Annotated in this window: 54 protein-coding genes and 1 pseudogene (1 of these 55 only partly in view); 23 read left to right on the top strand and 32 right to left on the bottom strand. The window is 61.6% G+C overall.

Annotation, left to right across the window (positions count from 1 at the left end; all coding sequences use genetic code 11):
• Nucleotides 1-555, bottom strand: partial view of a histidine phosphatase family protein gene (locus ACT3UA_RS10125; RefSeq protein WP_096283408.1) — the 5' portion only. 108 nt of this gene lie to the left of the window's left edge; only the first 555 of its 663 coding nucleotides appear in the window; its start codon is at nucleotides 553-555; its stop codon lies beyond the left edge, outside the window.
• A 183-nt stretch (nucleotides 556-738) separates the two neighbouring features.
• On the opposite strand from ACT3UA_RS10125, the gene ACT3UA_RS10120 reads away from it, so the two are divergent.
• Nucleotides 739-1482, top strand: a complete 744-nt coding sequence (locus ACT3UA_RS10120) for a DUF4199 domain-containing protein (protein ID WP_096283406.1) — start codon at nucleotides 739-741, stop codon at nucleotides 1480-1482.
• A gap of 98 nt (nucleotides 1483-1580) precedes the next feature.
• Here the strand turns inward: ACT3UA_RS10120 and ACT3UA_RS10115 are convergent.
• Nucleotides 1581-2219: pseudogene (locus ACT3UA_RS10115) on the bottom strand (redox-sensing transcriptional repressor Rex); the annotation flags it as partial.
• Between the two features lie 56 nt (nucleotides 2220-2275).
• On the bottom strand, nucleotides 2276-2512 hold the full coding sequence (locus ACT3UA_RS10110) for a glutaredoxin family protein (protein ID WP_444616349.1): 237 nt from the start codon (nucleotides 2510-2512) through the stop codon (nucleotides 2276-2278).
• Between the two features lie 71 nt (nucleotides 2513-2583).
• On the opposite strand from ACT3UA_RS10110, the gene ACT3UA_RS10105 reads away from it, so the two are divergent.
• Nucleotides 2584-3390 carry an HAD family hydrolase gene (locus ACT3UA_RS10105; RefSeq protein WP_096283400.1) on the top strand — a complete coding sequence of 269 codons (807 nt, stop codon included), beginning with the start codon at nucleotides 2584-2586 and terminating at the stop codon, nucleotides 3388-3390.
• Nucleotides 3391-3477: 87 nt separating this feature from the next.
• On the opposite strand, the gene ACT3UA_RS10100 is transcribed toward ACT3UA_RS10105, so the two are convergent.
• The 5 genes from ACT3UA_RS10100 to ACT3UA_RS10080 form a co-directional block, all read right to left on the bottom strand.
• Nucleotides 3478-3576 carry a 30S ribosomal protein bS22 gene (locus ACT3UA_RS10100; RefSeq protein ID WP_005504750.1) on the bottom strand — a complete coding sequence of 33 codons (99 nt, stop codon included), beginning with the start codon at nucleotides 3574-3576 and terminating at the stop codon, nucleotides 3478-3480.
• A gap of 138 nt (nucleotides 3577-3714) precedes the next feature.
• Nucleotides 3715-3939, bottom strand: a complete 225-nt coding sequence (locus ACT3UA_RS10095) for a helix-turn-helix domain-containing protein (RefSeq protein ID WP_096257016.1) — start codon at nucleotides 3937-3939, stop codon at nucleotides 3715-3717.
• 262 nt (nucleotides 3940-4201) lie between these two features.
• A complete protein-coding gene (gdhA, locus tag ACT3UA_RS10090) occupies nucleotides 4202-5545 on the bottom strand; it encodes an NADP-specific glutamate dehydrogenase (RefSeq protein ID WP_096283398.1) in 1344 nt (447 codons plus the stop codon).
• A 194-nt stretch (nucleotides 5546-5739) separates the two neighbouring features.
• A complete protein-coding gene (locus tag ACT3UA_RS10085; RefSeq protein WP_444616304.1) occupies nucleotides 5740-6189 on the bottom strand; it encodes an ArsR/SmtB family transcription factor in 450 nt (149 codons plus the stop codon).
• A gap of 82 nt (nucleotides 6190-6271) precedes the next feature.
• On the bottom strand, nucleotides 6272-7387 hold the full coding sequence (locus ACT3UA_RS10080) for an acetoin utilization protein AcuC (protein ID WP_444616347.1): 1116 nt from the start codon (nucleotides 7385-7387) through the stop codon (nucleotides 6272-6274).
• 242 nt (nucleotides 7388-7629) lie between these two features.
• On the opposite strand from ACT3UA_RS10080, the gene ACT3UA_RS10075 reads away from it, so the two are divergent.
• Together ACT3UA_RS10075 and ACT3UA_RS10070 are read left to right on the top strand one after the other, a co-directional pair.
• Complete coding sequence (locus ACT3UA_RS10075; protein WP_444616302.1) at nucleotides 7630-9063, top strand: TrkH family potassium uptake protein; 1434 nt, start codon at nucleotides 7630-7632, stop codon at nucleotides 9061-9063.
• Nucleotides 9064-9070: 7 nt separating this feature from the next.
• Entirely contained in the window at nucleotides 9071-9727 is a 657-nt protein-coding gene (locus ACT3UA_RS10070; protein ID WP_444616345.1) for a potassium channel family protein, read from the top strand.
• A gap of 74 nt (nucleotides 9728-9801) precedes the next feature.
• On the opposite strand, the gene proC is transcribed toward ACT3UA_RS10070, so the two are convergent.
• From proC to ACT3UA_RS10040, 6 genes are all read right to left on the bottom strand, one after another.
• The gene (proC, locus tag ACT3UA_RS10065) at nucleotides 9802-10644 is read right to left on the bottom strand and encodes a pyrroline-5-carboxylate reductase (protein ID WP_444616300.1); all 843 of its coding nucleotides are present in this window, start codon (nucleotides 10642-10644) and stop codon (nucleotides 9802-9804) included.
• 4 nt (nucleotides 10645-10648) lie between these two features.
• Entirely contained in the window at nucleotides 10649-11506 is an 858-nt protein-coding gene (locus ACT3UA_RS10060) for a sugar phosphate isomerase/epimerase family protein (RefSeq protein ID WP_255248328.1), read from the bottom strand.
• Nucleotides 11507-11530: 24 nt separating this feature from the next.
• Nucleotides 11531-12550 (bottom strand): Ppx/GppA phosphatase family protein, encoded by a 1020-nt coding sequence (locus ACT3UA_RS10055; RefSeq protein ID WP_096283389.1) that lies wholly within the window; start codon nucleotides 12548-12550, stop codon nucleotides 11531-11533.
• A 28-nt stretch (nucleotides 12551-12578) separates the two neighbouring features.
• The gene (gene topA, locus ACT3UA_RS10050) at nucleotides 12579-15380 is read right to left on the bottom strand and encodes a type I DNA topoisomerase (protein ID WP_444616297.1); all 2802 of its coding nucleotides are present in this window, start codon (nucleotides 15378-15380) and stop codon (nucleotides 12579-12581) included.
• 139 nt (nucleotides 15381-15519) lie between these two features.
• The gene (locus tag ACT3UA_RS10045) at nucleotides 15520-16170 is read right to left on the bottom strand and encodes an ArsR/SmtB family transcription factor (RefSeq protein ID WP_096283385.1); all 651 of its coding nucleotides are present in this window, start codon (nucleotides 16168-16170) and stop codon (nucleotides 15520-15522) included.
• Between the two features lie 23 nt (nucleotides 16171-16193).
• On the bottom strand, nucleotides 16194-17783 hold the full coding sequence (locus ACT3UA_RS10040; RefSeq protein WP_444616294.1) for a DUF7059 domain-containing protein: 1590 nt from the start codon (nucleotides 17781-17783) through the stop codon (nucleotides 16194-16196).
• Between the two features lie 74 nt (nucleotides 17784-17857).
• Between ACT3UA_RS10040 and ACT3UA_RS10035 the strand changes: the two genes are divergently transcribed.
• The gene (locus ACT3UA_RS10035) at nucleotides 17858-18430 is read left to right on the top strand and encodes a GNAT family N-acetyltransferase (protein ID WP_444616292.1); all 573 of its coding nucleotides are present in this window, start codon (nucleotides 17858-17860) and stop codon (nucleotides 18428-18430) included.
• Nucleotides 18431-18491: 61 nt separating this feature from the next.
• Here ACT3UA_RS10035 and trhO read toward each other — a convergent pair whose 3' ends face one another.
• A complete protein-coding gene (gene trhO, locus ACT3UA_RS10030) occupies nucleotides 18492-19397 on the bottom strand; it encodes an oxygen-dependent tRNA uridine(34) hydroxylase TrhO (protein WP_096283550.1) in 906 nt (301 codons plus the stop codon).
• Between the two features lie 165 nt (nucleotides 19398-19562).
• On the opposite strand from trhO, the gene ACT3UA_RS10025 reads away from it, so the two are divergent.
• Together ACT3UA_RS10025 and ACT3UA_RS10020 are read left to right on the top strand one after the other, a co-directional pair.
• Nucleotides 19563-20219: a GNAT family N-acetyltransferase gene (locus tag ACT3UA_RS10025; protein WP_096283380.1), complete on the top strand. Its 657-nt coding sequence runs from the start codon at nucleotides 19563-19565 to the stop codon at nucleotides 20217-20219.
• A 91-nt stretch (nucleotides 20220-20310) separates the two neighbouring features.
• On the top strand, nucleotides 20311-22641 hold the full coding sequence (locus ACT3UA_RS10020; RefSeq protein ID WP_105568712.1) for a DEAD/DEAH box helicase: 2331 nt from the start codon (nucleotides 20311-20313) through the stop codon (nucleotides 22639-22641).
• Here ACT3UA_RS10020 and ACT3UA_RS10015 read toward each other — a convergent pair.
• The 7 genes from ACT3UA_RS10015 to ACT3UA_RS09985 form a co-directional block, all read right to left on the bottom strand.
• Nucleotides 22632-23021: an Rv3654c family TadE-like protein gene (locus ACT3UA_RS10015; protein ID WP_444616289.1), complete on the bottom strand. Its 390-nt coding sequence runs from the start codon at nucleotides 23019-23021 to the stop codon at nucleotides 22632-22634. The two genes, ACT3UA_RS10020 and ACT3UA_RS10015, sit on opposite strands and share 10 nt — an antisense overlap.
• Nucleotides 23018-23353, bottom strand: coding sequence for a TadE family type IV pilus minor pilin (locus tag ACT3UA_RS10010; RefSeq protein ID WP_444616287.1), 336 nt, complete (start codon nucleotides 23351-23353; stop codon nucleotides 23018-23020). Before ACT3UA_RS10010 ends, ACT3UA_RS10015 begins: the two co-directional genes overlap by 4 nt.
• A gap of 3 nt (nucleotides 23354-23356) precedes the next feature.
• Entirely contained in the window at nucleotides 23357-23539 is a 183-nt protein-coding gene (locus ACT3UA_RS10005; RefSeq protein WP_096283372.1) for a DUF4244 domain-containing protein, read from the bottom strand.
• Between the two features lie 112 nt (nucleotides 23540-23651).
• Nucleotides 23652-24185: a type II secretion system F family protein gene (locus tag ACT3UA_RS10000; protein WP_444616285.1), complete on the bottom strand. Its 534-nt coding sequence runs from the start codon at nucleotides 24183-24185 to the stop codon at nucleotides 23652-23654.
• Nucleotides 24182-24868 (bottom strand): type II secretion system F family protein, encoded by a 687-nt coding sequence (locus ACT3UA_RS09995; protein ID WP_444616283.1) that lies wholly within the window; start codon nucleotides 24866-24868, stop codon nucleotides 24182-24184. Before ACT3UA_RS09995 ends, ACT3UA_RS10000 begins: the two co-directional genes overlap by 4 nt.
• Nucleotides 24869-24874: 6 nt before the next feature.
• Nucleotides 24875-26107 carry a TadA family conjugal transfer-associated ATPase gene (locus ACT3UA_RS09990; RefSeq protein WP_444616281.1) on the bottom strand — a complete coding sequence of 411 codons (1233 nt, stop codon included), beginning with the start codon at nucleotides 26105-26107 and terminating at the stop codon, nucleotides 24875-24877.
• Nucleotides 26104-27162, bottom strand: coding sequence for a hypothetical protein (locus ACT3UA_RS09985; RefSeq protein WP_444616279.1), 1059 nt, complete (start codon nucleotides 27160-27162; stop codon nucleotides 26104-26106). Before ACT3UA_RS09985 ends, ACT3UA_RS09990 begins: the two co-directional genes overlap by 4 nt.
• Nucleotides 27163-27309: 147 nt before the next feature.
• On the opposite strand from ACT3UA_RS09985, the gene ACT3UA_RS09980 reads away from it, so the two are divergent.
• A complete protein-coding gene (locus ACT3UA_RS09980; protein WP_444616277.1) occupies nucleotides 27310-28959 on the top strand; it encodes a bifunctional 3'-5' exonuclease/DNA polymerase in 1650 nt (549 codons plus the stop codon).
• Nucleotides 28960-28963: 4 nt separating this feature from the next.
• Here the strand turns inward: ACT3UA_RS09980 and ACT3UA_RS09975 are convergent, their stop codons facing one another.
• Nucleotides 28964-29641 carry an NUDIX hydrolase gene (locus tag ACT3UA_RS09975; protein ID WP_444616275.1) on the bottom strand — a complete coding sequence of 226 codons (678 nt, stop codon included), beginning with the start codon at nucleotides 29639-29641 and terminating at the stop codon, nucleotides 28964-28966.
• A complete protein-coding gene (gene nth, locus ACT3UA_RS09970) occupies nucleotides 29638-30432 on the bottom strand; it encodes an endonuclease III (protein ID WP_444616273.1) in 795 nt (264 codons plus the stop codon). Before nth ends, ACT3UA_RS09975 begins: the two co-directional genes overlap by 4 nt.
• A 189-nt stretch (nucleotides 30433-30621) precedes the next feature.
• Here nth and acs point away from each other — a divergent pair, with 189 nt between their 5' ends.
• Both acs and aroQ read left to right on the top strand, forming a co-directional pair.
• The gene (gene acs / locus ACT3UA_RS09965; RefSeq protein WP_444616271.1) at nucleotides 30622-32598 is read left to right on the top strand and encodes an acetate--CoA ligase; all 1977 of its coding nucleotides are present in this window, start codon (nucleotides 30622-30624) and stop codon (nucleotides 32596-32598) included.
• A gap of 163 nt (nucleotides 32599-32761) precedes the next feature.
• A complete protein-coding gene (gene aroQ / locus ACT3UA_RS09960; RefSeq protein WP_105553241.1) occupies nucleotides 32762-33214 on the top strand; it encodes a type II 3-dehydroquinate dehydratase in 453 nt (150 codons plus the stop codon).
• On the opposite strand, the gene ACT3UA_RS09955 is transcribed toward aroQ, so the two are convergent.
• Nucleotides 33211-34401, bottom strand: a complete 1191-nt coding sequence (locus tag ACT3UA_RS09955) for a MarP family serine protease (RefSeq protein WP_444616268.1) — start codon at nucleotides 34399-34401, stop codon at nucleotides 33211-33213. The two genes, aroQ and ACT3UA_RS09955, sit on opposite strands and share 4 nt — an antisense overlap.
• 203 nt (nucleotides 34402-34604) lie before the next feature.
• Here ACT3UA_RS09955 and ACT3UA_RS09950 point away from each other — a divergent pair, with 203 nt between their 5' ends.
• Nucleotides 34605-35282, top strand: a complete 678-nt coding sequence (locus tag ACT3UA_RS09950) for a Crp/Fnr family transcriptional regulator (protein ID WP_096257040.1) — start codon at nucleotides 34605-34607, stop codon at nucleotides 35280-35282.
• A gap of 66 nt (nucleotides 35283-35348) precedes the next feature.
• On the opposite strand, the gene ACT3UA_RS09945 is transcribed toward ACT3UA_RS09950, so the two are convergent.
• Genes ACT3UA_RS09945 through ACT3UA_RS09935 form a run of 3 tightly spaced genes read right to left on the bottom strand, consistent with a single transcriptional unit; the run spans nucleotide 35349 to nucleotide 36979 of the window.
• Nucleotides 35349-36305: an NUDIX hydrolase gene (locus ACT3UA_RS09945; protein ID WP_444616343.1), complete on the bottom strand. Its 957-nt coding sequence runs from the start codon at nucleotides 36303-36305 to the stop codon at nucleotides 35349-35351.
• Nucleotides 36306-36324: 19 nt separating this feature from the next.
• A complete protein-coding gene (locus ACT3UA_RS09940; protein WP_096283346.1) occupies nucleotides 36325-36801 on the bottom strand; it encodes a RidA family protein in 477 nt (158 codons plus the stop codon).
• A 22-nt stretch (nucleotides 36802-36823) separates the two neighbouring features.
• Nucleotides 36824-36979, bottom strand: a complete 156-nt coding sequence (locus ACT3UA_RS09935) for a hypothetical protein (RefSeq protein ID WP_096283344.1) — start codon at nucleotides 36977-36979, stop codon at nucleotides 36824-36826.
• Between the two features lie 37 nt (nucleotides 36980-37016).
• Between ACT3UA_RS09935 and ACT3UA_RS09930 the strand changes: the two genes are divergently transcribed.
• The 5 genes from ACT3UA_RS09930 to ACT3UA_RS09910 all read left to right on the top strand — a co-directional run bounded on the left by ACT3UA_RS09930 (nucleotide 37017) and on the right by ACT3UA_RS09910 (nucleotide 44962).
• Nucleotides 37017-39350 carry a transglycosylase domain-containing protein gene (locus ACT3UA_RS09930; RefSeq protein WP_444616265.1) on the top strand — a complete coding sequence of 778 codons (2334 nt, stop codon included), beginning with the start codon at nucleotides 37017-37019 and terminating at the stop codon, nucleotides 39348-39350.
• 116 nt (nucleotides 39351-39466) lie between these two features.
• Nucleotides 39467-40420: a metallophosphoesterase gene (locus tag ACT3UA_RS09925; RefSeq protein ID WP_444616263.1), complete on the top strand. Its 954-nt coding sequence runs from the start codon at nucleotides 39467-39469 to the stop codon at nucleotides 40418-40420.
• A 170-nt stretch (nucleotides 40421-40590) separates the two neighbouring features.
• Nucleotides 40591-42411 (top strand): ABC transporter ATP-binding protein, encoded by a 1821-nt coding sequence (locus tag ACT3UA_RS09920; RefSeq protein WP_096283338.1) that lies wholly within the window; start codon nucleotides 40591-40593, stop codon nucleotides 42409-42411.
• Complete coding sequence (locus tag ACT3UA_RS09915; RefSeq protein WP_444616261.1) at nucleotides 42408-44216, top strand: ABC transporter ATP-binding protein; 1809 nt, start codon at nucleotides 42408-42410, stop codon at nucleotides 44214-44216. The genes ACT3UA_RS09920 and ACT3UA_RS09915 overlap by 4 nt, the downstream gene beginning before the upstream one ends.
• Before the next feature lie 14 nt (nucleotides 44217-44230).
• Nucleotides 44231-44962 (top strand): class I SAM-dependent methyltransferase, encoded by a 732-nt coding sequence (locus ACT3UA_RS09910; protein ID WP_444616259.1) that lies wholly within the window; start codon nucleotides 44231-44233, stop codon nucleotides 44960-44962.
• 67 nt (nucleotides 44963-45029) lie between these two features.
• Here ACT3UA_RS09910 and ACT3UA_RS09905 read toward each other — a convergent pair whose 3' ends face one another.
• Both ACT3UA_RS09905 and purD read right to left on the bottom strand, forming a co-directional pair.
• Nucleotides 45030-45935: a phosphoribosylaminoimidazolesuccinocarboxamide synthase gene (locus ACT3UA_RS09905; protein WP_096283332.1), complete on the bottom strand. Its 906-nt coding sequence runs from the start codon at nucleotides 45933-45935 to the stop codon at nucleotides 45030-45032.
• Nucleotides 45935-47221 (bottom strand): phosphoribosylamine--glycine ligase, encoded by a 1287-nt coding sequence (gene purD / locus ACT3UA_RS09900; protein ID WP_096283330.1) that lies wholly within the window; start codon nucleotides 47219-47221, stop codon nucleotides 45935-45937. The genes ACT3UA_RS09905 and purD overlap by 1 nt, the downstream gene beginning before the upstream one ends.
• Nucleotides 47222-47366: 145 nt before the next feature.
• Between purD and ACT3UA_RS09895 the strand changes: the two genes are divergently transcribed.
• From ACT3UA_RS09895 to ACT3UA_RS09870, 6 genes are all read left to right on the top strand, one after another.
• Nucleotides 47367-48350: an asparaginase gene (locus ACT3UA_RS09895; RefSeq protein WP_444616256.1), complete on the top strand. Its 984-nt coding sequence runs from the start codon at nucleotides 47367-47369 to the stop codon at nucleotides 48348-48350.
• A gap of 71 nt (nucleotides 48351-48421) precedes the next feature.
• A complete protein-coding gene (locus tag ACT3UA_RS09890; RefSeq protein ID WP_096283326.1) occupies nucleotides 48422-48802 on the top strand; it encodes a sterol carrier family protein in 381 nt (126 codons plus the stop codon).
• Between the two features lie 4 nt (nucleotides 48803-48806).
• A complete protein-coding gene (locus tag ACT3UA_RS09885; RefSeq protein WP_096283325.1) occupies nucleotides 48807-49130 on the top strand; it encodes a hypothetical protein in 324 nt (107 codons plus the stop codon).
• Between the two features lie 105 nt (nucleotides 49131-49235).
• Nucleotides 49236-50759: an amidophosphoribosyltransferase gene (gene purF, locus ACT3UA_RS09880; RefSeq protein WP_444616254.1), complete on the top strand. Its 1524-nt coding sequence runs from the start codon at nucleotides 49236-49238 to the stop codon at nucleotides 50757-50759.
• Between the two features lie 76 nt (nucleotides 50760-50835).
• Nucleotides 50836-51978 carry a phosphoribosylformylglycinamidine cyclo-ligase gene (gene purM, locus ACT3UA_RS09875; RefSeq protein WP_096283323.1) on the top strand — a complete coding sequence of 381 codons (1143 nt, stop codon included), beginning with the start codon at nucleotides 50836-50838 and terminating at the stop codon, nucleotides 51976-51978.
• Nucleotides 51979-52113: 135 nt separating this feature from the next.
• Nucleotides 52114-53838, top strand: a complete 1725-nt coding sequence (locus tag ACT3UA_RS09870) for a DUF222 domain-containing protein (protein ID WP_096283322.1) — start codon at nucleotides 52114-52116, stop codon at nucleotides 53836-53838.
• Nucleotides 53839-54387: 549 nt separating this feature from the next.
• Here ACT3UA_RS09870 and ACT3UA_RS09865 read toward each other — a convergent pair.
• Both ACT3UA_RS09865 and ACT3UA_RS09860 read right to left on the bottom strand, forming a co-directional pair.
• Nucleotides 54388-55278 (bottom strand): Sir2 family NAD-dependent protein deacetylase, encoded by an 891-nt coding sequence (locus tag ACT3UA_RS09865; RefSeq protein ID WP_096283548.1) that lies wholly within the window; start codon nucleotides 55276-55278, stop codon nucleotides 54388-54390.
• A 193-nt stretch (nucleotides 55279-55471) separates the two neighbouring features.
• Nucleotides 55472-55690: a DUF3073 domain-containing protein gene (locus tag ACT3UA_RS09860; RefSeq protein ID WP_096283320.1), complete on the bottom strand. Its 219-nt coding sequence runs from the start codon at nucleotides 55688-55690 to the stop codon at nucleotides 55472-55474.
• 225 nt (nucleotides 55691-55915) lie between these two features.
• On the opposite strand from ACT3UA_RS09860, the gene ACT3UA_RS09855 reads away from it, so the two are divergent.
• Nucleotides 55916-56494: a septum formation family protein gene (locus ACT3UA_RS09855; protein WP_176484065.1), complete on the top strand. Its 579-nt coding sequence runs from the start codon at nucleotides 55916-55918 to the stop codon at nucleotides 56492-56494.
• The last annotated feature ends 74 nt before the right edge of the window (nucleotides 56495-56568 follow it).

Raw genomic sequence — 56568 nt, 5'->3', positions numbered from 1 at the left:
CAGCGTGCATTCGCGCTGGCGTGGGTCATGCCAGAGCGGCTTGCCTTCACCGGCGCGCCGGGTCACCCAGATAGGCAGCTGGTGGCTGACGATAATGATCTCGGCGCCGTCGCCGTGTTCGGCCACCGCCGCCTGGCGCTGGTCGTCCATGGCCTGTCGCATGCGAGCGACCTGCGCGGCGTACGGTTCGCCCCATGAGGGTTTCAGCGGATTGCGCAGCAGCGGCCAGTACCGCGGATTCTTCAGGTGGGTTTTGATCTGGGCCAGGCCTTCAAAGCTGTTGCCTGCTTCGATCACCCGATCATCGGTAATGATGGGCAGGCCCAGAGCCTGGGCCGCAGGTTGCGCGGTCTGCTGCGCACGAAGCAGCGGGGAGGCGACCAGGCGGACCACACGGGCGCCTTCGGCCTGACGCTTGGCGAAGTACTCTCCGGCTCGATCCGCCATCTGGAAACCCAGCTCGGAAAGGCCATAGCCCGGGATCCGGCCATACAACACGCGGTTCGGGTTGAAAACTTCCCCATGGCGCAACAAATGAACGGTTGAAACTGGCATGGTTACAGTCTCTCAAACAATCAACCTAAAAGATGAAAATTGTGGCCACGATCAAGTATTCACAGCCTCTGCATGGGATTCCCATATCAAAAAACCATCCTTTCGGAGGGGCACATCACAAACGCCACGGACTAGGCTAGTAGTTAGAGTTACTCACCGTTTAGCAGCAATCAAAGGACGATCATGAGCACCAACGATCCGAACCAGCCAGGCCAGCCCTATGACCCGTCAGCCGGGTCCGGGAGTTCGAACCCGAACCCCTACGGCGAAAATCCCTACGGTGGGCAGCCGACCCCCTATGGTCAGCCGGCAGCGCAGCAGCTTCCGCAGTTCCAGCAGCAAGGTGGCTACGCTCCGGTTCAGCCGCCTGCCGAACGTCCCAAGACCTTGCAGATGGCGTTTATTTTCATCATGCTTGCCGGGGTGCTCAGCGCCGTAGCCAGCTGGCTGATCAACAGCACCAACCTCTTCGGCAATATGGTGCGTTCGCAGTGGACCATGTTCGAAGATCAGATGCGCATGCAGATGGAGTCTTCCAACGACGCCGCGATGAATGCAGAGATCGAACGCATGATAGAAAACCCGGACACTTTCCTGGCGCAGATCACTTCCACAATGACCACCTTCACCGTGGTGGGCATGTTCATCACGCTCATCGCCTACTTCCTGGTCGGCTTCTTCGTCGGTCGAGGGGTCCGCGCGATGCGGATCATCGCCACGATCTTGGCGGCCATCTCCGTAGTTGGCATGCTGATCAGCCTGCCGATGTTCAGCATGTACGCCAATGCAGCTGATGCCACGATGATCAATGTGGTCTACGCCCTTGGATTCATTGCGGGCATCGTCGGCGTGGTCTTCGCCTGGTTGCCGGCTTCCTCGCAGTACATCGCGCAGCGCCGCCAGGCGCGCCGGGCTGGCTACCGCTAAACCGTTCGGGTCCTCGGACCCAGCGCTGAAAAAGGCGTAGGCCGTGGCTCAGCTGAGCCACGGCCTACGCCTTTGGATTTTAACTGCCCGGTTGCCGCCTAGCGTTGTACCGCGTGGTAGGCCAGGATCTGCAGCTCGGTGGACAGGTCCACGCGGCGCACGATCATGCCTGCCGGAATGCGCAGCGGCTGTGGCGCGAAGCTGAGCACCGACTTCACCCCATGCTCCGCAAGCGCGTCGATCAGCCCCTGGGCCGCGACTCCGGGCACCGCTAGCACCGCGATGTTGATCTGTTCCCGCCGGATCACCGCGCCGAGCTCATCGACCGGTTCCACGACAAAATCGCCGACCTCGCTTCCGACCAGGGATTCAGCCGTATCGAGGATGGCGCGTACCTGGAAACCTCGGCTGGCAAAACCTGCGTAGCCGCTCAAGGCACGTCCGAGGTTACCGGCACCGAGGATGGCCACACGCCAATCCTGGTTCAGGCCCAAGGTCCGGTTGATGTGTTCGGCCAGCTCTGTCACCACATATCCGACGCCACGAGTTCCATAGGAACCGAGCAAGGAAAGATCTTTGCGCAGGATCGCCGGGTTCACTCCGGCTTCCTTGGCCAGCACACCCGAGCTGGTGCGTTCCACGCCCTGGGCTTCGAACGCATTGAGCGCACGCAAATACTGGGTCAGGCGGGTCAGCGTCGCTTCGGGCAGAACCCGCGGTTCAAGTTCAGCCATGCGCCGCTGCGCTGTTCTTCGAGCGGTCCGGTAAACGCATCAAGGGGCCTCTCATGCCATTAGCTGCCCAACAGGCGTTCGAGCCGCTTGGCATCGATGGTCCAGAAGTCCCGAACCTGACCATCAACGAGAAGCACTGGTACCTCTTCGTGGTGGCGGGCCAGCAGTTCGGGGTGCTCGTCGATGTCTATTTCGGAGAACTCCATGTTCATCCGTTCGGTGACGTCTTTGACTGTCGCCCTGGCGGCCACGCACAAATGGCATCCTTGGCGCACCAGCAACTGGATCTCATGCATTTTACTCACCTGTCCATAATCTCACGAGCCGCAACCAGCGTCTAAGTCGGCAATGAAATAAACTGGATCAAATGCAGTCTTCAGAGCACCTCACCAGCCAGAACACGTCTGCGCCACGCGACGTCGTTGCCGCCTTCTTCGACGTAGACAACACCATGGTCCGTGGTGCCTCGCTATATTTGCTGGCCCGGAAGATGCATCAGCGTCGCTTCTTCCAGTTACGCGAGATTCTTTGGTTTGCCCTCAAGCAGCTGCGCTTTGCCGCCCGCGGTGAGCATCTGGGCGACATCCATCAGATTCGCGACCGTGCGCTGCTGATGGCCAAGGGCATTTCGGTCGCCGAGATGGCGCAGATTGGCCAGGAAATCTATGACGAGTACATCGAGCCCAAACTGTGGAAGGGCACGGTCTCCATCGCCCATCAGCATCGCGCGGTGGGCCGAGAAGTTTGGCTGGTCACCGCGACCCCGCTGGAAGTAGCGAACGTCATATCCGAACGCTTGGAACTCACCGGCGCCTTAGGGACCGTGGTTGAAAGCGTGGATGGAAAATACACCGGCGCGCTGGCCACCCCGATCTTGCATGCAGCCGAAAAAGCTCAGGCCGTTCGTACGCTGGCTAGGGAACGTGGAATCAAGCTTTCCAAGTCCTGGGCGTACTCGGATTCCTACAACGATGTGCCGCTGCTTGAGGCGGTGGGGCATCCGGTTGCGATCAACCCGGACGCGCGGCTGAGGGCCTACGCCAAGCGTCGCGGATGGCAGGTCTACGACTTCCGCACCGGGCAGCGTGCAGCACGGATCAGCCTGCGTCTGGCCGGCGTGCTGGGCGCAGTGTGGGCCGCGAAGCGTTCGCTGCCAAACCGCCGCGGGAAATAGCTGGGGAAAAAGCAATCGCCACCGTCAAGGTCAAGCCTTGATACGGTGGCGATAATTGCCAAGAGGCAAATGCTGCTTGAAGCAGATTTACTTCTTATTACGACGCTGGTGACGAGTTTTACGAAGCAATTTACGGTGCTTCTTCTTCGACATACGCTTACGGCGCTTCTTGATAACAGAGCCCATAGTGGTTCCTCACAAACTAAATAAATATGTCAACCAAAATGTAGGCCTAAGAACAAGCATAAGCCACAAGGTTGACCGGACGTTAAACGTTCCTTAATAGATTACCCGCTTTTCGGTCATGCTCTGACCATCGCGCGGCTATCGACCGAGGGAACCTGTTCCTCGCTGCGGATCAATCGCCGCAGCTTGCAGGTAGGCTTCCACTGCGTTTTCCGGAACGCGATAGGAGCGACCGAATTGAACAGCAGGCAAGTCGCCTGCATGAATCAGGCGATAAACCGTCATTTTGGAAACACGCATCATCTCGGCCACTTCAGCGACCGTCATGAAACGGGCTCCTGCAAAATTCTGTTTATCCGCCATAGGGGAATTTCTCCTGACGCTGATCTCTGATTCGTCGTTTATTTTGCTCGCGTGAACAAATACGACTTGGGATCAACATCGGCAATCATATTCACGTTCGCTCGATTCCAGTCTAGTCGCACTTACGTAACTTTTGCATCACGGAACACACCTGAACCACATTTAGATCTCAAATAGGAGCTTTTAAAGGCTGTTGGCCGCTGTCCCGATGCCAAGCATGGCGTCGGGACAGCGGCCAACAGGTCGCTTGCGAGTCGAGGGACTAGATCAGGCCCTGAGCCAGCATTGCGTCGGCTACCTTGACGAAGCCGGCGATATTGGCGCCGGCGACGTAGTTGCCTGGCACCCCGTATTCGTCGGCGGTGGTGGCGCAACGCTCGTGAATGCCGACCATGATCTCGGTCAGACGAAGCTCGGTGTGCTCGAAGGTCCACGAGTCACGGCTGGCATTCTGCTGCATTTCCAGCGCAGAAGTGGCCACGCCACCGGCGTTTGCGGCCTTGCCCGGGCCAAAGAGGATGCCGGCATCCTGGAATACCGAGGTCGCCTCGGCGGTGGTTGGCATATTCGCGCCTTCGGCCACGGCGATAGTTCCCGCGGCAACCATCTTCTTCGCCGAGGCTGCTCCAAGTTCATTCTGCGTGGCACACGGCAGGGCTACCGCGCCCTGCACGTCCCAGACGTTTCCGTCGGCCACGTAGGATACTTTCTTGCTTCCGCGACGCTCGGCGTATTCGCTGATGCGTCCGCGCTCGACCTCCTTGATCTGGCGCAGCAGTTCAAGGTCGATGCCATTTTCGTCGACGATGAATCCGCTGGAATCCGAGGCGGTAATTACCTTCGCGCCCAGATCCTGAGCCTTCTCGATGGCGTGCAGTGCCACATTCCCGGACCCCGAAACGACCACGCGCTGGCCGTCGAAGCTCATCCCGCGGGTTTTGAGCATCTCTTCGGTGAAGATCACCGCGCCGTAGCCGGTGGCTTCCGGGCGTACCAATGAGCCGCCCCAGCTCAGCCCCTTACCGGTGAGCACGCCAGATTCGTAGCGGTTGGTGATTCGCTTGTACTGGCCGAAGAGGTAACCGATCTCACGGCCACCGACTCCAATGTCACCGGCTGGCACGTCGGTGTATTCGCCGATATGACGGTAGAGCTCGGTCATAAACGACTGGCAGAAGCGCATCACTTCGCCGTCGGTCTTCCCGCGCGGGTCAAAGTCCGAGCCGCCCTTGCCGCCACCAATTGGCATACCGGTCAGGGAGTTCTTGAAGATCTGTTCGAAGCCAAGGAACTTGACGATGCCCAGATATACCGAGGGATGGAACCGCAGTCCGCCCTTGTATGGGCCCAGCGCGGAGTTGAACTCGACACGGAAACCGCGGTTGATCTGCACACGGCCCTGATCGTCGACCCAAGGCACGCGGAAAATGATCTGGCGTTCTGGCTCGCACAGGCGCTGAAGAATAGCGGCCTCTGCATACTCTGGGTGCTTCTGTGACACCGCTTCGAGGCTCTCGAAGACTTCGGTCACGGCCTGGTGGAATTCTGCCTCACCGGGATTACGGCGGAAGACTTCGTCGCGAATACTCGCTAGTTGCTTGTCCAAGTTTTTCTCCTCATCACTTGGGGCAGGCCTCAGGGGCGCGCAAAAGCCCACCGGCCCGGCAACTCTGCCCCACGCAAGAGAATGCCATGCCTGACATTCTCAATGAAAATTCTTTGTTACATACAGCGCTCGCCTGCGTAACGTAAATATCACCGAGCGCAATGCCCGAATCCGCTTTTACTCAGGTCAGATGGTTAACGTCGACGGCCGAAGCGTGGGATGCGCTCCAATATTTCTTGCGCTCTCCCCGTGACTTGTTCGAGCCCCCGCCCTACACTGCGTCCGAGCTGATGAGCTGCGGCTGGAAGTGCATTGGCGTCCTGCGGATCTTGAATCAGGTCCAGGTCCACCGGCACCAGCTCCGCCGCCGACTCCTCGGCCGGCAAAAACTCGACGCACCAGGACACCAAGGTGTCGATCGCTTCGCACTGCACACTGTAGATGCGGCGTTGGCCCTGGGCGGTCATGCTGACCAGGTCAGCTTCACGCAGAACCTTCAGGTGCTTGGAGACGGTCGGTTGAGATATCTCCAGCTGAACCACCAAGGCACCAACCGCCATCGGCTCGATCTTTAGCGCCTCGATGATCTTGCGTCGGGTTGGTTCTGCCAATGCAGAAAATACTTCGTCAATAGCCACAGACATTACCCTATCGGCATATGGCCTTACAGGAACGAATTTTTTGCCCCTGTTGAGGGTCGAGATTGATCACAGGAAAGCGAACGCCTTAGTCAAACCACGGGTCCAGTCCATAGAGCGGGAAAACTTCCTTACGCGTGGCGATGATCGTACGGTCCACCGGATCGGCCGGGTCATAGCCGACCTCCCAGTTCCGCCACCACAATTGGGCGTCGTCCCCCATCAGGTACGGCACCGCTCGGCCGTAGGTTTCCAGCACATGGCGCCGGAAGCCCTCCGGAACATAGGTGCGCAACGCAATGGGCTTGCCGGCGGCGATGGCCGTCAGGTGGGTCCAGGTGCGCGGCACTACGCCGGTGACGTTGTAGCCGCCGCCTCCGGTAGCCAGCCAGCGGCCCTGGCATACTTCGTCAGCCAGCTGGGAGATGTCCAGAGCCACCTGGCGCTGGGCATCCACCGATAGCTTCAGATTGGTCATGTCGTCATCGCGATGGGCGTCGCAGCCGTGCTGGGACACGATGACCTCCGGATTGAAGGCGCGCACCAGCTGCGGAACCACCGCGTGGAAGGCGCGCATCCACGCGGCATCCCCGGTCATCGCGGGCAATGCGATATTCACCGCGCTGCCCTCGGCCTGCGGGCCTCCGGTCTCGTTGGCGAACCCCGTGCCGGGAAAGAGCGAAAGCCCCGACTCATGGATGGAAATCGTCAAGACCCGGTCATCGTCCCAGAAGATCGCTTCGGTGCCGTCTCCATGGTGGGCGTCGACATCGATATAGCAAACACGTTTCGCGCCGCGCTCCAGCATGCGGTGAATGGCTGCGGCGGCATCGTTGAAGATGCAGAATCCGCTGGCCTTGTTGCGCTTGGCATGATGCATTCCGCCGGCGAAGTTCACCGCGCGCACGGTTGATTCATCCATGATCGCCTCCGCGGCGATCACCGAACCGCCCACGATCCGCGCGGCCGCCTCATACATCCCGGCAAAGACCGGGTCATCTTCGGTTCCCAAACCAAAGTCGACCGCAATCTGCGTGGGGTCGGCGCTGACCTGCTTCACCTGATCCAGATACTCCTGGTCATGAACGGTTCGCAGCACTGCGTCGCCGGCGACCTCGGGGGCCGAGATGCTCACCGTCGGAGCATCATAAACTTCAAGCTGCTCGCTGAGCCGATGGGTCAGTTCAAGCCTGGCGGGGTGCATTGGATGGTAGTCGCTGAACTTGTACTTCAAATACTGTTCATCCCAGAGCACCAAGGTGGGTTGCGGCGCATGTCGAGGTTCTAACACCCTTGTAGGCTACCCGATTGTGATCCTTGTAACCCATTTATGGCCGTCCGGGACAATTTGCACGTGTTTCGCGGGCCCAAGACGAGCGCATTCGGTTGCGAACGCGTAAATTACAAGGAGAACCCTCCGTCCCAACGAAATGGCGAATTTAGGCGATGAGCACCCAGAGCGAACCGCGCGACAAGGCGCGGGTAGCTGAATTACGCGAAAAGCGGCGCAAGCGGTGGCTGGAGTTGCGCGTGCGGATCGCTGACTTCACCGTCCGCTCCCCCGCACGCTTGGCCCTAGGCGCCTTCCTCGTGGCCATCGCGATATTCACTTCCCTGCTGGCGGCACCGTTCTCCTCGGCTTCCGGGGAAGCGACCGCATTGCACGACGCGCTGTTCACCGCCGTCTCGGCGGTCTGCGTCACCGGCCTGACCACGGTCTCCACCGCGGTCCACTGGTCCTTCGCCGGGCAGCTGATCATGATCATCGGCGCCTTCATGGGCGGGCTGGGAATCCTGACCCTGGCCTCGATCCTCTCCCTGGCGGTCTCGCGCAAGCTCGGCGTGCGCGGCAAGCTGATGGCGCAGAATTCCATGAACACCACCGGGGCTTCCGCCCTGGGCGAGGTCGGCTCGCTGCTGCGCATCGTGATCCTGACGGCGGTCAGCCTGCAGGCGTTGATTGCGCTGCTGCTGGTCCCGCGCTTCGCGGTGCTCGGCGAAAACCTGCCTTCGGCCATCTGGCACGGGGTGTTCTACGCGGTCTCCTCCTTCAACAACGCCGGCTTCACCCCGCACTCCGACGGGCTGGTGCCCTACGGAACGGACTTGTGGATCCTCGGCCCGCTGATGTTCGGGGTGTTCCTGGGTTCCCTGGGCTTCCCCGTGATCATGGTGCTGCTCGTCCACCGGTTCAATGCGAAGAAATGGAATCTGCACACCAAGCTCACCCTGATGGTGACCCTGATCCTGCTGGTCGCCGGCGCCCTGCTGTGGCTCGTGGTCGAATGGAACAATCCGCGCACCATTGGGACCATGGATTCCGGCGACAAGCTCGTCCACGGCCTGTTCGCCTCGGTGATGACCCGTTCTGGCGGATTCAACCTCGTGGACCAAAACGACATGAGCCAGGTCTCGGTGCTCATCACCGATGCGCTGATGTTCGCCGGCGGCGGTTCGGCCTCCACGGCCGGCGGCATCAAGGTGACCACGATCGCCGTGATGTTCCTGGCGATCATGGCCGAGGTGCGCGGCGAGCGCGATGCGAAGGCTTTCGGCCGGCGCATCCCGGAAGGCACCATGCGCGTGGCGGTGTCGGTGGTCGCCCTCGGCGCCACCCTGGTGATGGTGTCCACCGGCTTGCTGCTGGCCATCGACCAGGAGGTCGGCTTCTCCCGCGCGTTGTTCGAATCGATCTCCGCATTCGGTACCGTAGGACTGAGCATGGGAGTCTCCGCAGAGATGCCTCCCGCAGGCAAATACGTACTGAGCGCCCTCATGTTCGCCGGACGTATCGGAAGCATCACCTTGGCAAGCGCCTTGACCATGCGGCATCGCGATACGCTGTATAGCCTCCCCGAAGAAAGGCCGATCATTGGCTGAGAAAAGTATGGAGCACAACGCCCCGGTGCTCGTCATCGGGCTGGGACGCTTCGGCGCCTCGGTGGCCGAAACCCTGGTCAAGCAGGGCCGCGAGGTGCTCGCCATCGAGCGCAGCCCGGAATTGGTCCAGCAATGGGCCAGCACGCTGACCCACGTGGTGGCGGCCGACGCCACCAATATCGATGCGCTGCGCCAGCTGGGCGCTCAGGAGTTCAGCTCCGCGGTGGTCGGAGTGGGCACCTCGATCGAGTCCTCCGTGCTGATCACCGTGAATCTGGTGGATCTGGGGATCGAGCACCTCTGGGTGAAGGCGATTACGCCGTCCCACGGCAAGATCCTCACCCGCATCGGCGCGAACCATGTGATTTATCCGGAGGCCGATGCCGGGGTTCGCGCGGCCCACCTGGTCGGTGGACGCATGCTGGACTTCATCGAGTTCGATGATGGCTTCGCGATTGTGAAGATGTACCCGCCAAAGGAAACCCAGGGCTTCACGCTGGCCGAATCGAAGGTGCGCTCCAAATACGGGATCACCATCGTCGGGGTGAAAACCCCGGGCGAGGACTTCACCTACGCGGTGCCGGACACGATGGTCACGAGGCGTGACATATTGATCGTCTCCGGGCATGTGGACCTGCTCGAACGCTTCGCCGCCCGCCCCTAAACGGGCGTAGCTACGGCTATGGCGCCGGTACCCCAGTTCGGGGTGCCGGCGCCATAGAACGTTAAATCGCTGGACTAGCCGAGTTCTGCGCTGAGCTGCGCGGCACGCGCGGCGGCGGCCTTTGCCCCGGCTTCGATAATCGCTGGAATCCCCTGCGCATCGAAGGTCAGAATCGCTTGCTCGGTGGTGCCCTTGGGGCTCGTGACCGCACGGCGCATATCTGCCGGGTTGGCCTGCGGGTCAGCGAGCATCTTGCCTGCCCCGGCCACGGTGGCACGCGCCAGATCCATGGCGAGCTTCTCGTCGAGCCCCATGGCGATCCCGGCGTTGGTCATCGCTTCGGCCAGGTAGAAGCCATAGGCCGGGCCGGAGCCCGAGATCGCCCCGAGCGCATTTTGCTGCGACTCGTCGATCACGTGGACCTCCCCGGAACCGGCAAAGAGCTCGGCGACCAGGTTGATTTGCGTCTCGCTCACTGCCTGGCCGGCGCTCAAGCCGACGACTCCGGAACCAACCATCAGCGGCGTGTTCGGCATGGAACGGATCACCGGCTGTCCATCGCGCAACTGCCCCTGCATGGTGGCAAGGGTAATCGCCGCGGCCACCGAGACCACCACGGTCTGCGCAGGCAAGGCTTCGGAAATCTCGGCGCAGAGCGCGGTAATCCCTACCGGCTTCACCCCGAGGAAAACGATGTCCGCTTCGGCGGCGGCCTTCGTATTCGCTTCGGGATCTTCGTCGCCGATCAGCACGTTGATGCCCAGTTCGCGCAATTGCGCGGCACGGTTGTCGCTGCGCAGGGTTGCGGTAATTTTCTTCGGGTCATGTCCGGCACCCAAGATACCGCGCAGGATCGCGCCGTTCATTGAGCCCGTGCCCAAAAATGCGAGTCGGAGATTATTCGTAGCTTCGCTCATACAGTTATTTTGTCACCCGTTCAGAGTCTTGATTAATTGACAGATGCTGGCGTGCAAATTCGAGCGTCTGGCCCAGCCATTCTTCTTTTTGCCCCGCCTGCTTGGCCTTGCGCGTCGATACTTCCACCGCGACCACGCCATCCCACTGGGAATCGCGCAAGAAATTCAGCGATTCAACGACAGGCTGCGTACCCAATCCGGGCACCAAATGCTCATCCTTGCCGTTATCCAACCCATCACACAGGTGGACGTGGGTCAACCTGTCCCCCAGGTCCTCAAACGCTTGGCGAGAGTTCATCGTTGCAATGGCCGCATGGGAAAAGTCCCAAGTGACATGGCGATAGTCCTCGGGGACCGGGTTCCAATGCGGCAGATACATCTTGGAGGACTCACGTCCGCGGCTGCGCCACGGGTACATGTTTTCAACCGCGATTTTCATGCCAGTGGAGTCGGTCAGCCGGCGTACGCCCTCGACGAATCCTTCGGCATAGTTCCCCTGCCAACGAAACGGCGGGTGCGCAACAACCACGCTGGCTCCTACCGCTTTCGCCAGGATCACCGATCGCTCGATTTTTGCCCACGCCGAACCCCAGACCTGCTGGGTAAGCAGCAGGGTTGGCGCGTGTATCGCCATAATAGGCAATTGGTATTTGTCCATCAGGGCCATCAGCGCGGTGGCTGACTGACTGGCCTGGTTGCCGGTCACCAACACCTCAAGCCCGTCGTAGCCCACGTCCTTGGCTATCGCGAAGGCGTCATGTACGGTCAGCGGATAGACCGAGGCACTGGATAGTGTCACCGGTACCCGAGGTACACGCTGCTGGTCTTCCATATCCGACCCCTCCTCGTCGCGCCGCTGCATAGCGGCGCCTTTTCCAGTGAAGCGCTAGGCCGTAGGTTCGCCAAGACTTAAGGTCTTCAACGAGCCCAAGGCAACCTCTCCTACCCCCACGCTACTACTGAGCGGTGTCGAAGAGTCAAACATCACGTGATCAAAACGTCGCAGCATGAGACCTTCGCGTAACGCCCAAGGGCAGATGCGGACACTTTTGAGTTTTAATGCGCTCATCGCCTCATGAGCAACGATCGCACCGGCGAGCAGCTGCGGGGCGCGGATTTCCGAAACGCCCGGCAGTTCGGCGCGTTCGTCCCAGCTCATCGCGGTCAGCCGGTTGGTCCAGAGTTTCAGCGAGTCGCGGTGCAGCACGCGTTTGACGTATGGCCCCTCCCCGCTGGGGGCGGATCCGGTGATCCGCGACAGCGACCGGAAGGTTTTCGAGGTGGCCGTGGCCAGCGTGGGCTTGCCGTATTGGCGCAGCTCGGTGGTCGGGTCGGTGAGCACATCACGCACGTAGTTGCGCAGCTCCCGGACTTCCTTGATCGAAGGCAAATCGTTGGGCAGCCATTCGCGGGTCAGCCTGCCGGCGCCCAGCGGCACGGAGAAGGCGACCTGGGGGAATTCGTCGGTGCCCACCGCAAGTTCGAGCGAACCACCGCCCATATCCAGGTTGAGGATCGATTCGGACGACCAGCCGAACCAGCGGCGCACCGAGTAGAAGGTCATTCCGGCTTCTTCTTCGCCGGAAAGCTCCATCAGGCTCACACCGGTTTCCCGGCTCACCCGTTCGAGCACCGCTACGCCATTGGAGGATTCCCGAATGGCAGAGGTGCAAAATCCCATGAAGTCTTCGACCCGATGGCTTTTGGCGAACTCGGCTGCCTCCTTGATGAAGGCGATGAGTTCTTGCTGCCCCTCTTCGGTGATGGCGCCATACTCGTTGAGGTAGCGCACCAGCGACAACGGTCGTTTATGCGAGGCATAAGAGACCGGTCGGGCGCCTGGGTAGGCGTCCACCAATAATAGGTGGACGGTATTCGAACCAATATCCAAAACGCCAAGTCTCATGGTGCGCTCCTCAACTCAGAGACGAAGTCTACTTCTCGCTCTTCTTGGCGGTGGTTTTCTTCGCCGTGGTCGCCTTCTTGGCCGGGGCCTTCTTGGCTGCGGGCTTCTTCGCGGGAGCCTTTTTCGCTGCCGTGCGCTTCACCGGGCCACGGGCGCGCTTATCCGCCAGCAGCTCAATGGCTTGCTCACGCGTCAGCTCCTCCAAGGAGGTTGTGCGCGGCACGGTGATGTTGGTGACGCCGTCGGTAATGTATGGGCCGAAGCGACCATCCTTGACCACGATGTTCTTCTCGCTCGTCGGGTCCACCCCGAACTCGGCCAGCGGCGGCACCGCGGCGCGGCGGCCACGCTGCTTGGGCTGTGCGTAGATCGCCAGCGCCTCGTCGAGGGTGATGGTGAAGATCTGCTCTTCGCTGTCGATGGAACGCGAATCGCTGCCCTTCTTCAGATACGGACCGAAGCGGCCGTTCTGCACGGTGATCTCTTCGCCCTCGGCGTCGGCACCGAGCACCCGGGGCAGGCTCATCAGCTGCAGAGCCTCATCCAGGGTGACGGTTTCCACGGTCATGGTCTTGAACAGCGACGCGGTGCGTGGCTTGACCTTGACCGGCTTCTTCGGCGGCTTTGGCTTGCCGTTCTTGTAGTATTCCACCGGCTGCGCGGCGATTTCCTCTTCCGTGAGCTCCGGGATGATCTCGGTGACGTAGGCGCCGTAACGGCCGTCCTTGGCCACGATCTTGCGGCCGGTAGCCTCTTCGATGCCCAGCTCGCGTTCGGAGACCTGGGCGGTGGCGAACAGTTCCTCGGCCTTCGCCGCGGTCAGCTCGTCCGGAGCCAGTTCCTCGGGCACATTCGCGCGCTGCGGGTCGGTGCCTTCTTCGGCGCCTTCCGTGATGGCGCGTTCCAGGTATGGGCCGAACTTGCCCACGCGCAAGGTGATGTCATCGGTGATCTTGATGGAGTTGATCGCCCGAGCGTCAATGTCGCCGAGGTTGTCCACCACGTGCTTCAGGCCCTCCGGGCTGGTTTCGCCCTTGCCGCCGAAGTAGAACATGTTCAACCAGTCGGAGCGCGCACGGTTGCCCTGCGCGATTTCGTCCAGGTCGTCTTCCAAGCGTGCGGTGAAGTCGTAGTCCACATACTTGGCGAAGTGCTCTTCGAGCAGGCGGATTACCGAGAACGCGATCCAGCTTGGCACCAGGGCGCCGCCGCGCTTGGTCACGTAGCCGCGATCCATGATGGTGGAGATGGTCGGCGCGTAGGTCGAGGGACGGCCAATCTCGCGCTTTTCCAGCTCGGCGACGATGGACGCTTCGGTATAGCGCGCCGGCGGGGTGGTTTCGTGGCCCAGAGCGGTCAGCTCATCCCCGGTCAGCCCCTGTCCCACGGCGAGCTGAGGCAGGCGTGCCTCGGCGTTCTCCGGCTTATCTGCCGCGTCGCTCTCGGAGTCCTTGCCTTCTTCGTAGGCCGAGAGGAAACCGCGGAAGGTGATGACGGTACCGGAGGCAGAGAATTCGGCAACGCGCTGATCGCTAGCGGTGCCCGCGAGCTTGATGGTGGCGGTGAATCCCTTGGCATCTGCCATCTGCGAGGCGACGGTGCGCTTCCAGATCAGCTCGTACAGGGTGAATTCATCCTTGGAGAGCTGGGAGCGGACGTCCTTTGGGCGGCGGAACATGTCACCGGCCGGACGAACTGCTTCGTGGGCTTCTTGAGCGGAGTCGGACTTGCCCTTGTACACGCGGGGGCTCTTGGGAATCGAATCCGAGCCATAAAGTTCGGTGGCTTGGGTGCGGGCGGCGCGGACGGCCTCATTCGACAGGAATACCGAGTCGGTACGCATGTAGGTGATGTAACCGTTTTCGTACAGACGCTGCGCGATCTGCATGGTCAGCTTCGAGCTCCAGCGTAGCTTGCGGCTGGCTTCCTGCTGCAAGGTCGAAGTGGTGAAGGGAGCTGCCGGACGTCGGGTGTAGGGCTTGTCCTCCACGGAGGTGACGGCAAAGTCGCTGTTGGCCAAATTGCTGACCAATGATTCGGCGGCTTCCTGGTTCAGCTCCGCGACCGGGTTGCGGGTGGTCTTCAGCTGGCCGCGGTCATCGTAGTCGCGGCCCGAGGCGACGCGCTTGCCGTCCACCGAGGAGAGCTTGGCGGCGAAGGTTTCCCCAACGGTGGTGGCGAAGCTTCCCTTGACATCCCAGTACCCGGCGGAGACGAAAGCCATGCGCTCACGTTCGCGCTCAACCACCAGCCGGGTGGCGACCGACTGGACACGGCCGGCGGAGAGCCCGCGGGCAATCTTGCGCCACAGAACCGGAGAGATCTCGTAACCGTAGAGGCGATCCAGGACGCGGCGGGTTTCCTGCGCATCGACCAGATCGGTATCCAGCTCACGCATCGAGCCCAGGGCGCGCTCGATACCTTCCTTGGTGATTTCGGTGAAGGCAAGACGGCGTACCGGGACCTTGGGCTTAAGCACCTGGAGCAGGTGCCACGCGATGGCTTCGCCTTCGCGGTCCGCATCTGTTGCGAGGTAGAGTTCGTCGGCATCTTTGAGCTTGGCCTTCAGCTCCGAAACGCGCTTCTTCTTATCCGGGTACACCATGTAATAGGGTTCGAAGTCGTTATCGATGTCGACCGCAAATTTGCCCACGGAAGTTTTCTTGAGCTCGGTGGGAAGCTCGGAGGGCTGGGGAAGATCGCGGATGTGGCCCACCGAGGCGTCCACGTCGAAGCCCTCGCCCAGATATTTGGCGATTGACTTTACCTTGGCAGGAGACTCCACGATAACGAGTTTCTTGCCGGTCTTTTCCTTGGCCTTTGCGGGCACAGCTCTCCTTTTATACAACGCGGTTCCGAACGCTTCCCAGCGAGGTAACGCTCGGGCGGCAATCGCAGCACCATTCCTTGCGACCAGAATCAGTCGCAATTCCCGATGATCTTACACCGAAGAACTGCACAACTTTTCTCTAGCTCGCACCTCCACCCGGGTGCTGGTACTCGGGTAGTAGTGAGATTAAGTAGAACATACGCTTCGAGTCGATGTTGCGTTCTTCGGCCGTGGCCATTGCCTCATACTCGTAAACGAGGTCCAATAATCGCCGATTAAACTCCTTTTGCTTCGCTTCGGGAAGAAACACTAAACCACTGGTCAGCAAGGGTGGGCGGTCGGCATCCGGCTCGATTCCCGACTTGGCTTCCGCCTCGCGCCGCTCCACTTCGGCATTCAGCCTTGTGCGGAACGCGTTCAACTGCACGTTGAGGTAGGCTGTTTTCGCGTTCGTCGAATCGATCTGGGTGTTTAGCTCCAACCTTTCGCCCGCGGCGCGCCACCGGCGTTCTCGCGCGTCGCCTTCGCTGGCCGCGCGCGCCACGTACCCGTATTTCTCCAGTGCGCGCAAGTGATAGCTCATGGCGCTGGGCGTCAATGAGCACATCGATGCCAGCTCCGTTGCGGTGCGCGTGGTTTGCGATGCGAAAAGCTCGTCGAGTACGATCAGCCGAGCATCATGGGCCAGCGCGCGGATCGCCTGCGGGTCGGTGATCGAGACCACTTGTGGGGGTTGATCTTCCGCGTCGGCGCGCTGCGCGCCGTCTTCCTCGACTGTGTTCCGTGTCATAACGAAAAAGTTTAGCCTTTGTTTCAGATTTTACGAAGCATTCCATGCCGCAGAAGGCGAGCAATAGCTTCATAAAGCCTTTCAGTGAAATTCTCCTCGCCCTCACCGATCAGTGAATCAAGGGCTACAACCAACTGCGCGACCGATAATTCACCATCGCAGGCCGACAGGAATCCGGCCTGCGCCGAGTCCAAAATTTCGGTTCGGCGGATCCCCGCGCCCTGGCGCAAGAGGATCACTCCTGGATGTTCGGCACCGGGGCGCTGATGACGTTCCTCGGTGACATCATCTGCGACTAGCAGGTGCCACTGCTTCCATTCTTCTCCGGCTTCGCGCAATGCATCTGCCATCAGAATGTCTCGCTCCAAGGCAGGAGCCAGCGGCTGTTCCACCTGGTGCGGTATCTGTTCGAAGAGACGGAAGGTTACCTCCGGTTGCGCGGGCCGGCGGAAATACACCATGCCGAAACCGACCGCACCGACCTGGCGGGATTCGAAGTCGTCGAGGTAGGCGTCATAGGCGGCCGCGTAGGCGGCGCTGTCCTCGCTTTGCGACGCATCGCGCAACCAGGTTTCAGCATAAACGCTCGGAGTGGCCTGTTCACGTTCAATCACCCAGACGTCCAAGTCATCGGCAAACCAATCGGAGACCCGCCGCGCCCATGGTTCATTGGATTCCTCATCTAGGCGAGGTATCTCCCAATTCGACAGCATCTGCATATGTGCACCGGGGTTCAGATGCTCGGGGGCCTGGGCAATCAGCGTGCTCACCAAGGAATCGCCAGCCATGCCACCATCACGGTAGGTGAAGCGGTCTTGCTCACGCTCGGACTTATTGCGCGGTGTGATCACGAATGGCGGATTGCTGGCGATCAAGTCGAATTTCTGGCCGGCCACCGGTTCGAACAGGCTGCCCTGCAATAGCGTAACCCGCTCTTCTAGCCGCTGCGGGTCCAGCTTCAAAGCTCGGTGGTTGAGCACCAGGTTAAACCGGGTGAACGCCAGTGCGCGGTCCGAAAGGTCCGTGGCGGTCACGTGCTTGGAGTGCGAGAGCAAATGGAATAGCTGTATTCCGCATCCCGTGCCGAGATCGAGGGCCCGTTCAGCGTCCGGACGGACGGTGACCTGCGCAAGCGTGCGCGAAGCATGGCCAATGCCTAAAACGTGGTCCGTGCGCAGAACCCCGGGACGCTGGTGCGAACCCAGGTCGTGAGCCACCCACAATTCACCATCGGCATCCGAGGCATGCACCGCCAACGCCACCTTAGCCCGGTACCCCGAGGCCCATGGCTCAATCAACCCGAGCTTGAGCAGCCCGTCGGCACGCACCGTGGGGAACGCAGCGGCGATCGCCGCGACAGATTCCGCCTGTCCCAACTGGAACAGCCGAACGGCGCACGCCAGGGAACCGGCTTCGGGCTGCTTGTTCAGAACTCGAAGCGCCGGGTGGATCTGATCCCGACCATAAGCAGCCACCGCATCATCACCTAATAGCTCGGTGATGGCATCAAAGCCAAACTTCATTGTTTTCAAGTCGGCATGGAGCTTGTCCAGCAACGCGAGGTCGTAACTACTAGGGGCATCTTCAATGGCAGAAAATTCAGCGGCATTCACAGTTCCAAGTCTAACGAGTCCGCGGGTGTTACAAGACTGCGCAACAACTGCCCAACCACCTTAGGATGTTCGGTATGCCAGTCGTGACCATCACCTATTTGCAGCAGCTTTCGAGTGCCGAAATGCGCCCGAGTGCCAGAAAACTTCCGCAGCACGCGAGGATCGAACGCGCCCAACAGATCTCGGCCGAGTTTTCCCGCTTCCTCTATCAAAGCGTGGGGAGCAAATTGAACTGGGCAGATCGGCTGACTTCCAGCCGTGAACAATGGGATGCGACGCTGCGCCGTGCGGGCTCTGAAACCTATGTGCTCTACCAGGATGGGGTGCCGAAGGGGTACGCGGAACTGGTGACCGAGGTGACCGAGGCCCAGAGCGAGGTAGAGATCTACTACTTCGGGCTATTCCCCGAAGCCATCGGGCAGGGCCTCGGTGGTCTGTTGCTCAGCGAAGCCAATCGTCGGGCTTGGGATCTGCACACGCGCTTCGAAGATCTCCCGCCGGTGGGCCGGGTGTGGCTGCACACCTGCTCGTTGGATGGGGAAGCGGCCATCCCGAACTACCAAGCACGAGGCTTCAGCGTTTATGACACCACGGCCGAGGAAACCGAAGTAATCGATGCGTCACTCAACCTGTGGCCTAGTTCCTAGTCGCCAATTAAATGCCAGCGCGCCGCATGATCTCTAAATCATGCGGCGCGCTGGTTCTTGCCTAGGCTTCGATCGATACTTCGGTGCAGTCTGGGCACCGGCGCAATTCTTCATCCTTGGCGCAGTCTTCACAGAAGAGACGCAGGTTGCGGCATGTCGGGTTCGCGCAATTCTCGAACTTGTTCGTGGGCCCCTGGCAACCGACGCATTCGCCGATGGTCACCGCATCCTCGGAGAATTCGGTGTGCATGCGCTTGTCGAAGACATACAGGGAACCTTCCCACAGGCCCTTGTCACCGTACTGTTCGCCGTAGCGGACGATTCCGCCCTGCATCTGGTAAACCTCTTGGAAACCGCGCTTGACCATCAGCGCGGAGAGCACCTCGCAGCGAATGCCGCCGGTGCAGTAGGTGACGATCGGCTGATCTTTCAGGTGGTCGTACTTTCCCGAATCGAGTTCATCCATGAACTCGCGGGTGGTTTCCACCGCTGGAACGATCGCGTCCTTGAACTTGCCGATCTGGGCTTCGAACGCGTTTCGGCCATCGAAGAAGTGAATCTTCTCCCCAACCTTCTCCTTCGTTTCGACCAGTTCGTGGAGCTGCTCGGGACGCAGGTGGACCCCGCCGCCGACCACACCGTTCTCGTCGATCTCGATCTCGCCCGGGGCGCCGAACGTGACAATTTCGTCACGGACCTTGACGGATATACGCGGGAAGTCTTCGGCCGAGCCCTCGGACCACTTAATATCCATCTTTGTGAATGGAGGGAACTCGCGGGTAGCCTTCACGTATTTCTTGACGGCAGAAATCTCGCCGCCAACGGTCCCGTTGATGCCGTCCTTGGAGATGATAATTCGACCGCGCAAGCCCCAGCGTTCCAGCAGCGAACGCTGCCACAAGCGGACGGCTTCCGGGTCGGGAAGCGGAGTAAATGCGTAATACAAAACGATGCGATGAATGGCCACCATATAAGGGTAGTAGCTTTTCGGCACAAATCGCCGCGCAAAAGAGCAAAGTCACATTCTCGGTCCCGACCATTGTCCGGGTATCAGCATTGACTATAGTTTCAAGTAAGCAACGATTAGCTCAACGTCAGCTAATTCCTAGGTGAGACAGGGTAGGGTCAAAACATGGCATCAAACGCAAGCGATGAACTGATTGGTACCTGGGTAGACGGCTGGGCAGGCGTCCGTGGATACGAGACCCGCCATGAGGGGCGAGTCCACGCGGCCCTCCGTCACGATACGACCGGGGACTGGGAATACGTTATTTATGAGCCTTCCAAGGAAGAGCTCGCAGCGGTCGCCGAGACGCTTAAAAAGCATCCAAAGCGCCGTCTCACCGCATTCGATGACTCAATCGAGGGACTGCTGCGTACCGCCAGCGAGGTTGGCCTTCAGGTGTCCGCAGACGATGAAGTCCTCATGGTCACCGAATTAGCCGTGCACGACGTCGAAGTACCTTTGCCCGCAGATGGCTTCGTCTTCCAGATCGAACGCGACGGCACCCATGCCTATGTTTCGCTGCATCCAGAAGACAATCAGGAGATCGTAGCCGCTTCCGGCCACGTCTCGGCAGTCGCCGGATTCGCGATCTTCGACCGCATCATTACCGGTACAGATTTCCGCCGTCAGGGTCTTGGAACTTTGATCATGCGCGCGCTCGCTTCTCTGGCCCAAGAGCACGATGTGGACGAGGGCCTGCTCATCGCCTCCGTTGACGGCCAGCAGCTCTACGCTTCCTTGGGCTGGACCTCGCTAGGCAAGGTTGTCCTGTTCAAAGGCTAACCGCCACCATTTCTTCGCTGATCGCCGTCGGAATTATTTTCGACGGCGATAAGCTTTTAACTACCCACCGTTGCTCAGAGAGGCTCTAGACGTGAAGTCCGTGCGCGCGTTGCTGGATCCGTTCAATCGGCAAAACGATCCCGAAGCGGTCATCCATCGCAGGTCGGTGGCCGCGAAAGATGAGATCACCGCGCCATGGCCGACCTGGATCCACGACGCGGTCCGGCAAACCTTTGAGGAACTAGGCATTCAGCGGCCCTGGCTGCACCAGGTGCAAGCCGCGGAATCCGTTCACGCGGGAAACCACACGATCATTTCTACCGGCACGGCCTCCGGCAAATCTTTGGCATATCTCATGCCCAGTATTGACCTGCTCTACCGCACCCGAGAGACCGGCCCCAATGACGCCGAGGCCCAAGGGACCATCTTGTACATCTGCCCCACCAAGGCCTTGGCGGCAGACCAGTTGGCTTCGGTGCAGGCTTTGAAGGTGCCAGGCGTTCGGGCCTCTAGCTATGACGGCGACACCGACCAAGGAACCCGCAGCTGGGTCAGGCAACACGCGAACTTTGTCTTCACCAACCCGGATATGCTCCATCGTGGCATCCTGTCCAACCATCAGGCCTGGTCGCGTTTCTTCAAACGGTTGCGCTACGTGGTCATCGACGAGGCGCATTCATATCGCGGAGTTTTTGGTGCCCACGTCGCAAACTTGATGCGCCGGCTGCGGCGCATCTGCGCCCACTACGGAAACGACCCGGTCTTCATCGGCGCCTCGGCAACCAGCTCGGACCCGGAAGAATCCTTCTCGAGGCTCATCGGCGCCCCGGCACAGGCCGTTACCCACGATTTCTCCGCTTCGGGGGAACTAGTCATCGGACTGTGGGAACCGCCCTTGACCGACCGGACTGGTGAAAATGGTGCCCCGCTACGTCGCACGGCGATCGCAGAGAGCGCCTCAATCCTTACCGACCTAATGGCGGACCATGTGCGCAGCATCGTGTTCATCAAATCCCGCCGCGGCGCAGAGACCATTGCGGCACTCACGCGCAAGCATTTGGAAAAGTTCGCTCCAGAACTCAGCGTCCGCTTGGCGGCCTATCGATCTGGATACCTGCCGGCCGAACGCCGCGAAGTTGAAAAACAGCTGCGCTCCGGCCAATTATTGGGAGTGACCTCGACATCCGCATTGGAGCTTGGCATCGACATCGCCGGGTTGGACGCGGTGGTGGTCGCCGGATGGCCCGGAACGCGCGCTTCATTCTTCCAACAGATCGGCCGTGCCGGAAGAAGCGGACAAGATGCGCTTGCCATATTTGTCGCCGCCGAAGACCCGCTCGACACCTATCTGGTGCACCATCCCGAGGCAATATTTGAACTCGGAGTCGAAGCGACGGTCTTTGACCCGCATAATAAATACGTACTCAGCGGCCACTTGTGCGCAGCCGCCCAGGAACACCCGTTGCGGCCCGAAGAATTAGCTCTTTTTGGCCCGCAGACCGAAGAGTTGCTGGACTCCTTGGTGCAGCGCGGCTACTTGCGCCGCAGACCGGCCGGATGGTTCTGGACCCATCCGCAACACGCCGCCTCGATGTTCTCCATTCGGGCAGACGGCGGTGGCCCGGTCGACATTATCGACGCCGAAACCGGAGCGCTGCTTGGAACCATGGATTCGCCGCAAACACATTATCAGGCACACCCCGGAGCCATTTACGTGCATCAAGGAGCCAGCTACCACGTTGAAGAACTCGACGAACAAAATCATGTGGTCGTGGTCAGTCGAGTCAATCCGGATTATTACACCAACGCCCGCGACCTGACAACGGTAGAGGTCCATTCCCAAGAGCGCAGTAGCAAACATCAGGAACTCGGTATATTTTTCGGCGAGGTCACCGTCACCACTCAGGTGGTCTCGTTCCAACGCAAATCGGTAGCCTCCAACGAGGTGCTCTCCGAGGAACCTCTGGAGCTGGAAGCTCGTGAACTCCATACTAAATCTGTGTGGTTCACGCTCACCGAACAGCGGCTACTGGGTGCCGGGCTCACCGTGGATCAGTTCCCGGGGGCATTGCATGCGGCCGAACATGCGATGATCGGGCTGCTTCCCCTGGTCGCGACCTCGGACCGCTGGGATATTGGCGGGGTGTCTACGGCCCTTCATATGGACACCGGCCACCCCTCCATCTTCGTTTATGACGCCCAGCCGGGGGGAGCCGGATTCGCCGAGCGTGGTTTCGAGCGTTTCCTAGATTGGGTGCGAGCTACCCGAGACGCCATCCAATCGTGCGAATGCGCCCACGGGTGCCCCAGCTGCGTGCAGTCACCGAAGTGCGGAAACCGCAATAACCCATTGGACAAAAGCGGTGCCATACTTCTGCTGAGCACCGTGCTGCAGGATATTGTGCCTGCCCATCATCGCTGATCTAAGGGCGGTGCACCGGCCCGGGCTCGCGCCGTAGCCGCGTGCAGCTTCACCTCATGAGCGACGAAGGTCACCGGCACACTGACGGTTACACGCACAGAGGTTCCTCCGTCCTCCACGGCGCATTGCTCAAGTTCGGCTTCGTTAGCCGCCGATACGCTTCGGGCGATCTCGCAGGGGTCCCCGGCGCGTAGACCTCTAGCGGTATCTGCGGCGGCTAGCGCCGCCAAATCGGCGGCAGCCGCCGCACGCATCGATGCATGGGTCGCGGCCGTCCAAAGGAGCACCGCCGAGGCCAGGATCAGTGCCACCGCCACTAATGCGGTGGCCGTCACCGTTCCGTTGCCGCGTTCGCCTCTCGCGCTGGCTGGTTCTCTCATTCCAGTGCCACGCTAGCTTCGCCACGGACCTGTATCGGTCCGAGCAATGGAATGCGCACAGACTTGCTGACATGAACTTCGGAGAATCCCCCACCCTGTGAAATCGCATATGTCGCGTCATGTCCGGCGAGCCTGATCCCGCTCGAATGCACTACCGAGCTCTCTTCTCCGCGTGCCAGTTCTCTGGCCATGGCAGCGGCAGCCTGTTGCACTTGGATCTGCTTCATACCCAACACTCCAAAGCACAACAGCAAAGATAAAAACACGGCAACAGCCGGTAGCAGCACCGCGAATTCCGCCGTGCTGCTACCTCTCTCATCGTTGAAGTTCATTGCCTACAGCGACAGGGCCTTGCTGATAAGACCCATCAGCATGCCACGCACATCCCCACTGGACAGGATGCTGATCAGCAATCCGGCGAAGGCTACGGCGGCCAGAGTGACCATAGCAAATTCTGCGGTGGTTGAGCCCTCTTCGTCAGCAAGACGCTCGGAAAGCATAGCTTCCATACGTTTCATGATTTTTCCTTTCGTTGTTTCCCAAATGCGAAATAATTTGGGGTGGTGCCTTCAGCTTGAGCTACCTGAACGTTTCACGGATTAGGTTCCTTTCAAGCTGGGGATTACTCGTTCAGAGCCCCGGCAGCAAGGCAATAATCAGCGGCACCACGCCCAAGGCAATGAATGCTGGCAAGGCGCATGCGCCCAGGGGCAGCACCAATCTGGTACCGAATTGCGCGCCCAGCCTTGCGACTCTTTGGCTGCGTTCGCGACGCTGCAACGCTGCCGCATTGCGCAGCAAGCTCGCCGCCGGGGCTCCGGTGACATGGGCGAAGCGCAAAGCCTTTTCAAGTGGTCGCAACCAATCCGGTGCCGAGTGCCAGGCTTTATCCCACTCCATGTTCATTTCCAAGCATCGTGCGACGGTGCAGAGCTGTGCACCTTGCGGGACACCGCGACCTAGCGTGTCTAAAATGTCTTTAATCGGCATTCCCGAATCCAACAAGCTTGCGCTGACATCCAGAATCAGCTCAACAGGTTGATTCTGGATGTCAGCGGCTTTGGCTTGCGGACGCTTTATGCTCAGCGTTCTTTCGTGCCTCTCGTGGCTTGAAATAGCCAGCAAGACCGCGGCAACCGCACAGCACAACGCGAAGAAAGTCATTGCAGGGCCTGCCGAGTGGTGGTGCGCAGCAGGAACCTGCACCACAGCCGATTGAGCAGCCACAACGCCATCCCGAGGACTACGCTCAGCTGCGCCGCCCATGAGGTGGCTAGGGCACCGAGCACGTCAATGCCTAGAAGGATTCCGGCGCCGAACCCAACCAGTGGCAGCCAGGTCAGCAACTTGGCCGTGGCCTTGGGGCCAGCCATGGCGGCGTCGAATGCTTGTGATGCGACCAGGTCGGCTTCCAGATCATCGGCCAACCGTTCCAGCACCTCGGCAAGGCTTGCGCCGCTGCGCTCGGAAACCCGTAAGCACCAATGCATTCGATGCACCGACGAGGTGTGCGCGTTGTTCGCCGTCGGTTCAGTCGGATTAGGCCTCCGAGCACCCAGCCGGTGCGTGGCGCGTAATTGGTGAAGCGCCTGGTGCACCGGACACTGGCTGTGTTCGGCGGCCAGCAATGCATCAACGGCGGGGTAGAAGGTCAGTCCGCTGCGCACCAAAGCGGCAAGTTCGCGAATCGTGCGGGCGTCTTCGGCCAACGCATTCTTCGGTGCATCGGACCGTCGCGAGGACCCGAAAATACCGTGTTGCTGCCGGGGACGTCCGCCCGTTTCGTTTTTAGCTTTGCCAGGAAACCAGAGCCAGAGTGCCACGGCGCTCAGTAGGAGAATCAACATCGCAGTTCAGCCTTCGCTTCGAGCCATCTGCTCGGCGAGCGCGCTGAGAGTCGCCTGACCGAGTTTCTGTTCAAGGATCGGCAGCGAAGCCGGGTCCAGGGGTGCGCGCCGATTGCTGTCGATCGCAGTGATCACGCTCATTTGACCGTCTCTCTCGGAGTTCAGGATGCCTAGGGCCACCGGACCGCGTTGTCCCTGTGCTCCGCGCGACATGTGAATAATAAGGTCAAGCGCGCTGGTCGCCTGCAGGGCCGTCGCTTGGAGGTTCCACCCGGCTAGTGCGCCCAGAGCTGCCAGACGGGCGGGAACGGCTTCGGGGTTATTGGCGTGCAGAGTCCCGGCAGCTCCTTGATGGCCGGTATTCATGGCAGCCAAGAAATCTCGGATCTCTGCCCCTCGGCACTCCCCGACGATCAATCGATCCGGTCGCATTCGAAGTGCTTGAACCACCAGATCGCGCAGTTCGATGTTGCCGGCCGCTTCAACGTTTGCCGCACGAGTCTGCATGCCGACCACATGTTGGTGGGTGACGTGCAGCTCTTGGGAGTCTTCCACGACAACGATGCGTTGACCCTCGTGAGCCAGCGAGAGCATAGCCTGAAGCAAGGTGGTCTTGCCGCTGCCGGTGCCTCCGGTGACGAGAAAATTCAGTTCCCGTTTCATGATCTCTTCAAGCAACGGATGCCACCAGCACGCCGCGTGTTCCAGTACCCCGGCGAGGTCCAAGGGCTTGGTTTTCTTAACACGAATCGAGATCAGCGGCCCCTGCGTGGCAATCGGAGGCAGCACCGCGTGGACTCGGTAGTGCTTCAAGCTCATGTCCATAAATGGGCTTGCATCGTCTAGTCTGCGTCCAGCTAGCGTGGCAAGGTGGACTGCCAGCCTGCGGACCTGTTCGGCTGATCCGAAGACGTATTCGGTCGGTTCCAACCCGCGAGGCGAATCGATCCACACCCTGCCCTGCCCGTCAACCAAGACATCGGTCACTTCGGGCTGTTGGGCGAATGGTTCGAGTACCGATAGACCGGCGACTTCGTCTTGCAGAGCTTTTAGTGATTCGGCGGCTCCCGAGGCGCCCAAGGCGGCCCCAGAATCTTGTACGGCCCCGGCGAGGGCTACCGCATCGAGTTGCCCACCGGTGGCCATCGCCCGCTGACGCACCGATTCGAGGATGCGTTCATCGACTTCGCGACGGGTTGCGCGCCCCGCACCTTGCGCACTGTGTTTGCCCGTGCTCATCTCTTGCTCCCCTCGGATTCTGGCAGGAGGCGCAGGTCCGCTAGCACGTGGCGGACTTTTCGAGAGCGCATGGCGTCAAAGAGCACTCCGCGTTGTATCGCCCGGGAGATCCTCGGCAAGCTCGCAAAATGCCCTAGGTACTGTCCCGTCGCGGTATTCGAATTTCGCAGGTTCCTTGGACCGCAGCGGATATGGGCTTCGGCCGGCGGTGTGCCGGTATCTTCACAGGTCAGGATCTGCCGGTCAACGAATTGTTCAAGCACCGCACGCTGCGGGTGCATCGCGCGTCCGGTATCGACCACTAGCAGGTCGAAGCCTTGTCTGGCCGCCGCCAATAATCGCACTACCAGTTGTTCATCCAGCTCGCTGGGTGCGGCGCTGGGCGACCAGGTCAAAACCGCGGTGTCTCGCACCGTGGGCAAGGTATCCACCAGCTGGTGCGGTGCCAACGCGCCACCGGAGCGGCACAGCTCTTCCCAGCCGATTCCCGTGGGCGGATCGAGCGTCACCCGCGGCCACAATCCGGTGGAATGAGGATCCAGATCGATCAGCAGGCTCTTCAATCCGCACAGCGTGCCCGCGTGGGCAACGAGCGCCGCCAAGGTACTGGTTCCCAAGCCGCCGGCGAGGGAACCCAAGGAAAGGCAATGCGCCTGGCCTGCGCGCATTCCCCAAAGCCCTAGATACTCCCCCAACCATTGCTGTGCCCTGGGCAAGACGGCCACTCTGGCACGCGGGATTTGGCTAGCCACCGACCACAGCTGTTGGTCGTCTTCTTCAAAGCCGAGGACAACGTCGCAGAGTCCGGGGAATGCCAGTGCTTCGGCGGCCATATCCGCGCCCCAGAGCACCGGGCCGTTGCCGGGAGCCGGCAGATCCTTGAGCTCGGCGCATTGGTGTATGCGCACGGCCGCGCCCAGCGCGATGAGCGCACAGCTTTCGACTAGTCGCTCATCGTGGCTGACCAGGGTGCAGGCTAGTTCGCCAGCGCCCCAGAGGCGCTCAGCGCTTATCGCGACCGACCTCGGCGCATCGCACGCTTGTTCGGTTGCCACAAACCGCCCATCGCTCTTTATCGGCGGTGAGCCGGAGCTGGGAAAAGATAACCAATTCATAGTTGAACGGTGCCATCGTTTCGCATGGTGCCGGGCCGATGCTTGGCAAGCTGGGGATATTGTCCGTCTTCAATGCACAATAGAACAATGAGCATGCTTGCCTTTATCGCCGCTGACCCCGAAGGCTACGCCATCCTCGAACTTCGCCACGCACTAAGTGGCAAGCCAGTGCTCCCGGGCCGCCCGGTGTCCAAAGCCCACTTCCCGGCGGCCGTTCGCACCATTGAAGACGAACACGCCCCACGGTGGGTCATGCTGCGCACCGCGGACTGGATGCCCTCCTTGCTGGCAGCGGGAGTCTTCATTGCCAAGGCGCACGTGCTTTCGCTCTCCCAACGAATCCTGCACCGCAGCCCACTGAGCGCGCAGCAACTAGACGACATCGATCTGGAAAACCCGCACAGCCCGGTTACCCGGCCCAATCAAGACGCCTTATTTGAGACTCCGGTCAACGGGGAAAGCTTGGACGAAGTCGTGGCCATGTATGTGCGCCAACGCCAGGCCCTGCCCGATGAGCCGGCAGCGCGCCGAAAGCTTGAATTGCTCATTCATGCCGAGTCGGTCGGTGCGCTTGTTGCCTGCGAAATGGAGCATGCCGGGCTTGCCTGGAACGAGGCAGATCACCGCGCGCTGCTGCGGGAGAAGCTTGGGCCTGCGGTCGGCGAAGGGATGCGTCCGGCCAAACTCGCCCATCTGGCCGAGGCCCTCGGACAGGCCTTGCGGTGGCCCGGGCTGAACCCGGATTCCCCGCACGACCTGCTGCGTGCCCTGCACCGCGCAGGTTTTTCGGTCCAGTCGGTGCGTGCCTGGGAGCTGGAACAGCTCAAGGATCCGCTCATCGAGCAGGTCCTTGAATACAAGAAGCTTTCCCGGCTGGCCAGCACGCACGGGGACGCCTGGCTTGACCAATGGGTCAAGAACGGGCGGTTCCACCCGCATTACGTGCTAGGCACCGTCGCCTCCGGGCGCTGGGCCGCCAGCGGTGGAGGAGCGCTGCAGCTGCCCCATTCGATCCGCCAGGTGGTGGGCACCACCGCAGGACGCACCTTCGTCATCGCCGACGGCCGGCAGCTCGAGCCACGCATTCTCGCCGCGATCTCCCAAGATCGCCGGCTCCAAGAGGCGGGCCAGCAAGATGACCTCTATCAGTGGCTCATCGATGCCAGGCTCGTCTCGGACCGCAACGAGGCGAAATTGGGAATGCTCTCGGTCATCTACGGCGGCGGGGGCGGCACCTCCGGTGCGGTGGGCGTCGCCTTGAAGAAGAACTTCCCGCAGGCCATGGCGTATGTGGATCAGGCCGCGAAAGCAGGCGAGCGCGGCGAAGGAGTACAAAGCTGGCTAGGCCGCGGCTGCCCGCCGGCGGAAGAAAGCTGGGTGCAAGCCCAGCGGGCTACCAAAGATGAGGCCGGGCAGCGAGCCGCCGATGCTGCGGCACGGTCGCGTGGCAGGTTCACCCGAAATTTCGTGGTGCAGTCAACCGCCGCCGAGTGGGCATTGGTGTGGATGGGCCATGCCCGTCATCTGATTCGCCAGGCCGGCTGGGCCCAGTCCTGCCAGCAGGTGTTTTTCGTTCACGACGAGGTCGTTTTCGAGTGCCCGATAGAACTGGCCGATCGCCTTGGTGAGTTGGTGCGCCACGCGGCGCTGCTCGCCGGACGCACGCTCTTTGGCGGGCACAGCCCAAATTTTCCGGTCAGCGTCGCTATCTCGCAGAACTATTCCGAAGGCAAATAGCCGCTTACTTCAACTTGATTTCGCGTTGCGCGTTCCACGGTTTGTTCCAGCCCAACTCGGCAAATAACCGATCGATCACGATCGCGGTGAATCCCCAGATCAGGTGTCCTTCGTATTCGAAGGCCGGGGATTTGAAACGCTGGGCCCCGCGCTGCACCACCGCGGTCAGCCGGTTGTGCGGATCGAGCAGGTGCGTTACCGGCGCCCGGAAGACATCCGAGCTCTCGCGCAGGTCCGCCGCATAGACCCTGGACTCGGTGTGCCACCAGCCCACCACGGGGGTGACCAAGAAGCTGGACACCGGAAGCTCCGTTTCGGTCAATTGGCCAAGAACTTCAATCCCTGAAATATCAACCCCGGTTTCTTCCCACGCCTCGCGCAGTGCCGCAGCGCTCGCCGAACCATCCTCGGGATCTATCCCACCGCCGGGGAAAGCGATCTGCCCGGCATGTTTGCGCAGCGTGGAGGCGCGCTCCACAAAAAGCAGGTCAAGGTCCTCGGGTTTGGCCGCTTCGTGCACGCCCCGCCCGGTGGCCGATCCGAAGAGGAGGAGCACCGCTGCCTTGCGCACGCTGTTGGCGTCCATCTGGTTAAAAACCCAGTGTTTCGGAAGTTTTACCGTAGAGCCCATTTTTTGGGCATGGGTCGCGATGACTTTTTCCAGCTCAGCACGTGCACTCATGCGTCCAGTCCGTATCCTTCGGCGCGCAGTTCCCGGCGGGTGGCCCCGTCGAGCATTTTCTGCAGCAGTTCTTCGCGTCCCGGAGCGAGCTCATACTTCAGCAATTTCTGTGCCTTCGCCGGAATCTCCTCGCCCATCCCGGAGGACGGGCAGAGCGTTGCCAAGACGCAGGCGCCACAGGCCGGCTTGCGGGCATGGCAGACTCGGCGGCCGTGGAAGACCACGCGATGGCTGAGCATGGTCCAGTCGCGCTTTTCGAATAATTCGCCCACGGCGTGCTCAACTTTAACCGGGTCGGTTTCGCCGGTCCAGCCAAAGCGGTTGGCGAGCCGTCCGAAGTGCGTATCCACGGTGATGCCCGGGACGCCGAAGGCGTTTCCCAACACCACATTCGCGGTCTTCCGCCCCACCCCGGCAAGCTTAACCAGGTCTTCGAGCCGAGCGGGGACCTGGCCGCCATGGCGCTCCACCAGCGCGGCCGAGAGCCCCAGCAGGGATTCTGTCTTAGCGCGGAAGAATCCGGTGGGCCGGATCAGTTCTTCAAGTGCCCCGCGTTCGGCCTGGCTCATCGCCAGCGCGTCGGGATACCTTGCGAAGAGCCGTGGGGTGATCGAATTGACGCGGACGTCGGTAGTTTGCGCGGAGAGCACCGTTGCCACCAGCAGCTCGAAGGGATTCTCGAAATCCAGTTCGGCCACCGCATAGGGGTATGCCTCGGCCAACAGGCGGTGCATCTTCCGTGCCCGCCGTTTGAGTCCGATCTCTGTTTCAACTTTCACTTTTGCTGCCACGAGATGATCGTGTCATGAGCCGGGAAAAATATCACTGTTTGCCTGCATTTCACCGCGCCCTGATGACCGTTCGGCGCACAAAATGCCCGTTACTAGCCCCGTCAGTGACACAAACCACAGGCTCGGCGTTCGAGCGTGTAACTTTGATCACAGAGTAATTTTTGTTTAACCGAAAGGACGCGATCACCGGTGAGTGACTCCAAGACCCTGGACAACCTATCGCATGAGACTCGTGCGTTTGCCCCTAGCAAAGACTTCAGCGACCAAGCCATCGGCTCGGCGAACCAGTACGCGGCAGCAAGCGAAGACCGGTTGGGCTACTGGGCGCAACAGGCACGGAGCGTGTTGACTTGGGACACCGATTTCACCGAGACCTTGGATTGGTCCGAAGCACCGGTGGCCAAGTGGTTCGTCGGCGGCAAACTCAACGCGGCCTATAACGCGCTGGACCGCCATGTGGAGAACGGCCTGGGCGAACGGGTTGCCATTCATTTCGAAGGCGAGCCGGGAGACACCCGCAGCTACACCTACGCGCAGCTGACCGAAGAGGTGAAGAAGGCGGCCAACGCCTTCGAGTCCTTGGGCGTCGCCAAGGGCGACCGGGTGGCCGTCTACCTGCCGATGATCCCGGAAGCGGTGATCACCATGCTGGCCTGCGCGCGCATCGGCGCGATCCATTCGGTGGTCTTCGGCGGTTTCTCCGCCGATGCGCTGCGCTCCCGCATCGATGATGCGGACGCGAAGCTCGTGGTCACCGCCGATGGCACCTGGCGCCGCGGCAAGCCTTCTTCGCTGAAGCCGGCGGTGGATGCGGCCCTTGAAAAGCCCGGCCACACCGTGGAAAACGTGCTGGTGGTCAAGCGCAACGGCGAGCCGACCGAATTCGGTGCACTGGACAAGTGGTGGGATGACGTAGTCGGCACCGCCGCCACCGAGCATACCGCGGTAGCCCACGATTCCGAGCACCCGCTGTTCGTGCTCTACACCTCGGGCACCACCGGCAAGCCGAAGGGCATCGTGCACACCACCGGCGGCTTCCTGGCCCAGGGCGCGGTCACCCACCGCGACACCTTCGACCTGCACCCGGAAACCGATGTTTACTGGTGCACCGCGGATATCGGCTGGGTCACCGGGCATTCCTACGTCACCTACGCCCCGCTGATCAACGGCGCCACCCAGGTGATGTACGAAGGCACCCCGGACACCCCGCATCAGGGTCGCTGGTGGGAACTGATCGAGAAGTACAAGGTCTCCATCCTCTACACCGCGCCGACCGCGATCCGCACCTTCATGAAATGGGGACGCGAGATCCCCGACGGCTACGACCTCTCCAGCCTGCGCGTGCTCGGCTCGGTCGGCGAACCGATCAACCCGGAAGCCTGGATGTGGTACCGCGATGTCATCGGCACCAACAACGGCAAGAACGGCGAGCGCAAGGAGCACCCAACCCCGATCGTGGACACCTGGTGGCAGACCGAAACCGGGGCGCATATGATCACCCCGATGCCTGGGGTGACCGCCACCAAGCCGGGCTCGGCGCAGGTCGCCGTGCCGGGGATCAGCATCGACGTGGTCGACGAGGCCGGCGTTTCGGTGGCCGACGGCGAGGGCGGCTTCCTGGTCATCCGCGACCCGTGGCCAGCCATGCTGCGCGGCATCTGGGGCGACATGGAGCGCTACAAGGAGACCTACTGGTCCCGCTTCGAGGGCATGTACTTCGCCGGCGACGGCGCGAAGAAGGACGAGGACGGCGACATCTGGCTGCTGGGCCGGGTGGATGACGTGATGAACGTGTCCGGGCACCGGCTGTCCACCACGGAGATCGAGTCCTCGCTGGTGGCCCACCCGTACGTTGCCGAGGCCGCGGTGGTCGGGGCGAAGGACGAGACCACCGGCGAGGCGGTGGTCGCATTCGTGATCCTGCAGACCGAACCGCCCGAAGGCGAGGATGTGGTCGCCACGCTGCGCGCCCATGTGGGCAAGGACATCGGCCCGATCGCCAAGCCGCGCCACATCCTGGTGGTCCCCGAGCTGCCCAAGACCCGCTCGGGCAAGATCATGCGCCGCCTGCTCAAGGACGTGGCCGAGGGCCGCGAGGTCGGCGACGCGACCACGCTGTCCGACGCGACCGTGATGACGCAGATCGCGCAGTCGATGAAGAAGTAGCGAGCTCCGGCCCCCAGGCCGGGATCCACTGGCCGCCGCCTGCGCCACCGCCAACCGGTTCAACCGGCAACGGAGTGCGCCAGCGGCGGTCCGTTTCGTTTTAGCTAGCGCATAAACGTTCATGAAGCGCCGGAGCAAACGCGAGGTGTATTAGATTGTTTCCATGTCTGAAAACGCTTCGCGCACCATCTTGTTACTCAACGGACCGAACCTGAACCTGCTAGGAACTCGCGAACCCGAAATCTATGGCCATGAAACGCTCGCCGATGTCGAGGCGCTGGCGCAGCGCACCGCGGCGGGATACGACCTCACCGTGGAGGCCTTCCAGTCGAACCACGAGGGCGTGCTCATCGATGCGATTCACGAAGCGCGGCTGACCAAAGCCGGCATCATCATCAACCCGGGCGCCTACACGCACACCTCGGTGGCCATCGCCGATGCGCTCAGCGGGGTGTCGCTGCCGGTGATAGAGGTCCATATTTCCAACGTGCACCGGCGTGAGGCATTCCGCCATCACTCCTACGTCTCCCCCGTGGCCGCCTCGATCATCATCGGCGCCGGGACCAATGGCTACCGGCTCGCGGTCCAGCAGCTGGCGCATATCCTCGGCCGCTAGCCGCCGATGCATTCACCGGTCTTGATCGAGGTGGTGCGGTCCCCGGCCGCCTTGAGCGCGCGTTCGATCTCCTCGAGGCTCAGCGCGAAGCCCACCTCGTCATTGCCTCGCGACTTGGCGAAGATCATGCCTACCGCTTCGCCGGAATCGTTGACCATGGGGCCGCCGGAGTTGCCTTGGGCCACCTTGGCCGTCAACTGGTAAACCGAGAGCGCGGCGGGGTTCTCGCCATAGATATTGGCGATGGACACCGTGGCGCGTGAGGCGACCACCGCGCCGCGCACCTGCAACGGCCCACCGGCCGGATAGCCGATGAAGGCAGCTTGCTCGCCGCGGCCCAGATTCTCGTCGGCGAGCTCCAGAGGCTGCGCTTCCATGCCGTCGACACGCAGCACCGCGATATCGGCTTCCGGATCAAAATAAACTACCTTTCCGCGGTGAAGTTGATCACCCTCGACCTCCACCGTAGCCGCGCTCAAACCTGCCACCACATGGGCATTGGTCATCACCAATTGGTCGTCGATGACGAAGCCGGAACCGGTGAGGTTCACACCGCATTGAACGGCCGTCCCGGAGATCTTTGCCACCGAACTCACCGAGGCCCGCTGCAGGTCGTTGGCGGACCATTGACCTTCCTCGACCGGCTCCACCGGCGGGGCGAAGGGATCGAGCAGGGCGGGGATGGTTTCGGCCATGACCGCCGAACGCGCCGAGGAGATGGCCGAGTTCACGAACTCGGGTGTCAGCCCACGGATCGAGGCGATCATTTTCGACTTGTCGATTTCGCTGGAAAGCCGCGGAATACCCATGCTTGACGTGGAAAATGCCAGTGCGCCGATGATTGTGGCGGTAATGAAAACCGAAAGCACGCCACCGGCCAAACCGTCTGCGGCACGCAGGAAATCAAAGTTCATCCAGCGCCTGATTCGGGTGGCAATAACCCTGCCCAGGGCCTGGCCCAAAATGATCAGCACGGCGGCCGTGGCGACCATCAGCGCGACCCGCCACCAAGGGTTCGAGGCGAAGGTCGAAACCAGCGGAATGGCGAAGAACGCGGCGATGCCTCCGGCGATGAGACCGAGCATGTCCCCGACCGTATAGAGGAAGCCGCGGCGGATTCCGGCAATAAAAAATGAAAGTAAAACTACGCAGATGGCGACGTCCAGCCAACTGAATACTCCGAGCACCGAGACCCCGCTTCATTCACAAACTTACTATTAACCCAAGGTACCCTTAGAAGCTGATGGATTTCTGCGAGGATATTCGCGAGTTTTTGTATGACGAGCGTGATTCTCAACATTTCTTGGTTAAACCACGTGTGGAAACTGTCACATTGTTACCGAATACGGCACAATGAAGTGAGCGCTTACTACTGTTGACAGGAGATTTAATGGATATCGAGGTACTGCGCCGCGCGCCGCTTTTCGCGTCGCTTGGTGATGAAGTATTCGCCACGCTAACCGAAGAATTGACCGAGGTCGATCTGTCTCGCGGTGCATCAGTGTTCCGCGAAGGCGATCAGGGTGACCGTCTCTACTTCATCGTCTCGGGCAAGATCAAGCTCGGCCGCACTTCCGCCGACGGACGTGAAAACCTGATTGCCGTGCTCGGCCCAGGTGAACTGTTCGGCGAAATGGCGCTGTTCGATCCACACCCGCGCAACGCAACCGCAACCGCCGTGTCGGAGACCCGACTAGCTGGTCTGAGCCATGAAAACATGCGCAAGGCGATCCTGAACTCCCCGGAGGTCTCGATCCAGCTGCTGCAGGCTTTGGCTGCGCGTCTGCGTCGCACTAATGAATCCCTGGCCGATCTGGTGTTCTCCGATGTTCCTGGCCGTGTGGCTAAGGCGCTATTGGACCTCGCTGACCGTTTCGGTCGCCCAGCCACCGATGGCATCCTGGTCGCTCACGAGCTGACCCAGGAAGAGCTGGCCCAGCTGGTCGGTGCCTCCCGCGAAACCGTGAACAAGGCCCTGGCCGAGTTCGTGCAGCGCGGCTGGCTCCGTCTGGAAGCCCGCGCCGTCGTGATCCTGGACATCCAGCGTCTGCGTCAGCGTTCGCGCTAAGCACCGCTGAGCAAAAGGCCGGACAACCCTCGCGGGTTGTCCGGCCTTTGCTTTCCGACCGAAGATCTAGTGGCCGGGTTCCGCCTGCCAAGGACGTGTCGATTCGACCCCGAGCGCGCTCAGCACTTCGAGATAATAGGTGCCGTCACGCACCAGCAGGTCCGGATGCTGCACGTCCAAGGTGCGTGCGCGCGAGAGATAGGCGACCGCACCGTGGGCATCGGCCATCCGCTCCAGCATCTGCTCGACCGCTGGACTGGTGATCTGCGACAACCTCAGTCCAACGGTGCTCGGCTGGCCAATGCGGTCTCCCAGGTCGCTGGTGGCACGCTGAGCCATGATCTGCTTGGAACTGCACCACTGCGCCCATTTGCCCTTAGCGCGCAGCAGACGCGGCTCCTGATGCACGGGGACCGTTGCGGTGAAGTACCAGGTGTCGAACCGCCGGAAGGCGAAGTTGGGACTCAGCCAGTGGCTGACCGGGCGCATCAGGTCGGTGCGCAGGCCCAGCCCGCGCCGGCGAAGAAATTCCTCGAAGGCCAGGTCCTGTCCGGCGATGGCTTCGCGGGCGGACATCCATTCCTCGGGATCGTTCATTTCGACCACCGACTGTTCGTCGGTTCCGGCGAGCAGGATCCCGGTTTCTTCGAAAAGTTCTCGGATGGCGCAGACCAGATGCGCGCGAACGAGCTGCTGATCGAGCACGTCCATGCGCTTGGACCACTGCGAAAGGTTCGGGCCGAACCATTTGTACTCGACGCGGTCTCCCGCTTCGACGCTGCCTCCGGGAAATGCCACGCTCCCGAGAGGGGACTCGCCGGGGCGGTAGCCCAGGAAGGTTTCTACTCCGTGCACCCCGTCTTGAACCAGGCAGACCGAGGAAGCACGGCGGGCGGTGCGCGGGGTCCGCGAACCGAAAGTGAACCAGTTTTCCGCCGCGGGAATTTGATGCGGCGGCAGTTCTACGAGGCGGCGCGCAACTCCGGTGCGCGTGGCGGACGGACTGGACCGCCCTTGGCGCACACCGGAATCGCGTTGTGGACTACTCAAATTCGGCGATGACCTCAACCTCGACCGGAGCATCCAATGGCAGCACCGCTACGCCTACGGCCGAACGTGCGTGCACACCGGCCTCGCCCAGGACATTTCCGAAGAATTCCGAGGCCCCGTTGATGACGCCGGGCTGACCGGTGAATGACGGGTCTGAGGACACGAAGCCAACGACCTTCACGATACGCTTAATGCGATCTAGGTCACCAATTTCTGCCTTGATGGCAGCCAGAGCATTCAGTGCGCAAGTCTGCGCCATGGCCTTGGCATCTTCGGCCGAAACCTCGGCGCCGACCTTGCCGAGAGCTGAGAGTTCTCCCTTAATCAGCGGCAGCTGGCCGGAGGTGTAAACGTAGTTGCCGGTGGTGATTGCCGGCAGGTATGCGGCGACCGGCTTTGCCACCTCTGGCAAGGTCAGATCGAGCTCTGCGAGGCGTGCTTCGACACGCGAGGAAGTAGCTTCTTGCATGGGGTTTTACTCCTTCTGAAAGTTAGGCTTTTGGACGCTTCATGTAGGCCACTGGATTGGTGCCGTTCGGGCCGGGAACGATCGCTACGAGCTCCCAGCCATCGTCACCCCACTGGTCCAGAATCTGCTTGGTTGCGTGGATAACGAGCGGCAAAGTGGCGTATTCCCATTTAGTCATACTCGATACGTTAGCGCGTCCTTGTAAACTAGTAGGTATGGCAGCCAAGAAGTCACCCTTTTTTGATACAGCTACCACTTTGGGAAAGATCGTTGCGTTCTTCGGAATCAGTGCCCTGTGTGGCGTGCTGGCCGCGGGCATGCTCGTTCCCGTGGCAGCTATCGCAAAAACCGGTTTGACCACCGGAAATAATATTGTAAGCGCGCTTCCGAGCACATTCGAGAAGCTTCCCATTCCCGAGCCTTCGAATGTCTTGGACTCCGAGGGAAAGCTGATTGCGACGTTCTATGAACAGAACCGCGATCCGGTGGACCTCGAGGATATTTCTCCGTACATGCGCAAGGCGATTGTTTCGGTGGAGGACGAGCGTTTCTACGAGCACAGCGGCATTGACCCCAAGGGCATTGCCCGTGCGGTCATCAGCAACGCGACCTCCTCTTCGCGTTCCGGTGCGTCCACGCTGACTCAGCAGTACGTGAACAACCTGCTGGTCAATAACCAGATCTTGACCGGTTCCGACGAGAGCACCGTGTCGGGCAGCAAGGATTACTCGGACAAGATCCGCGAGCTGAAGTACGCGGTAGCCATCGAAAAGGAAATGTCGAAGGACGAAATCCTCGAAGGCTACCTGAACCTCGTGTTGTTCTCGGGTCGTGAGTATGGTGTGCAGGCCGCCGCGCAGCGCTTCTTCTCCGTGGACGCCAAGGATCTGAACCTGCAGCAGTCGGCAATGCTCGCCGGCATGGTGCAGCTGCCTAACGTCTACAACCCGCTCAAGAACCCTGAACGCTCCTTGGATCGACGTAACAAGGTGCTGGGCAACATGTACCGCACCGGCGCGATCACCAAAAAGGAATATGACAAGGCTGTGAAGTCGGACTTGGGCGAGGACCCTAGCAGCTCCGCTTCGGGTTGCATGGCTGCCAAAGATGACGGTTATTTCTGCGACTACATCACCAACTTGATCCTCAAGGACAAGAACTTCGGCAAAACCAAGGAAGACCGCGAGAACTTGCTGTTCCGCGGCGGCATGACCATCAAGACCACGCTGAACTCCGCGTTGAATAAGAAGGCCGCCAAGGATGCACGCGAGGCGATCGATCCTAACGCCAAGTCGAACGAGGATATCTACTCGTCGCTGGTTTCGGTTGAACCGGGAACCGGAAATATCTTGACCATGGCCCAGAACACCACCTACGCGCCAAAATCCGAGGAAACCGGCAGCCGGACGTTCTACAACTTCGCGGTAGAAAGTCGACTAGGTGGAGCGGGCGGCTTCCAGGGTGGCTCCACCATGAAGCCATTCACCACCCTTGCTTGGCTTGACGAGGGCAATCACATGTACGACAAGATCAATGCTAAGAAGGAACTCTTCACCGCTGGCGATAAATGGCGAGCTTCTTGCCTTCCAGGTGGACAGACCTACACTGCAAAGTGGGAACCAAAGAACGCTTCGCGTGGCTTCTATCGCACGATGACGGTGGATACTGGGCTGTACTGGTCAATTAACTCCGCCACCGTTCAGGAAGCCAAAAAGGTCGATCTTTGCACCATTGCTGATTACGCAACCAAAATCGGGCTGATCGATCAAAAGCCAGTGGGTAGCGAGGGGCCAGCACCTATCAATCCTGCCAACCCTTCATTCGTTATTGGTACTGCATCGGTAACCCCGCTGGCGCAAGCGGCGGCTTTCGCCACCTTCGCAAACAAGGGTGAATACTGCGAACCGCGGGCTATCACCTCAGTGGTCGATAAAGACGGCACCAAGTACAAGGTGCCGAAGCAAAACTGCTCCCAGCAGATCAACCCTCAGTACGTGGCCGATTTGAATGGGACGTTGAAGAAGATCGCCACGAACCGTGTTTCCAAGGGCCAAGTTGCCGGACCAATTGCGGGCAAGACCGGCACAAATAACGGTGCGACTTCAACTTGGTTCGTCGGCTACAGCACCGGCATTTCGAGCGCGGCTTGGGTTGGCCGGCTTAAGGGACAAGGCGAAGAGGAAAAGAAGAATTGGCTGCACGGCAAGATGATCAACGACGAACGCGCTCCGAAGATGGTTGATTCCTCGACCTATGCGGCTCCATTGTGGGTTGACTTCATGTCCAAGGCGGTTCAGCAGTACGAGCGAAATTCCTTCGGTTCGGTCAGCAAGGCTCCTAAGCCGAAGCCAGCTCCTAAGCCGAAGGAAGACGACGAGGACAAAGAGGAAGACTCTAAAAAGGAAGACTCCGAAAATGAGGATTCCAAGGAGTCCGACGACGACAAGTCTGAAGCCACCGGCAATGGAAACGGTAATGGCAACGGAAACGGTCAAAACAACTCGAAGCCGACTACTCCGGCCAAGCCCGGAGATGATTCGGACGACTAAGTAGTCGCCGAAAGGCCGCGTTCAACTTTGGTTGAACGCGGCCTTTCGGTTTAGATTGGCACTATCACCAGACTCAAACGGGTCTGTTCCCTTGAAAGGACACTGACGGACCGGTCATGGTTGAACACACTAATTTCTCTTCGGCATTCGGCCGCGCCACCGGCACCGCGGCGCTGCTCGCCGGCGGTGCCGTCGCAGCAGGCGCGGCGGTGCTTGGCTACGGATTATACGAAACCCAGAAATTCGGGCTCCGTCGCGAAACCGTCAAGGTCCTTCCCCGAGGGGCGGGCGATATCCGCGTGCTGCACCTCTCGGACATCCACATGATCCCCGGCCAAGCCCTCAAGCGGCGCTGGCTGCACCGGCTCGCCGACGAGCGCCCCGACTACGTGATCAACACCGGTGACAACCTCAGCCACCGCGATGGCGTTCCGGCGCTGATCGACGCGCTGACGCCTCTGATGCAATTCCCCGGAGCCTTCGTGCCCGGCTCGAATTGCTACTACGCGCCGCGCCTGAAGAACCCGTTGCGCTACCTCAGCGCGGGCTCCGGCACCCCGAACCCTTCGAGCCGTGACAAGTTGCCCTTCGAAGAGATGCACCGGGCCTTCGGGTCCGCCGGGTGGGTCAACATGACCAACCGGGCCTACTCCACCGTACTCAACGGAATCCGGCTTGATCTGACCGGCGTCGATGATCCGCATCTGGAACGCGACCAATTCGCTGGATGGCCGCAAGGCTCGGTCACCGGATACCAGGCTCCGCACGTACGCATCGCGCTAACCCATGCCCCCTACCAACGAGTGCTGGATCAACTCACCGAGGCCGGAGCGGATATCATCTTCGCCGGCCACACCCACGGCGGACAGGTATGCATTCCGGGATACGGCGCCCTGGTGTCGAACTGCGATTTGCCGACGTGGCGAGCTCGCGGGCTGACCGAATGGGAATATGCCGGGCGCACCGTCCCGCTGAATGTCTCCGCCGGCCTGGGCCACTCTCGCTTCGCACCATTTCGCATTGCCTGCCCGCCCGAGGCAGTACTGCTCACGCTCACCGCAAGGGACTAATCATTCACTCCATCAGGCCCCGCACTTGGTTCAGGTGCGGGGCCTGAAGCTGTCTCTGAGCCAGCAACAAATAATCTATCCACTAGTGATTATTTGATTGAATTTTCCCAACTACTGACGGTAGGCTGTAGTCCGGTCGATATTGTTATTGGTGATGGTGGGGAACTCGCATGGCGCGACAACAAAACTCAGAAGCAGCTGAAGCGGTGTCGTTGACAACCACCTTAAAACGGCTGGGGCCGTTTGTCCGCCCGATTCTTCCGCGGCTCATCGGCGGCTTCCTCTGCGCCTTGGGCGCAGGCATTGTCGCCCTCGTCATTCCGCAGGTCCTCGCCTGGCTGGTGAACAACGTCCTGGACAGCGATGGGACGAACAACGCAATCTGGATCGCCATGGCGATTGTGGGTGCCTTGGGTTTCCTGGAAGCGTTATTCATCTACCTGCGCCGCCAATTCGTGCTCAACCCGGCGGCGGGGTTGGAAGCGCAGATGCGCATCCGCTTCTACAAGCATCTGCAGCGCCTGCCCGTGGCGTTCCACGAGCGCTGGGGCTCGGGCCAACTGCTCTCCCGCTCGATGTCGGATCTGTCGCTGCTGCGCCGCTGGCTCGCCTTCGGCGCCATGATGCTCGTGGTGGACACGGTCACCGTGATCACCGGCCTGGCGCTGATGTTCTACCACTCGTGGATCCTCGGATTGCTCTACCTGCTAGGCGCCATCCCCATCTCGATCAAGGCCTACCACTTCCGCAACAACTACCGGGCCGCGAGCCGGCTGAGCCAAGACCAAGCCGGTGACCTCGCGACCGCTGTCGAAGAATCTGTCCATGGCATTCGCGTCATCAAGGCCTTCGGCCGCGGCCCCCATGTGTATGCCGGATTCAACGAGCAGGCCAAGTCGCTGCAGCAGACGGAAATCAGCAAGGCCAAAACCCTGGCCAGCTTCCTGATGGCCGTCGTGGCAATCCCCGAAACGATCTTGGGGCTGGGCGTACTGATCGGCATCTCGCTGGTTGCCGGCGGGCAGCTGAGCATCGGCTCGCTCGTGGCCTACTTCGCCATCGCAGCGGTGATCGCAGGGCCGGTGGAAGGCATGGGGATGCTGCTGGGCATGACGCTGAGCACCAAAACCGCGCTGGACCGCCACTTCGAAGTGATGGACGCTTCCAACGACATCGTCTCCCCCGACCAGCCGAAGTCCCCCGCCGAACGCACCGGCGAAGTGCAGCTCAAGCACGTTCGATTTGCCTACCCCGATGCCTCCGGGCGCGGGCGCCCCATCCTTGCCGATATCGAGCTGACGATCCGCGCCGGGGAAACCATGGCGCTGGTCGGAATCACCGGCTCGGGCAAATCGACGCTGCTGAACCTGATCCCGCGCTTGCATGAGGTAAGCGCCGGGCAGGTACTGGTGCACGGGCAAGACGTGCGCGAATGGGATCTGGAAGAGCTGCGCAAAGAAATAGCCGTAGCTTTCGAAGACACCACCCTCTTCTCGAATTCGGTCCGCGAGAACGTGCTGCTCGGCGCCCCGGCGGATTACAGCCCCGCGCAGCGCGAAGAGCTCTTGGCGCAGTCCCTTGACGTGGCGCAGGCGCACTTCGCCTATCAGCTGCCGCAGGGGGTCGATACGCTCATCGGCGAAGAAGGCCTGTCCTTGTCCGGAGGCCAGCGCCAGCGTCTGGCCCTGGCCCGCGCCATCGCCGCCCGGCCCCGCATCCTGGTCCTGGATGATCCGCTCTCCGCCTTGGACGTGCGCACGGAGGAAGCGGTCACCACGAAGCTGCGCGAGGTGCTGGGCGGCACTACCACCTTGGTGGTGGCTCACCGCCCTTCCACTGTGATGCTCGCCGACCGGGTGGCGTTGCTGCGCGATGGTCGCATCGACGCGATCGGCAGCCACACGCACCTGCTGAGCACGAACGAACATTACCGATATGTGATCGCCAGCCTGGATGACGAAGCACCGATGAGCGAAGAGGTCGCGCGATGAGCCAACCACTAGGTGTCACCGAAGAGGACAATATCAACCTCTCCGGTGCCCAACGCAAACGAGTGCGCCGCCGCTCATTCAGGCTCCTGGCAACGCTCGCCATGCCGCAGAAGAAACTCTTCATTCTCACCGTGGTGCTGGTGCTGGTTTCCAATGCGGCCCGCGTCATCTTGCCAATCCTCATTGCCTTGGCCATCGACTGGACGCTGCCGCAGGTCCGCGAGGGCAACTGGGGCGCACTGGGAGTCTCCGGCGGCGCCTACATTGTTTGCGCCATCTTGGCCGGAGTCCTGCTGGCCTGGTACATCAATTGCGCCGCCCGCATTTCCCAGGCCATGCTCTTGGATCTGCGTCAGCAGGTCTTCCGCCACACTCAGCGGTTGAGCCTCGAATTCCACGAGAACTACACCTCGGGCCGGATCATCTCGCGGCAGACCTCGGACTTGGAAACCCTGCGTGAACTGCTGGACCAGGGAGTATCCGAACTCGCCTCCTCCTGCGTCTTCGTGATTTTCACGTTGGCCACCATCTTCATCCTGGATTGGCGCAGCGCTCTGGTGCTGTGCGTTGCGGCCATCCCAGTGGCGATCCTCTTCTTCTGGTACCAGAGCCGGTCCGAGGTGCTCTACCGTGAGTCCCGCGTAGTTTCCGCGAAGGTGATCTCCATGTTCGTCGAAACGATGACCGGCATTCGCGCGGTCAAGGCGTTCCGCCGGGAAGCGGCAAATGACGAAAACTATGGCGAGGTCGCCGAAAAGTATCGGGTCAACTCGGTGCGCTCCTTCAACCTATTCGGCATCCTCCAGCCGGGTCTGGTGCTCATTGGAAACCTCACCGTCGCGGTATTGCTGGCCTACGGAGGCTTCCGCATTCTGGAGGGGACGCTGGCGGTCGGCGTGATGGTGGCCCTGCTGCTTGCTGCTAAACGCGTCTTCCAACCGGTCGAACAGATCGCCATGTTCTATTCCTCCTTGCAATCGGCCACCGCAGCCCTCGAAAAGGTCTCCGGGCTCCTGGAAGAGGAACCGAGCGTCAGGGAGCCACTGGCACCGCGCAGCATCGAGCAGGTCAAGGGAGAGATCGTCTTCAGCGACGCGGTCTTCGGCTATGGGCAGGGGCCGATCATCATGGACCGCTTCGATCTGAAGATCGAAGCCGGGCAAACGGTGGCGGTGGTCGGGCAGACCGGCGCCGGCAAATCCACCCTCGCAAAACTCATTTCGCGTTTCTACGATCTGCGCTCGGGCAGCCTGGAAATCGATTCGGTTCTCATCAATGAACTCTCGAATCAGGAACTGCGCCGGCATGTGGTGATGGTCACCCAGGAAGCGTTCCTGTTCTCCGGGACGGTTGCCGAGAACATTGCGCTCGGCAAGCCCACCGCTACCCTCGCGGAGATCCAGGATGCGGCCAAGGCGGTGGGTGCCGATGAATTCATCCGCGAACTTCCCGAAGGCTATGAGACCGACATGAACAAGCGTGGCGGCCGGGTCTCCGCCGGGCAACGCCAGCTCATCTCCTTCGCCCGCGCCTTCCTAGCCGACCCGGCCGTGCTGATCCTCGATGAGGCCACCAGCTCGCTGGACATCCCTTCGGAGCGTGCGGTGCAACGCGGCCTGCAGCAGCTGCTGGGAAACCGTACGGCGTTGATCATCGCCCACCGGCTGTCCACGGTGCAGATCGCCGACCGGGTGCTGGTGGTGCACGATGGGAAAATCATCGAGGACGGCTCCCCGCAACAGCTGATCGCGGACGAGGGACGTTTCGCTTCGCTGCACAAGGCGTGGAAGGACTCGCTGGTCTAACCGGACGCAAGCATATGGAAAACGAACTGGGCGACTTCCTTCCGGCCCCGAACCAGGGGGCGGACCCGGAAGTCTACGAGATTGAAAATAGCGCGCTGGATCGAACCGGGGTGCTCTTTGCGCGCTTGCGCTCCTTGGCGCCCTGGGCGGGCAAGGTCCTGCTGGATTTGGGATGCGGCAGCGGCTATTGGCTCCCCAAATACCTCACCGAACATGGCACGGTCCTCGGGGTGGAACCGGATCTGCGCCTGCTGGATGCCGCGCGGGCGCGTAGTTCGCGGGTTCAGGTGCTGCACGGGTCTGCCGAACATCTTCCGCTAGCGGATTCCAGCGTCGCGGTGGTGCACGCGCGCTTCGCCTATTTCTTCCCTTCCGCGAACTACGACTGCACCGCCGGGCTCCGCGAGGTCCTGCGTGTCCTGCGCCCCGGCGGGTCGCTGCTGGTGATCGACAACGACCACCAGCACGGAGAATTCGCTTCACTTTTGCGGCAGAGCCCTTGGGCGTCGGATCAGGGCGAGGATGACTACATCCGGCGGTGGTGGGCCGCGCAGGGAGCCCAACGCCATGAGGTGATGAGCAGTTGGAGCTTCGACTCTACGGAGGATCTCGCCAAGGTACTTCACCTTGAATTTCCGGCGGATCTGGCTCGCGACTGGATCGCGCGGCACCCGTTGGCGACCGAGTTGAGCTACGGCTACGTGCTGTATCACGTACGCAAGGGCGCAGCCGAGCTGGGCGGCTAGTTCTCTGCTTCGCGAAAAGGCCGGGGTGAAGGAATTTCTCCTTCACCCCGGCCTTTCGTTTTTGCCCTTAGGCGGAGAATTTCTCCCCGGTCAAACGCTCATAGGCGTCGATGTACCGGGCGCGCGTCTTCTCCACAATCTCTGCGGGCAACGCCGGTGGCTCTGCCCCGGAGTTCTTGTCCCAACCGGATGCCGCTGAGGTCAGCCAGTCGCGCACGAACTGCTTGTCAAAACTCGCCTGGGCCTTGCCCGGTGCGTAGGACTGGGCATCCCAGAAGCGCGAGGAGTCGGGGGTGAGCACCTCGTCGCCGAGCGTGATCTCGCCGTTGCTCGGATCGGCGCCGAATTCGACCTTGGTGTCGGCAAGGATGATTCCGCGTTCGCGGGCGATCTGCTCGGCGCGTTCGTAGAGGGCGACGGTCTTCTCGCGCAAGGCCTCGGAAACTTGCGCGCCGACACGTTCCACCGTCTGCGCAAAGGAGATGTTCTCGTCATGCTCGCCGACCTCGGCCTTGGCCGAAGGGGTGAACAGCGCCGGCTGCAGGCGTGAACCGTCAACCAGGCCCGCGGGCAACGGCAGCTCGCACACGGTCGAGGAGACCTTGTATTCGGCCAATCCGGAGCCTGTCAGATAACCGCGGGCGATGCACTCGATGGGGTACATCTCAAGCTTCTTGCACACCATCGCCCGGCCGGCTACCGCCTCGGGCACCTCGGTGGAGATCACATGGTTGGCGAATTCGCTCAGCTGCCCGAACCACCACAGGCTCAGCTGGGTCAGCACCTTGCCCTTGTCCGGAATCTCGCTGGTCAGCACGAAGTCATAGGCGCTGATCCGGTCCGAAGCGACCACCAGCACCCGGTCGGAGTCCGCGAAACCCACCCCGGCGGGCAGGTACAGGTCGCGCACCTTGCCCGAATAGAAGTGGTCCCAGCCTTCGAGGGAAAGCGTTTCGGTCTGGAATCCTGCCATTACTTGCTCTCCCCGTTCACTACGATTTCTCCGCGTTCGGCCTTCAAGGCGATATCGCTGCGCGACTGGGCACCGCTCCAACTGATCTTGGAGACACCCGCGTAGGCGTTCGCCCGGGCGGCGGCCAGGTCATCGCCCAGCGCGACGACCGCCAAGACGCGGCCACCGGCCACGGTGATGTTGCCTTCGGCGTCGGTGCTGGTGCCGGCATGCATCACATGCACCTCGCCGACCTGGTTGGCTTCTTCCAGCCCTTCGATCACCGCGCCCTTGACCGGGGCATCGGGGTAATTCTCGGCGGCGATGACCACGTCCACGGCGGTCTTCGAGGACCAGCGCAGCTGCTCGGCATCGTCGAGCTTGCCGTTCGCCGCGGCGAGCAGAATCGCGCCCAGCGGGGTCTTCAGCCGAGCCAGGACCGCTTGGGTCTCCGGGTCGCCGAAGCGGGCGTTGAATTCGATGACGCGGATGCCGCGCTTGGTGATGGCCAGGCCGCAGTACAGCACGCCGGTGAACGGGGTGCCGCGCTTTTCCATTTCGCGCAATGTCGGGTAGGCGACGCGGTCCATCACCTCGTCGACGAAGCCTTCCGGAAGCCATTGAAGCGGCGAGTAGGCGCCCATGCCACCGGTGTTGGGGCCTTCGTCATTGTCGAAGATCCGTTTGAAGTCCTGGGCCGGAGACAGCGGCACGGCATGCTTGCCATCGCAGATGACGAACAGCGAAACTTCCGGGCCGTCAAGGAATTCTTCGATCACCACGGTGCCGCCGGCGGCAAAGCAAAGCTCTGCGTGGGCCAGCGCTTCGGCACGGTCCGCGGTCACCACAACCCCCTTGCCGGCGGCCAGGCCGTCGTCTTTGACCACATAGGGTGCGCCAAAGTCATCCAGCGCCGCTGCGGCTTCCGCCGCGGTCGTTGCCACGTGCGCCATGGCGGTGGGCACCTGCGCGGCGGCCATGACGTCCTTGGCGAATGCCTTGGAGGCTTCCAGCTGTGCCGCGGCGCGGGTTGGGCCGAAGACCGGAATCCCGGCTTCGATGAGCGCGTCGGCAACGCCGGCGGCCAATGGCGCCTCGGGGCCGACGATCACCAGCTCGCTGGCAAGTTCACGCGCCAGCCCCAGCACCGCCTGCGGGTCCTGGGCGTTGATCTCGTGGGTGGTGACGTCCTGTGCGATGCCGGCGTTGCCGGGAGCGCAATGAACCTCATTGACGTAGGGGTCTGCACTAAGTGCACGGACAATTGCATGCTCACGGCCGCCTGGGCCAATAACCAGTACCTTCACTGCACCGAGTTTACCGGAGAACCACACACGATTAGTGGTCTGTGACCGGGGGATGAAAAGTTGCCGCAGATCACCGCGCCAGCCCCTGGGGGCTTGCCTTCCTTGGGAAAGCCCTCCGTGCGGGCCTGCGCCTAGACTTGGCCTCATGGGTTCGGCGATAGACATCACACAGTGCAGCGAGCTGCTGCGGATCACCCGCAATTCGGTGATCGAATCGCGGCATTATGGCGCAGCGGTAGTTCTGGATCCGGCCGGGCAGGTTCTGGAGGCCATCGGCGATCCCGAAGCCCTGATCTTTCCCCGCTCCGCGCTGAAGCCTTTTCAGGCGATCGGTTCGTTGCGCGCCGGGGCGGCGTTGGAATCCGCGCAACTGGCGCTCGCCTGCGCCAGCCATCTGGGAACCGAACAGCATCAGCTGCTCGCGCGCAGCGTGCTCGACTCGGTGAAGCTGGGCGAAGAGCATCTGCAATGCCCGGCCTCCTGGCCCGGCGATTCGGCAACACGCTCCGAGATGGCCGCGCGTGGCCAGAGCCAGAACAAGCTTGCCTTCAACTGTTCGGGCAAACACGCCGCTTTTCTCGCGGCGGCGGCGGCCAGCGGCGAACCGCTCGGCAGCTATCTGTCACCCGAGCATCCGGTGCAGCTTTCGGCCTTCCGGGCGATGGAAGAATTCTGCGGGCCGATCACTTTCCTGGGCGTCGATGGCTGCGGAGCTCCGGCACCGCAGATGTCGCTGCGGTCCCTGGCGGAGGGATTTCGAAAGCTGGCGGCATCCACCGACCCGGCCGCGCGGTCGGTGGCCAGCGCCATGCGCGAACACCCGTGGGCGGTACGCGGCGCGGGCAGCCCCAATACGCTGGTCATCGAGTCCACCGGAATCATCGCCAAGCTCGGTGCCGAAGGAGTGCTGGGGATGTGCGCCCCCAACGGGGTGAGCGTGGCGGTGAAAATCCTTGATGGCGCTTCGCGCGGAATCGATGTGCTGGCGCTGGGGCTATTGGCCAGCCATGGCGCGCTCAGCGCGCAGAAGCTGGAAGAATTATCAAGCCGGCTGGGCGCCACAGCGCACACCGCCGGGGCGCGCGCTGCCGGGCTTTGCTACCTCGGCCGGGACTTCGCGGCCCGCTAGCCCCTCCGAGCACGAAATCCAGGGGCGGAATATGACATTTTTTCGTCATCCAAGGAAGGGAATTTAACGCCATGGCGATCAAGCGAAGAATCGATGAGCTCTCCGGTCGCGCCGCGCTGCGCGAATGGGCTGAAAACGCGGAAACCCAAGGGAAAACAGCCCGCCCAACGCTGGCCATGGCGGTACGTTTCGCCTTGGAGGAACTCGCTTCGCGGGCCGAGGGGAACTCGGTTGAGGTGCGGGTTCCGCCCTTTGGTGTGACCCAATGCATTGAAGGGCCCCGCCACACCCGTGGTACGCCGCCTAATGTGGTCGAAATGCCCGCCGAATTATGGCTTTCACTGGTCACCGGGCGCACCGACTGGGCTTCGGCCACGCAAACGGGCCAACTGCACGCCTCCGGACTAAGGGCAGACTTGTCGGCACACCTGCCGCTAATTGAGTACCCTTAAAACTATGGAGCAACACCCCGCTACCCCGTCATCCGCAGACCAGCCGATCCAAGTGCAGGTTCATTCGGCACCGCGCTTCTGGCCAATCGTCCTCTCCGGCGCCGTACTCGGCGCCCTGGTAGGCGTAATCATTGGCTTGATTGGCGAACCGTCCATGGATTACACCGTCGGATCGGCCGTCGGATTCTTCGCCATGTTCTGCGCGGGACTTGGCACCGGGCTGGGCGCGCTCGCATATGTAATTATCGATCGCGTAACTTCGCGCAAGACCACCCAAAAACTGGCGGTGCCCCTGGCCGGGGACACCGGCAGCGAGCTACAAGGCTAGGCGCCCTCCCCTTCCCAGGAAGGCAAGCGGTGGCCGCGCACCTGGTCGCCGTTCACCACATAAACGGTCGGTGTCGACCAATAGATACATGAGAGAATAATTGACATGGCGCGTGGCGATGGATTCCTGAATCATGACTTGCTTCCCAACGAAAAAGGGCCGCAGGACGAATGCGGCGTTTTTGGTGTCTGGGCACCTGGCGAAGAAGTTGCAAAACTAACCTATTACGGGCTGTACGCTTTGCAGCACCGCGGACAGGAGTCCGCGGGCATCGCAACCAGCGACGGCGCGCGAATCAACGTATACAAGGATATGGGCCTGGTCTCCCAGGTCTTCGACGAAAACACGTTGAACTCGATGACCGGCCACCTGGCCGTGGGCCACTGCCGCTATTCGACGACCGGCGCCAGCCACTGGGCCAATGCGCAGCCGACCTTGGGCCCGACCCAGACCGGCACCGTAGCCCTGGCGCATAACGGCAACCTCACCAACTCGGCGCAGCTGGCCGAAATGGTCGAGGCCAAGCAGGTCTCCGAGGGCGGCAAGCTGCGCGGTGAAATCGCCCAGGGCAATACCACCGATACCGCGCTGGTCACCGCCCTGCTTGCGGGCAAGGAGGGCCAGAGCCTCGAAGAGACCGCGCTCGAGCTGCTGCCCAAGATCGAGGGTGCCTTCTGCTTCGTGTTCATGGATGAGAACACCATGTACGCGGCCCGCGATCCGCACGGGGTGCGCCCCCTGGTGCTGGGACGGCTGAACCGCGGCTGGGTGGTTGCCTCCGAGCAGCCGGCCCTGGCCACCGTGGGCGCTTCCTTCATCCGCGAGATCGAACCGGGCGAGCTGATCGCCATCGATGAGACCGGCATCCGCTCCACCCGCTTCGCCGAAGCCACCCCGAAGGGCTGCGTCTTCGAGTACGTCTACCTGGCCCGCCCGGATGCGACCATCGCCGGCCGTTCGGTCTACGAAGCCCGCGTGGAGATGGGCCGCCAGCTGGCCCGCGAAAACAGCGCCGACGCCGACATCGTCATCCCGGTCCCGGAATCCGGCACCCCGGCGGCCATCGGCTACGCCGAGGAGTCCGGCATTCCGTTCACCCACGGCTTCGTGAAGAACGCCTATGTGGGCCGCACCTTCATCCAGCCCTCGCAGACCCTGCGCCAGCTGGGCATCAAGCTGAAGCTCAATGCGCTGGAGACCGTGCTGCGCGGCAAGCGCGTGGTGGTCGTGGACGACTCGATCGTGCGCGGCAACACCCAGCGTGCGGTAGTGCGCATGCTGCGCGAGGCCGGAGCCGCCGAGGTGCACGTGAAGATCTCCTCGCCACCGGTGAAGTGGCCTTGCTTCTACGGCATCGACTTCGCCACCCGCGCGGAGCTGATCGCCAACGGCGCGGCCGTGGACGAAATCGGCAAGTCCATCGGCGCCGACTCGCTGGCGTACATCTCCGAGGACGGCATGATCGGCGCCACCATGCAGCCGCGGGAGAAGCTGTGCACCGCCTGCTTCACCGGCGACTACCCGATCCCGCTGCCCGGTGATGAGCGCCATGGCAAGAACCTGCTGGAGCAGGCAAATCAGAGCGGTTGCGAACCCGGCCCGGATGCCGAGCTCGAAGCAACTCTCTAGTCACCAATCCATCACCCACCTCGTTGCAAGCGGCACCGGCTATCCGGTGTTCACGACAGAAAAGGATCCATCTGCCATGAGCGGCACGCAAGAGCAGCCAACCTCCATCACCTACGCCGGAGCTGGCGTCGACGTCGAGGCCGGTGACCGTGCCGTCGAGCTGATGAAGGGCGCGATCAAGGCCACCCACACCAATGGCGTGGTCGGCGGAGTCGGCGGATTCGCCGGCCTGTTCGACGTTTCCTTCCTCACCGGGTACAAGAAGCCCTACCTGGCCACCTCCACCGACGGGGTGGGCACCAAGGTTGCGATCGCGCAGAAGCTGGACATCCACGACACCATCGGCCAGGACCTGGTGGGCATGGTGGTCGATGACATCGTGGTGGTCGGCGCCAAGCCGCTGTTCATGACCGACTACATCGCCACCGGCAAGGTCGTCCCCGAGCGCATCGCGGATATCGTGCGCGGCATCGCCGAAGGCTGCAAGCTGGCCGGCACCGCCCTGGTGGGCGGCGAAACCGCCGAGCACCCGGGCCTGCTGGCCGAGGACGAGTACGATGTGGCCGGTGCCGCCACCGGCGTCATCGAAGCCGATCAGCTGCTCGGCCCGGAGCGCGTGCAGGCCGGCGACGTCATCATCGGCATGGCTTCCTCGGGCATCCACTCCAACGGCTATTCGCTGGTGCGCCGCGTGATCGCCCACGCGCAGTGGGAGCTGGAGCGCGAGGTCGCCGAATTCGGCCGCACCCTGGGCGAAGAGCTGCTGGTTCCGACCCGCATCTACACCACCGCCTGCCTGGACCTGATCGGCGAGCTGAACGACGGGGAGAACTTCGGCGTGCACGGCTTCAGCCACGTCACCGGCGGCGGCCTGGCGGCCAACCTGGCCCGCGTGCTGCCCAAGGGCCTGATGGCCCGCGTGGACCGCTCCACCTGGTCCCTGCCCGCGGTCTTCTCCACCATTGCGGCGCTGGGCAATGTGCCGCAGCCCGACCTCGAGCGCACCCTGAACCTGGGCGTGGGCATGGTTGCGGTGGTCGAGCAGAACGTCGCCGACCGCGCGGTGGCACTGCTGAACAAGGCCGGCATGGGCGCCTGGATCATGGGTTCGGTCGAAAACCTCGAGCCTTCCGCTAGCTCCGCCGGCCTGGACTTCGTCCAGGGCGCCAAGGGCGTGGACGGCGGCGCGGTGCTGCTGACCGGCAACTACGCCAAGTAACTTTCGAAGCATCCCGCAAAAGGGGGCGATGCGGCACCAGCACGGTGCCGTTTCGCCCCCTTTTTTTCTGCCCGCTTATCCACAGCTTGCCCGCCGCCGGCCCGCACCCGGCATTCGTGGGGCAAGCTGGGGCACATGAGTACGCATGCAGCCACCGTCCAGGCGCTGGATCAGCTGGCGAAAGCCGTCGGCCAGGTCGCGCAGGCCACGCGCGCGCTGGCCGGGATCGACCTCGCTCCGGGCCACGCCGCGTACTTCGCCTGGCTGACCGAGCGCTGCGCGGCCGAGCTCGCCCGCAGCCAGATTCATGCGGCCGACGCGCTGCGCTCCAGCGGTGCGCATCAACTGGACGAGCAGTCCCTGCAGGCTGTTGCCGAGGCCGGCCCGGCCCCCACCCTCCAAACCCTTGAGCAGCTTTCCGGCCAGCGGGCCAGCGGGCGCGCGCACTTCACCGACTGCACCTCGATGTACACCTCATGGCTCCAGGTACCGGTCTCCGCGGCCAACTATCGGCTCGCCCAGGCGGACGCGCTGATCGCGCGGGTCACCGAGGATGGGGTGCGCCATGGTCCGGGCTATCCGCTGCTGTCCGCCGAATTCACCGGCCGGGAAACCGATCCCCGCCTCGTGGCCCAAGCCGCCAGCAAACTCCGCGGCGTGCAAAAAGACCTCTCCTCCGCCGCGCAACGCGACAAACTCGAAGCGCAGGCGGCCACCTTGCTTCGCCAGGAGCCGGCTACCGCCCTGACGCATCTGGGCACGCTGGTCCAAGAACAGGTCAGCACGCAGCGCCCGCCCCAGGCACTCGTCGCCGAAGCCGGGATCTTCCGCAAGGGCATGCGCAACGGACTGGTGATCTATCAGCTCAAGGTGCTGCCCCATGAGGCGGAACTCATCGAATCCCTCCGCACGCAGATCGACAATCCGGCGACCATCGCCGGCAACCGGCAAGAACTCGCACAGTTGACCGCGCGGAGCTACGCGCAGGCAGGCGGCGGCCCGTCATCCAATTCCACTCCCGAGCCCGGAGCGGTGTCCGCGCCATCCCCAGCAACCACGTCGTGGAACGATCCGGAAACGATGCCCCGCTGGGCACAAGAAGGTACCCCCGCAGCGCAAGGGGTCCCGGCGGAGAATTCCGGCGACCAGTCCGCTGCCCAAACAGGCCCGGGAAACTCGGAACCCGAGGCGCCGGTTCCCGCGGATCATGCCGCGGTGACCGCAGACCTGCCCGGTGATTCCTTCTACCCGCAGACCTTCGAAGACCTCACCCCGGCGATGCGGCATCTGACGGCGCTGCTCAGCGCGCTTCGATCCACCGGCGCCACGGGAAAGAAAACCACCGGTATCGTCACCCCGCAGGTCATCGTGCACCTGGACTTCGCGAAAATGATCGCGGGCGACAAGAGCTACGCGATCACCGAGAACGGCATTCCGCTCTCCGATACCGAGGCACGCACGCAGATGTGCAATGCGGGGATCCTCCCGGTCGTCTTTAATGGCAATGGACAGATTCTCGATGTCGGTCGGGCCGAACGGCTTTTCCCGCCTCATATGAAACGAGCCCTGATTGCCCGCGACCGTGGCTGCCTCTATCCGGGATGCACCATGCCCGCGGGGCGCTGCGAAGCCGACCACCTCCTGCCGTGGGAGGAAGGCGGCGAGACGAGTGTTGAAAACGGGGCGATATTCTGCCCCCGGCACCACCATGCGCGCCATGCCGGGCTCTTCCGAGTCATCATCCGCAAAGACCGGCCTCCGGCCGTGCTCTTGCCCCGGTCGCTGGACCCGCCGCAAATTCCCCGCCGGAATACCTACTGGCTCTCGCCCGCGGAGGTTCTCGAGTCCCACGCCGGCTAGCCTTCAGCCTGCGAGAATACGCTCCCTTCGACATGGGGTGCGGCATACGCGAACAGCACCCGGAGCCCGGATTGGCACGGTTTGGCGCTAGGCTGGGACTGCTGGGCGCCGGCGCCGGATCGCTGCGGCGCAGGATGCTCGTGCCGTTCGCTGCCCGGGCCGAGTCCGGCTCCAGCGCACCGGTTGAAGCTGGACTGAATTTTGTCCCGTTTCGGCCCCTGGCGTCTATCCAGGACGCTTAGCTCGCCGTTAGCATGATCGCCGGGGTGAGCTTGGCCTTCGAGATCGTCCAGTACGTTCTCGCCCCGGGGAGTTCCGCTGCCACCGATATCTTTGTCGATATCATCGGGGGCCTGTTCCGATACCTCCTCATCGCTCCTCTGCAAAGCAGCGCGCGGCCCCGTATCTGGCGGACGATCTAGGGGATCTGCACTATTTTCACCGTGCTCTTCATCCTGCCGCCTGTGCGTTGTGCTCCACTGGGCGCGGAACCAAGATTAGCGGCGACGAGTACGGAGCATCCCCAGCCGCGCATTTTGCCTTCTGCAGCTAATCGAGCTGCCGCATCGCATGAGACAGCGGCACCCGCCAACGCCACGTGGCTTTCTCCTCGCCGCGCACATGACCATTGGTTACCAAAGCGACCGGCAACCCGCGTTTGACGAAGTTCAACAGAATCTTGTACCCGCTCATCACCGCCAGCGATGAGCCGAGCACCAACAACCCGGTAGAAGCCTCTTCGAGCTGCGCCATCTGTTGTTTGCGCTCCACGGGCACGCTTTCGCCGAAGTACACCACGTCGGGCTTCAATGCCAAGGAGCCGCAGTTTTCACAATTAGCCATGGTGAACCGGTCGACCCAATACTGCGGCAGTTCCACATCCCCATCCGGGTTGACGGCGCTGGGGTCGATTTCAACGGATTCAATGTAACCGACATTGAGATCCTGCAGGCGGATGTCAAAGTGTTGGCGGTCCTCGCTCTGGCCGCAGTCCAGGCATCGCACAATCGAAAGGTCGCCATGCACCGGGATCACCGTTTTTGATCCGGCCCGATGGTGCAGCCCGTCAACGTTTTGCGTAATGATTCCGCTGATCCGGCCGGTATCTTCCCAGTCCACCAGCCGGCGGTGAATTCCATTCGGTTCGGCTTGGAACATGTGACGCCAGCCCACGAACCCGCGCGCCCAATAGCGGTGGCGTGCCTCAGGACGGTATTTGAATTCCTGATAGGTCATCGGACGGTGCCGTTGAAGCGAGCCGTTCGGTCCCCGGTAGTCGGGGATCCCGGAATCGGTGGAAACTCCCGCCCCTGTCACCACCAGCACATTGCCTCGGTCGAGCATTGCCTGCACGCCGGCTCTGGCGTCTTCTTCCGAGGAAGGATCCGCTTGCGGCTCCACGATGCGTTGCATGGACCGGATGGCCGAGTGATGGGCCATTTGGATGGAAAGCTCTTCGGGGGTGCTCACGTTCTGACCTTTCGGAGCATTCGGGGACGACAAAGGCCGCAACGACCTTGAAGCTAATTTAGCTTAGTCGTTGCGGCATGTCGCAAAAATGTACTGAAGAGCTGCACAACTTCATATGAAGGCAGGCACCCGAGCCAAGGACTCTCGGTTGAGTAGCTGAGGATTAGTCAGCGTCGTCGTCTCCGGAGTACTTCTTAGTCAGCTCGTCGTAATCAGACTCTTCGTCGTCATGCGATGAATTATCAGGCTCCAGATTCTGGGCATGATAATCGGACCGGACACCAAGCTCACGCTCTAGTGCCGTAAGGTCAGTCGAGGGCGAGTAGTACTTAATATCTCGCGCTTGACGCTGTGCTTTAGCCTTTTGACGGCCGCGCCCCATGGCGTGACCCCCTCTTTTCAGTAGAGTCGGGAGGTGGTCCACCTAATAGGTGAAGGCCCCCGAATATGTGATCAGTTCTTTCGTAATTAAAGGTTAACACGATTCGACGGCGAGCGTTGAACGCAACACGTGTCAGACCCGTTAGACTGTCGATTAGTCCAACGACTATTTAGTGAGCTTGCTCCCTTTCAAACCAAGGCGAACCTTCAAGGAGCACTACAGGTGGTGGAAAAAGATCTACCCGAGCCGCAAGCGGCCTTACCGCCGTTGCAGCCCGAACCGGAGAAGCCCAAACGGCAAATCGGCCAGTGGGTTTTACTTGTCATTGCCGTTTTAGCCCTAAGCGCTGCGGTGGTATTCGTTGTACTTCGCTTTATTACGCCAGCTACGCCAGAGGCGAACAATGTGGAGCGGAATCCGAGCCCGGGCCTGGATGGAATTATCGCCGCGTCCATTCCACCGGAACAACTCATCCTCGGCGACTGCCTCCGCGGCTTCGAGTCTCCGCTGGCATTGCAGACCGTAGTGACCTGTGATTCTGCACATAACGCTCAGCTCATCGGGTCCTTCGAGCTAGCCGGCGAAGAATACCCGGGCTCCAACGAGTTGCTGACCGAGTCCGAATCGCTGTGCAAGTCGGTTTCCTTGGACCCCAGCGCCGGCCTCGATTCAACTTGGACGTATCACTTCTCCCGCCCGTCGGAAAGCACCTGGACACAGGGAGACCGACAGGTCTCCTGCTTCCTGAGCCTCTCCGAAGGCAACGTGCGCAACTCGCTGCTCCCAGTGAACGAAGAAAGCTAGGCCCCGCAGATTTTCAATAGCCGTGGGCGGTGGTTTACACCCGCCACGGCTATTTACAAATCTCGGGAATTATG

The sequence above is a fragment of the Glutamicibacter sp. 363 genome, assembly GCF_052379505.1.
Lineage (GTDB): Bacteria > Actinomycetota > Actinomycetes > Actinomycetales > Micrococcaceae > Glutamicibacter.
This window is presented reverse-complemented; position numbering and strand designations above follow the sequence as displayed.

Coding starts and splice junctions, on each gene's coding strand:
- ACT3UA_RS10120 (WP_096283406.1), top strand. CDS start 739: ATGAGCACCAACGATCCGAACCAGCCAGGCCAGCCCTATGACCCGTCA.
- ACT3UA_RS10110 (WP_444616349.1), bottom strand. CDS start 2,512: ATGCATGAGATCCAGTTGCTGGTGCGCCAAGGATGCCATTTGTGCGTG.
- ACT3UA_RS10105 (WP_096283400.1), top strand. CDS start 2,584: ATGCAGTCTTCAGAGCACCTCACCAGCCAGAACACGTCTGCGCCACGC.
- ACT3UA_RS10100 (WP_005504750.1), bottom strand. CDS start 3,576: ATGGGCTCTGTTATCAAGAAGCGCCGTAAGCGTATGTCGAAGAAGAAG.
- ACT3UA_RS10095 (WP_096257016.1), bottom strand. CDS start 3,939: ATGGCGGATAAACAGAATTTTGCAGGAGCCCGTTTCATGACGGTCGCT.
- ACT3UA_RS10085 (WP_444616304.1), bottom strand. CDS start 6,189: ATGTCTGTGGCTATTGACGAAGTATTTTCTGCATTGGCAGAACCAACC.
- ACT3UA_RS10080 (WP_444616347.1), bottom strand. CDS start 7,387: ATGCACCCCGCCAGGCTTGAACTGACCCATCGGCTCAGCGAGCAGCTT.
- ACT3UA_RS10075 (WP_444616302.1), top strand. CDS start 7,630: ATGAGCACCCAGAGCGAACCGCGCGACAAGGCGCGGGTAGCTGAATTA.
- ACT3UA_RS10070 (WP_444616345.1), top strand. CDS start 9,071: ATGGAGCACAACGCCCCGGTGCTCGTCATCGGGCTGGGACGCTTCGGC.
- proC (WP_444616300.1), bottom strand. CDS start 10,644: ATGAGCGAAGCTACGAATAATCTCCGACTCGCATTTTTGGGCACGGGC.
- ACT3UA_RS10060 (WP_255248328.1), bottom strand. CDS start 11,506: ATGCAGCGGCGCGACGAGGAGGGGTCGGATATGGAAGACCAGCAGCGT.
- ACT3UA_RS10055 (WP_096283389.1), bottom strand. CDS start 12,550: ATGAGACTTGGCGTTTTGGATATTGGTTCGAATACCGTCCACCTATTA.
- ACT3UA_RS10045 (WP_096283385.1), bottom strand. CDS start 16,170: ATGACACGGAACACAGTCGAGGAAGACGGCGCGCAGCGCGCCGACGCG.
- ACT3UA_RS10035 (WP_444616292.1), top strand. CDS start 17,858: ATGCCAGTCGTGACCATCACCTATTTGCAGCAGCTTTCGAGTGCCGAA.
- ACT3UA_RS10025 (WP_096283380.1), top strand. CDS start 19,563: ATGGCATCAAACGCAAGCGATGAACTGATTGGTACCTGGGTAGACGGC.
- ACT3UA_RS10015 (WP_444616289.1), bottom strand. CDS start 23,021: ATGAGAGAACCAGCCAGCGCGAGAGGCGAACGCGGCAACGGAACGGTG.
- ACT3UA_RS10010 (WP_444616287.1), bottom strand. CDS start 23,353: ATGAACTTCAACGATGAGAGAGGTAGCAGCACGGCGGAATTCGCGGTG.
- ACT3UA_RS10005 (WP_096283372.1), bottom strand. CDS start 23,539: ATGAAACGTATGGAAGCTATGCTTTCCGAGCGTCTTGCTGACGAAGAG.
- ACT3UA_RS10000 (WP_444616285.1), bottom strand. CDS start 24,185: ATGACTTTCTTCGCGTTGTGCTGTGCGGTTGCCGCGGTCTTGCTGGCT.
- ACT3UA_RS09995 (WP_444616283.1), bottom strand. CDS start 24,868: ATGTTGATTCTCCTACTGAGCGCCGTGGCACTCTGGCTCTGGTTTCCT.
- ACT3UA_RS09990 (WP_444616281.1), bottom strand. CDS start 26,107: ATGAGCACGGGCAAACACAGTGCGCAAGGTGCGGGGCGCGCAACCCGT.
- ACT3UA_RS09980 (WP_444616277.1), top strand. CDS start 27,310: ATGAGCATGCTTGCCTTTATCGCCGCTGACCCCGAAGGCTACGCCATC.
- ACT3UA_RS09975 (WP_444616275.1), bottom strand. CDS start 29,641: ATGAGTGCACGTGCTGAGCTGGAAAAAGTCATCGCGACCCATGCCCAA.
- aroQ (WP_105553241.1), top strand. CDS start 32,762: ATGTCTGAAAACGCTTCGCGCACCATCTTGTTACTCAACGGACCGAAC.
- ACT3UA_RS09950 (WP_096257040.1), top strand. CDS start 34,605: ATGGATATCGAGGTACTGCGCCGCGCGCCGCTTTTCGCGTCGCTTGGT.
- ACT3UA_RS09940 (WP_096283346.1), bottom strand. CDS start 36,801: ATGCAAGAAGCTACTTCCTCGCGTGTCGAAGCACGCCTCGCAGAGCTC.
- ACT3UA_RS09935 (WP_096283344.1), bottom strand. CDS start 36,979: ATGACTAAATGGGAATACGCCACTTTGCCGCTCGTTATCCACGCAACC.
- ACT3UA_RS09930 (WP_444616265.1), top strand. CDS start 37,017: ATGGCAGCCAAGAAGTCACCCTTTTTTGATACAGCTACCACTTTGGGA.
- ACT3UA_RS09925 (WP_444616263.1), top strand. CDS start 39,467: ATGGTTGAACACACTAATTTCTCTTCGGCATTCGGCCGCGCCACCGGC.
- ACT3UA_RS09920 (WP_096283338.1), top strand. CDS start 40,591: ATGGCGCGACAACAAAACTCAGAAGCAGCTGAAGCGGTGTCGTTGACA.
- ACT3UA_RS09915 (WP_444616261.1), top strand. CDS start 42,408: ATGAGCCAACCACTAGGTGTCACCGAAGAGGACAATATCAACCTCTCC.
- ACT3UA_RS09910 (WP_444616259.1), top strand. CDS start 44,231: ATGGAAAACGAACTGGGCGACTTCCTTCCGGCCCCGAACCAGGGGGCG.
- ACT3UA_RS09905 (WP_096283332.1), bottom strand. CDS start 45,935: ATGGCAGGATTCCAGACCGAAACGCTTTCCCTCGAAGGCTGGGACCAC.
- ACT3UA_RS09895 (WP_444616256.1), top strand. CDS start 47,367: ATGGGTTCGGCGATAGACATCACACAGTGCAGCGAGCTGCTGCGGATC.
- ACT3UA_RS09890 (WP_096283326.1), top strand. CDS start 48,422: ATGGCGATCAAGCGAAGAATCGATGAGCTCTCCGGTCGCGCCGCGCTG.
- ACT3UA_RS09885 (WP_096283325.1), top strand. CDS start 48,807: ATGGAGCAACACCCCGCTACCCCGTCATCCGCAGACCAGCCGATCCAA.
- purF (WP_444616254.1), top strand. CDS start 49,236: ATGGCGCGTGGCGATGGATTCCTGAATCATGACTTGCTTCCCAACGAA.
- purM (WP_096283323.1), top strand. CDS start 50,836: ATGAGCGGCACGCAAGAGCAGCCAACCTCCATCACCTACGCCGGAGCT.
- ACT3UA_RS09870 (WP_096283322.1), top strand. CDS start 52,114: ATGAGTACGCATGCAGCCACCGTCCAGGCGCTGGATCAGCTGGCGAAA.
- ACT3UA_RS09865 (WP_096283548.1), bottom strand. CDS start 55,278: ATGGCCCATCACTCGGCCATCCGGTCCATGCAACGCATCGTGGAGCCG.
- ACT3UA_RS09860 (WP_096283320.1), bottom strand. CDS start 55,690: ATGGGGCGCGGCCGTCAAAAGGCTAAAGCACAGCGTCAAGCGCGAGAT.